The organism is Arthrobacter sp. SDR-2R, from assembly GCF_057747955.1.
In genome coordinates, this window is record NZ_CM173231.1 from 1,696,920 (window position 1) to 1,753,622 (window position 56,703).

56 protein-coding genes and 1 tRNA gene (2 of these 57 running past the window's edge) are annotated in these 56,703 nt (G+C 65.7%); 38 read left to right on the forward strand and 19 right to left on the reverse strand.

Annotated features, from left to right (window positions below; all coding sequences use genetic code 11):
- The 11 genes from AC3ANU_RS07885 to AC3ANU_RS07935 all read left to right on the forward strand — a co-directional run.
- Positions 1–442 carry the final stretch of a glycoside hydrolase family 13 protein gene (locus tag AC3ANU_RS07885; RefSeq protein WP_488315810.1) on the forward strand. It extends 1,271 nt beyond the left edge of the window, so 442 of the gene's 1,713 nt are visible here — the last part of the coding sequence; the start codon falls outside the window, past its left edge; the stop codon is at positions 440–442.
- 31 nt (positions 443–473) lie between these two features.
- Positions 474–1,415: an aldo/keto reductase gene (locus AC3ANU_RS07890; RefSeq protein ID WP_488315811.1), complete on the forward strand. Its 942-nt coding sequence runs from the start codon at positions 474–476 to the stop codon at positions 1,413–1,415.
- Positions 1,416–1,583: 168 nt separating this feature from the next.
- Positions 1,584–2,447 (forward strand): HpcH/HpaI aldolase/citrate lyase family protein, encoded by an 864-nt coding sequence (locus tag AC3ANU_RS07895; protein WP_134163680.1) that lies wholly within the window; start codon positions 1,584–1,586, stop codon positions 2,445–2,447.
- Between the two features lie 27 nt (positions 2,448–2,474).
- A complete protein-coding gene (locus AC3ANU_RS07900; RefSeq protein ID WP_488315812.1) occupies positions 2,475–3,434 on the forward strand; it encodes a DUF2797 domain-containing protein in 960 nt (319 codons plus the stop codon).
- Between the two features lie 35 nt (positions 3,435–3,469).
- A complete protein-coding gene (locus AC3ANU_RS07905; protein WP_018769084.1) occupies positions 3,470–3,694 on the forward strand; it encodes a DUF3188 domain-containing protein in 225 nt (74 codons plus the stop codon).
- Positions 3,695–3,760: 66 nt separating this feature from the next.
- On the forward strand, positions 3,761–4,222 hold the full coding sequence (locus AC3ANU_RS07910) for an FAS1-like dehydratase domain-containing protein (protein WP_056388879.1): 462 nt from the start codon (positions 3,761–3,763) through the stop codon (positions 4,220–4,222).
- Between the two features lie 2 nt (positions 4,223–4,224).
- The gene (locus AC3ANU_RS07915; protein ID WP_488315813.1) at positions 4,225–4,662 is read left to right on the forward strand and encodes a MaoC family dehydratase; all 438 of its coding nucleotides are present in this window, start codon (positions 4,225–4,227) and stop codon (positions 4,660–4,662) included.
- A 30-nt stretch (positions 4,663–4,692) separates the two neighbouring features.
- Positions 4,693–5,967 (forward strand): MFS transporter, encoded by a 1,275-nt coding sequence (locus tag AC3ANU_RS07920; RefSeq protein WP_488315814.1) that lies wholly within the window; start codon positions 4,693–4,695, stop codon positions 5,965–5,967.
- Positions 5,968–5,989: 22 nt separating this feature from the next.
- On the forward strand, positions 5,990–7,057 hold the full coding sequence (locus AC3ANU_RS07925; protein WP_488315815.1) for a UDP-N-acetylmuramate dehydrogenase: 1,068 nt from the start codon (positions 5,990–5,992) through the stop codon (positions 7,055–7,057).
- A 72-nt stretch (positions 7,058–7,129) separates the two neighbouring features.
- Positions 7,130–8,233 carry a winged helix DNA-binding domain-containing protein gene (locus AC3ANU_RS07930; protein ID WP_488315816.1) on the forward strand — a complete coding sequence of 368 codons (1,104 nt, stop codon included), beginning with the start codon at positions 7,130–7,132 and terminating at the stop codon, positions 8,231–8,233.
- A gap of 130 nt (positions 8,234–8,363) precedes the next feature.
- A complete protein-coding gene (locus AC3ANU_RS07935) occupies positions 8,364–9,338 on the forward strand; it encodes a type IV toxin-antitoxin system AbiEi family antitoxin domain-containing protein (RefSeq protein ID WP_478223089.1) in 975 nt (324 codons plus the stop codon).
- A 59-nt stretch (positions 9,339–9,397) separates the two neighbouring features.
- On the opposite strand, the gene asd is transcribed toward AC3ANU_RS07935, so the two are convergent.
- Positions 9,398–10,528, reverse strand: coding sequence for an aspartate-semialdehyde dehydrogenase (gene asd / locus AC3ANU_RS07940; protein WP_488315817.1), 1,131 nt, complete (start codon positions 10,526–10,528; stop codon positions 9,398–9,400).
- A 250-nt stretch (positions 10,529–10,778) separates the two neighbouring features.
- Here asd and AC3ANU_RS07945 point away from each other — a divergent pair, with 250 nt between their 5' ends.
- Positions 10,779–11,702 (forward strand): phosphotransferase family protein, encoded by a 924-nt coding sequence (locus AC3ANU_RS07945; protein ID WP_488315818.1) that lies wholly within the window; start codon positions 10,779–10,781, stop codon positions 11,700–11,702.
- A 271-nt stretch (positions 11,703–11,973) separates the two neighbouring features.
- Here AC3ANU_RS07945 and AC3ANU_RS07950 read toward each other — a convergent pair whose 3' ends face one another.
- The 10 genes from AC3ANU_RS07950 to AC3ANU_RS07995 form a co-directional block, all read right to left on the reverse strand.
- On the reverse strand, positions 11,974–12,258 hold the full coding sequence (locus tag AC3ANU_RS07950) for a winged helix-turn-helix transcriptional regulator (RefSeq protein WP_018769093.1): 285 nt from the start codon (positions 12,256–12,258) through the stop codon (positions 11,974–11,976).
- Positions 12,255–12,659 carry a VOC family protein gene (locus AC3ANU_RS07955; RefSeq protein ID WP_488315819.1) on the reverse strand — a complete coding sequence of 135 codons (405 nt, stop codon included), beginning with the start codon at positions 12,657–12,659 and terminating at the stop codon, positions 12,255–12,257. Before AC3ANU_RS07955 ends, AC3ANU_RS07950 begins: the two co-directional genes overlap by 4 nt.
- Before the next feature lie 40 nt (positions 12,660–12,699).
- Entirely contained in the window at positions 12,700–13,023 is a 324-nt protein-coding gene (locus AC3ANU_RS07960) for a hypothetical protein (protein WP_488315820.1), read from the reverse strand.
- A 91-nt stretch (positions 13,024–13,114) separates the two neighbouring features.
- Positions 13,115–13,333, reverse strand: a complete 219-nt coding sequence (locus tag AC3ANU_RS07965; RefSeq protein ID WP_018769096.1) for an NF038396 family protein — start codon at positions 13,331–13,333, stop codon at positions 13,115–13,117.
- A gap of 4 nt (positions 13,334–13,337) precedes the next feature.
- Positions 13,338–13,922, reverse strand: a complete 585-nt coding sequence (locus tag AC3ANU_RS07970; RefSeq protein WP_018769097.1) for a dihydrofolate reductase — start codon at positions 13,920–13,922, stop codon at positions 13,338–13,340.
- A complete protein-coding gene (locus AC3ANU_RS07975) occupies positions 13,919–14,722 on the reverse strand; it encodes a thymidylate synthase (RefSeq protein ID WP_018769098.1) in 804 nt (267 codons plus the stop codon). Before AC3ANU_RS07975 ends, AC3ANU_RS07970 begins: the two co-directional genes overlap by 4 nt.
- 20 nt (positions 14,723–14,742) lie before the next feature.
- A complete protein-coding gene (locus AC3ANU_RS07980; protein WP_018769099.1) occupies positions 14,743–15,711 on the reverse strand; it encodes an NUDIX hydrolase in 969 nt (322 codons plus the stop codon).
- A 9-nt stretch (positions 15,712–15,720) separates the two neighbouring features.
- Complete coding sequence (locus tag AC3ANU_RS07985; RefSeq protein WP_488315821.1) at positions 15,721–17,970, reverse strand: RNA degradosome polyphosphate kinase; 2,250 nt, start codon at positions 17,968–17,970, stop codon at positions 15,721–15,723.
- Positions 17,971–18,100: 130 nt separating this feature from the next.
- Positions 18,101–19,069 carry a mycothiol synthase gene (gene mshD, locus AC3ANU_RS07990; protein WP_488315822.1) on the reverse strand — a complete coding sequence of 323 codons (969 nt, stop codon included), beginning with the start codon at positions 19,067–19,069 and terminating at the stop codon, positions 18,101–18,103.
- 34 nt (positions 19,070–19,103) lie between these two features.
- Positions 19,104–19,802, reverse strand: coding sequence for a winged helix-turn-helix transcriptional regulator (locus tag AC3ANU_RS07995; RefSeq protein ID WP_018769102.1), 699 nt, complete (start codon positions 19,800–19,802; stop codon positions 19,104–19,106).
- Between the two features lie 339 nt (positions 19,803–20,141).
- On the opposite strand from AC3ANU_RS07995, the gene AC3ANU_RS08000 reads away from it, so the two are divergent.
- The 6 genes from AC3ANU_RS08000 to AC3ANU_RS08025 all read left to right on the forward strand — a co-directional run bounded on the left by AC3ANU_RS08000 (position 20,142) and on the right by AC3ANU_RS08025 (position 25,553).
- On the forward strand, positions 20,142–20,909 hold the full coding sequence (locus AC3ANU_RS08000; RefSeq protein WP_043424912.1) for a hypothetical protein: 768 nt from the start codon (positions 20,142–20,144) through the stop codon (positions 20,907–20,909).
- 173 nt (positions 20,910–21,082) lie between these two features.
- The gene (locus AC3ANU_RS08005; protein WP_018769104.1) at positions 21,083–21,691 is read left to right on the forward strand and encodes a nitrobindin family protein; all 609 of its coding nucleotides are present in this window, start codon (positions 21,083–21,085) and stop codon (positions 21,689–21,691) included.
- A 16-nt stretch (positions 21,692–21,707) separates the two neighbouring features.
- Entirely contained in the window at positions 21,708–22,442 is a 735-nt protein-coding gene (locus AC3ANU_RS08010) for a flavodoxin family protein (protein ID WP_018769105.1), read from the forward strand.
- A gap of 22 nt (positions 22,443–22,464) precedes the next feature.
- The gene (ygfZ, locus tag AC3ANU_RS08015; RefSeq protein ID WP_056388904.1) at positions 22,465–23,547 is read left to right on the forward strand and encodes a CAF17-like 4Fe-4S cluster assembly/insertion protein YgfZ; all 1,083 of its coding nucleotides are present in this window, start codon (positions 22,465–22,467) and stop codon (positions 23,545–23,547) included.
- The gene (locus AC3ANU_RS08020) at positions 23,547–23,978 is read left to right on the forward strand and encodes an ankyrin repeat domain-containing protein (protein WP_018769107.1); all 432 of its coding nucleotides are present in this window, start codon (positions 23,547–23,549) and stop codon (positions 23,976–23,978) included. Before ygfZ ends, AC3ANU_RS08020 begins: the two co-directional genes overlap by 1 nt.
- 51 nt (positions 23,979–24,029) lie before the next feature.
- Positions 24,030–25,553, forward strand: coding sequence for a DHA2 family efflux MFS transporter permease subunit (locus tag AC3ANU_RS08025; RefSeq protein ID WP_018769108.1), 1,524 nt, complete (start codon positions 24,030–24,032; stop codon positions 25,551–25,553).
- Here the strand turns inward: AC3ANU_RS08025 and AC3ANU_RS08030 are convergent.
- The 5 genes from AC3ANU_RS08030 to AC3ANU_RS08050 form a co-directional block, all read right to left on the reverse strand.
- Positions 25,515–26,231: a GNAT family N-acetyltransferase gene (locus AC3ANU_RS08030; protein WP_134163695.1), complete on the reverse strand. Its 717-nt coding sequence runs from the start codon at positions 26,229–26,231 to the stop codon at positions 25,515–25,517. The genes AC3ANU_RS08025 and AC3ANU_RS08030 overlap by 39 nt on opposite strands.
- Before the next feature lie 27 nt (positions 26,232–26,258).
- Positions 26,259–27,284, reverse strand: coding sequence for an ATP-dependent 6-phosphofructokinase (locus AC3ANU_RS08035; RefSeq protein ID WP_018769110.1), 1,026 nt, complete (start codon positions 27,282–27,284; stop codon positions 26,259–26,261).
- Positions 27,285–27,522: 238 nt separating this feature from the next.
- Positions 27,523–27,780: a PspC domain-containing protein gene (locus AC3ANU_RS08040; RefSeq protein WP_018769111.1), complete on the reverse strand. Its 258-nt coding sequence runs from the start codon at positions 27,778–27,780 to the stop codon at positions 27,523–27,525.
- Positions 27,781–27,783: 3 nt separating this feature from the next.
- The gene (locus tag AC3ANU_RS08045; RefSeq protein WP_018769112.1) at positions 27,784–28,041 is read right to left on the reverse strand and encodes a hypothetical protein; all 258 of its coding nucleotides are present in this window, start codon (positions 28,039–28,041) and stop codon (positions 27,784–27,786) included.
- Position 28,042: 1 nt separating this feature from the next.
- Entirely contained in the window at positions 28,043–29,722 is a 1,680-nt protein-coding gene (locus AC3ANU_RS08050) for a PspC domain-containing protein (RefSeq protein WP_488315823.1), read from the reverse strand.
- Between the two features lie 125 nt (positions 29,723–29,847).
- Between AC3ANU_RS08050 and AC3ANU_RS08055 the strand changes: the two genes are divergently transcribed.
- Positions 29,848–31,215, forward strand: coding sequence for an ATP-binding protein (locus tag AC3ANU_RS08055; RefSeq protein ID WP_488315824.1), 1,368 nt, complete (start codon positions 29,848–29,850; stop codon positions 31,213–31,215).
- Positions 31,212–31,901 (forward strand): LuxR C-terminal-related transcriptional regulator, encoded by a 690-nt coding sequence (locus AC3ANU_RS08060; protein WP_488315825.1) that lies wholly within the window; start codon positions 31,212–31,214, stop codon positions 31,899–31,901. Before AC3ANU_RS08055 ends, AC3ANU_RS08060 begins: the two co-directional genes overlap by 4 nt.
- A 155-nt stretch (positions 31,902–32,056) precedes the next feature.
- Here AC3ANU_RS08060 and AC3ANU_RS08065 read toward each other — a convergent pair whose 3' ends face one another.
- Entirely contained in the window at positions 32,057–33,274 is a 1,218-nt protein-coding gene (locus AC3ANU_RS08065; RefSeq protein WP_018769116.1) for a pyridoxal phosphate-dependent aminotransferase, read from the reverse strand.
- 276 nt (positions 33,275–33,550) lie between these two features.
- Here AC3ANU_RS08065 and AC3ANU_RS08070 point away from each other — a divergent pair.
- The 9 genes from AC3ANU_RS08070 to rplL all read left to right on the forward strand — a co-directional run bounded on the left by AC3ANU_RS08070 (position 33,551) and on the right by rplL (position 40,061).
- Positions 33,551–33,623, forward strand: a tRNA-Trp gene (locus tag AC3ANU_RS08070).
- Positions 33,624–33,705: 82 nt separating this feature from the next.
- A complete protein-coding gene (gene secE / locus AC3ANU_RS08075; protein WP_056388913.1) occupies positions 33,706–33,990 on the forward strand; it encodes a preprotein translocase subunit SecE in 285 nt (94 codons plus the stop codon).
- Positions 33,991–34,105: 115 nt separating this feature from the next.
- Positions 34,106–34,924 (forward strand): transcription termination/antitermination protein NusG, encoded by an 819-nt coding sequence (nusG, locus tag AC3ANU_RS08080; RefSeq protein ID WP_018769118.1) that lies wholly within the window; start codon positions 34,106–34,108, stop codon positions 34,922–34,924.
- Between the two features lie 128 nt (positions 34,925–35,052).
- Complete coding sequence (rplK, locus tag AC3ANU_RS08085) at positions 35,053–35,484, forward strand: 50S ribosomal protein L11 (RefSeq protein ID WP_003803853.1); 432 nt, start codon at positions 35,053–35,055, stop codon at positions 35,482–35,484.
- A 178-nt stretch (positions 35,485–35,662) separates the two neighbouring features.
- Positions 35,663–36,370, forward strand: coding sequence for a 50S ribosomal protein L1 (rplA, locus tag AC3ANU_RS08090; protein ID WP_018769119.1), 708 nt, complete (start codon positions 35,663–35,665; stop codon positions 36,368–36,370).
- Positions 36,371–36,502: 132 nt separating this feature from the next.
- Positions 36,503–37,600: a GNAT family N-acetyltransferase gene (locus AC3ANU_RS08095; RefSeq protein WP_018769120.1), complete on the forward strand. Its 1,098-nt coding sequence runs from the start codon at positions 36,503–36,505 to the stop codon at positions 37,598–37,600.
- A 7-nt stretch (positions 37,601–37,607) separates the two neighbouring features.
- Entirely contained in the window at positions 37,608–38,726 is a 1,119-nt protein-coding gene (locus AC3ANU_RS08100; RefSeq protein ID WP_488315826.1) for a GNAT family N-acetyltransferase, read from the forward strand.
- A gap of 297 nt (positions 38,727–39,023) precedes the next feature.
- The gene (gene rplJ, locus AC3ANU_RS08105) at positions 39,024–39,605 is read left to right on the forward strand and encodes a 50S ribosomal protein L10 (protein WP_018769122.1); all 582 of its coding nucleotides are present in this window, start codon (positions 39,024–39,026) and stop codon (positions 39,603–39,605) included.
- A gap of 78 nt (positions 39,606–39,683) precedes the next feature.
- Positions 39,684–40,061: a 50S ribosomal protein L7/L12 gene (rplL, locus tag AC3ANU_RS08110; RefSeq protein WP_018769123.1), complete on the forward strand. Its 378-nt coding sequence runs from the start codon at positions 39,684–39,686 to the stop codon at positions 40,059–40,061.
- A 72-nt stretch (positions 40,062–40,133) separates the two neighbouring features.
- Here rplL and AC3ANU_RS08115 read toward each other — a convergent pair whose 3' ends face one another.
- Together AC3ANU_RS08115 and AC3ANU_RS08120 are read right to left on the reverse strand one after the other, a co-directional pair.
- Positions 40,134–40,631, reverse strand: coding sequence for an aminoacyl-tRNA deacylase (locus tag AC3ANU_RS08115; protein ID WP_056388921.1), 498 nt, complete (start codon positions 40,629–40,631; stop codon positions 40,134–40,136).
- Entirely contained in the window at positions 40,631–41,830 is a 1,200-nt protein-coding gene (locus tag AC3ANU_RS08120) for an acetyl-CoA C-acetyltransferase (RefSeq protein WP_478223098.1), read from the reverse strand. The genes AC3ANU_RS08115 and AC3ANU_RS08120 overlap by 1 nt, the downstream gene beginning before the upstream one ends.
- A 255-nt stretch (positions 41,831–42,085) precedes the next feature.
- Here AC3ANU_RS08120 and AC3ANU_RS08125 point away from each other — a divergent pair, with 255 nt between their 5' ends.
- The 9 genes from AC3ANU_RS08125 to AC3ANU_RS08165 all read left to right on the forward strand — a co-directional run.
- A complete protein-coding gene (locus AC3ANU_RS08125; RefSeq protein WP_478223099.1) occupies positions 42,086–42,577 on the forward strand; it encodes a hypothetical protein in 492 nt (163 codons plus the stop codon).
- 309 nt (positions 42,578–42,886) lie between these two features.
- Complete coding sequence (rpoB, locus tag AC3ANU_RS08130; RefSeq protein WP_018769127.1) at positions 42,887–46,396, forward strand: DNA-directed RNA polymerase subunit beta; 3,510 nt, start codon at positions 42,887–42,889, stop codon at positions 46,394–46,396.
- 103 nt (positions 46,397–46,499) lie between these two features.
- Positions 46,500–50,399, forward strand: coding sequence for a DNA-directed RNA polymerase subunit beta' (locus tag AC3ANU_RS08135; protein WP_223992294.1), 3,900 nt, complete (start codon positions 46,500–46,502; stop codon positions 50,397–50,399).
- 384 nt (positions 50,400–50,783) lie between these two features.
- A complete protein-coding gene (gene rpsL / locus AC3ANU_RS08140; RefSeq protein WP_009358312.1) occupies positions 50,784–51,158 on the forward strand; it encodes a 30S ribosomal protein S12 in 375 nt (124 codons plus the stop codon).
- A 1-nt stretch (position 51,159) separates the two neighbouring features.
- Positions 51,160–51,630 carry a 30S ribosomal protein S7 gene (gene rpsG / locus AC3ANU_RS08145; protein WP_003803829.1) on the forward strand — a complete coding sequence of 157 codons (471 nt, stop codon included), beginning with the start codon at positions 51,160–51,162 and terminating at the stop codon, positions 51,628–51,630.
- A 69-nt stretch (positions 51,631–51,699) separates the two neighbouring features.
- Positions 51,700–53,814: an elongation factor G gene (gene fusA / locus AC3ANU_RS08150; RefSeq protein ID WP_018769129.1), complete on the forward strand. Its 2,115-nt coding sequence runs from the start codon at positions 51,700–51,702 to the stop codon at positions 53,812–53,814.
- Positions 53,815–54,071: 257 nt separating this feature from the next.
- Positions 54,072–55,262, forward strand: a complete 1,191-nt coding sequence (gene tuf / locus AC3ANU_RS08155; RefSeq protein WP_013601835.1) for an elongation factor Tu — start codon at positions 54,072–54,074, stop codon at positions 55,260–55,262.
- 101 nt (positions 55,263–55,363) lie between these two features.
- Positions 55,364–55,489, forward strand: coding sequence for a hypothetical protein (locus tag AC3ANU_RS08160; protein WP_018769130.1), 126 nt, complete (start codon positions 55,364–55,366; stop codon positions 55,487–55,489).
- Positions 55,490–55,598: 109 nt separating this feature from the next.
- Positions 55,599–56,703, forward strand: partial view of an Nramp family divalent metal transporter gene (locus AC3ANU_RS08165; protein WP_026265740.1) — the 5' portion only. Its footprint extends 146 nt past the window's final position; 1,105 of the gene's 1,251 nt are visible here — the first part of the coding sequence; the start codon lies at positions 55,599–55,601; its stop codon lies off the right edge, out of view.

Genomic DNA, 56,703 nt, shown 5'->3' on the forward strand with positions numbered 1-56,703 from the left:
CGAGATTCCCGAATCGGAACGGCAGGACCCGTCCTTCTATCGCAACAAGGGCGTGGAGATTGGCCGCGACGGCTGCCGCGTGCCGCTGCCCTGGAAGGTGGAAGGCACCTCCTTCGGCTTCGGCGACGGCGGCTCCCACCTGCCGCAGCCGGATTGGTTCAGCAAGTACGCCGTGGAGGCCCAGGACGGCACCGAAGGTTCCACCCTGGAGCTCTACCGCGAGGCCCTGAAGCTCCGCCGTGAACTGCAGACGGACGAGGACCTCGAATGGGTTGACAACGGCAACCCGGACGTCCTGCACTTCAAGCGCCCCAACGGGTGGCAGTCCGTGACCAACTTCGGGAACACCGCTGTCGACCTTCCGGCCGGCAAGGTGCTGGTCAGCAGCGGCCCGCTGGAGGACGGCAAGCTGCCGGCCAACACCACCGCGTGGTTGCGCTGATGGGCGTGAACCGCCGGCGTGGGCGGGCCTGATGCAGGAGGTCATCTACGGATGCATGGGACTGGGCGGCAGCTGGTCTGACGAACCACATGGCAGCCACCATGTGGACCAGGCCGCCGCTGCCGTCCATGCCGCCCTGGACACCGGGATCACCCTGTTCGACCACGCGGACATCTACCGCAGCGGCAAATCCGAGGCGGTGTTCGGCGAGGTCCTGGCCGCCACTCCAGGTCTGCGGGAACGGATCCGGCTGCAGACCAAATGCGGCATCCGGCTGAACGAACGCGGCCTTCAGACCCACTACGACCTGAGCCGGGACGCCATCCTGGAACGGGTCAACGGCAGCCTGGAACGGCTCCGGACGGACTACGTGGACATCCTCCTGCTGCACCGCCCGGACCCCCTGGCGGACCCCGCGGAGATGGCCTCCGCCGTCGGGCAGCTCATGGACGAAGGCAAGGTCCGGCAACTGGGCGTGTCCAACATGTCCGCAGCGCAGATCGAGGCGCTGCGGGACCGGCTGGAGACTCCGGTGGTTGCCAACCAGCTGGAAATGAGCCTGCTCAAGCGGGCATGGCTGGAAAGCCAGGTCCTGGTCAACCACCCGGAGCACCTGGACTACAGCTTCCCGCACGGGACGCTTGAGTATTGCACCCGGAACAACATCACCCTGCAGGCGTACGGCGCCCTGGCCCGCGGCGTCTACACCGGCGCCGAACCGGACAGTCCCACCTCAGCCGATGCGGCAACGGCCGAACTCGTGGCGGGGCTTGCGGGGGAGTACGGCACCTCCGGCGAGGGTGTCCTGCTGGGCTGGCTGATGAAGCACCCGGCCGGAATCGCGCCGGTCATCGGGACGGTCAACCCGGACCGCATCCGGGCCTGCGGCGACGCAGCCCGGGTGGCGCAGGCCCTCACCCGCGCCGACTGGTACAAACTCTGGGTCACGGCTCGCGGGAGCAACATCCCCTGACCCTTCCCGGCCGGGCAGCAGCAAGGGCCGTTGTGCAGGTCACAACGGCCCTTTCTGCTGCCCGCATTTAACCGGAGACACAGTCATATCCCGTTTAGTTCGTATTGATCCTCACAAGCTGGCCGATTTCTTCGCCTTGCCGCTTGCGGGGCGGATACTGTAGAAAGCATGACGTCTACCATCGCCGCCGAAACTGTTAGGCCGGAACGCAATATCCCCGCAGAGATCGCCCGTTCCTGGCTGCTGGTCAATGCCATGAAGCCGGAGCTGTTCGACCAGTCGGCCGTTTCCCGCGCCGATTCGATCATCCTGGATATTGAAGATGCGGTGGACCCGTCCCAGAAAGACCAGGCCCGCGCCAACGTGATCGACTGGCTGACCGGCGGCGGCAAGGCCTGGGTGAGGATCAATGACGCCACCAGCCCGTTCTGGGCTGATGACCTTGCCGGGCTGCGCGGCACCCCGGGCCTGCTGGGCGTCATGCTCGCCAAGACCGAATCCGCGGACCAGGTCACCGAGAGCTTCCACCGCATGGATGGCAAGACCCCCGTGATCCCGTTGGTGGAATCCGCCCTGGGCATCGAGGAAGCCAACCATATCGCCAAGGCCCAGGGTGCGTTCCGCCTGGCCTTCGGTTCCGGCGACTTCCGCCGCGACACCGGCATGGCCGCCACCCCGGAGGCCATGGCCTACCCGCGGGCCAAGCTCGTGGTCGCCAGCCGGGTGGGCAACTTGCCGGGCCCCATTGACGGCCCCACCGTCGGCACCAACCACCCCATCCTGCGCGAGCAGACCGGCATCACCGTGATGATGGGCATGACCGGCAAGCTTTGCCTGGCCATTGACCAGACGCCGGTGATCAACGAGGTCATCAGCCCCACGCCGTCGGACGTCGCGTGGGCCACCGACTTCATGAACGACTTCGAAGCCAACGGCCGCGTCATCCGTGACGGCTCCGACCTGCCCCGCCTTGGCCGCGCCGAGAAGATCATGAAGCTCGCCGTAGCCTTCGGGGTGCAGCCCGCGCTGTAACACCCACCCGCCACTTCAGGAGACCCCGTGACCGATACCCGCCATCTGGTCCACGGGGTCTTTTGGGATGCGCTGCCGGGTTCCAGGGCGCCGGAGGGTTCCAGGGCCGCGGACGACGGCGGCGGCGCGGTTTTGCGCCTCCAGTCACCGGAGGGGGACTTCCGTCAGCTCAGCCTTAGCCCCGGCCGGCGCCTCGGCTTCGAGGTGGTGGAACCGGGCAGGTCCTGCCTGGGCCACATCCGGGTCCAGTCGGCAACCTCGCGGAGCCACGTCCTCTGCGCCTCCGCTGCCCCGGCCCTGCGGGGAAAGCAGTGCGAGCGGTGCTTTGTGCTGGACGAGTCCCGGCTCATGCACGACTTCCACCGGGGCGGCAGGGTCACTCCGGGCCTCCGTGACTACCTGATGCAGGAACACTGGCTGTACGTTGCCACGTTCGCGGGCGGTGCCACCAAGGTGGGAACGGCCTCCGGCCCGCGGAAGTGGAACAGGCTCGCGGAGCAGGGGGCCGCTGCGGCCGCTTATGTTGCCCGGGCCCGGGACGGCCGGGTGGTGCGGATCCTGGAGGACCTGGTGACAGCCGAGGTGGGCCTGACGCAGCAGGTGCGGTCCGCAGCCAAAGCGGACGCCCTCCTGCAGCCGCTCCCGGAACGGGGCCTGCAGGCCGCCAACGCCCGCGCGGCCGGCGAGGTGCGCACACTGCTGGCACGCACCGCCGTCGACGGTTTTGTAACTGTGGAGGAGCAGTGGGCGAGGCCGGCGCACGCTGAAGCCCTCTACGGGCCCGCCCAACGCCATGCCTACCCGCACGCACTGGACCAGGGGCAGCACGGCTTCACGGTCACTGCCCTGAGCGGGGCAAATGCTCTGGCCCGGCTGGATGGAACGGACGCCGCGTTCGTGGTCAACCTCTCCCAACTGGCCGCCCGGACCATCATCCTGGGCGGCTACGCCTCGGAGGTCCCGGCGGTGCAGGAATCCCTGTTCTAGCGGGATCCGGCAGGCCCGGCGGGTAGACTTGCACGGTGCTGAACGAATTCTGGGCCACCGCGCCAACCCGTTACAAAGTCCTGGTCTTCAGCGCGATGGGACTGATCGCCGTCGGCATCATCCTGAACATCATCGGCAACACCGGCGGCAACCAAACGCTGGCCTGGGCCTCCCTGCCGCTGATCGGACTGGGCCTTGTCCTGCACGTCGTGGGCATCGTGGTCCGCGGCCAGGCCATCCGGAAGAACCTGCGCCGGTAGCGCCCGCCGTAACGGTTGCGGCGGGCCTTTTCTGCCCGCCAACACGCGGGCGATAGGCTGGAATCCATGACTATCAATCCGGATCTGCAGGGCCGAAGCTACCCTGCCGCAGAGGTGTACGACGTTGGCCGCGAGAAAATCCGCGAGTTCGCCCGCGCCGTGAAGGCCACCCACCCCGCGCATTTCGACGTCGACGCCGCCGAGGCGCTGGGCCACACGGACCTGGTGGCGCCGCCCACCTTCGCGATCATCATCGCCCAGCGGGCCGACGCCCAGCTCATCGAGGATCCGGAATCCGGCATCGACTTCTCCCGCGTGGTCCACGCGGACCAGCGCTTCACCCACCACCGGCCCATCATTGCCGGGGACCGCCTGGTCGCGGAACTGCATGTCGACGGCGTCCGGGCCATGGGCGGCGGTGCCATGATCACCACCCGCTCGGAGATCTTCGCCCTCGGTTCCGGCGATTCACGGGAACCGGTCACCACCACCACGTCATCCATCCTGGTCCGCGGAGAGGGACAGTAACCATGAGCCCCAGCTTCAATGAACTCAGCGCCGGCCAGGAAATCGGGAGCCGCACCATCGAGGTCACCCGCACGGACCTGGTCAAGTACGCCGGTGCCTCCGGCGACTTCAACCCCATCCACTGGAACGAGGCCTTCGCCACCAGCGTGGAGCTGCCGGGCGTCATCGCACACGGCATGTTCACCATGGGCTCAGCCGTCCAGCTGGTGACCGACTGGGCAGGCGACCCCGCCGCCGTCGTCGATTTCCAGACCCGCTTCACCAAGCCGGTCCTGGTCGCGGACACCACCGGAACGGACCAGTCCGGCGCCACTATCGAAGTCAGCGGCACCATCGGAAAGCTCGACGCCGACGCACGCACCGCCCGCGTTGACCTCACCGTTATCTCCGCAGGGCAGAAGGTCCTGATGAAGGCCCAGGCCCTCGTCAAGCTGTCCTGATGCGCGCTTGGTGATGATGGGCAGCACCCGTTGACCTCCGCTCCCAAAACCGAGGCTACCGCCGCCCAGGTCACCCACTGGCGCAACGCCGTCGTGGTGGCCTACGGCGCCAGCGGCCTGGCGTTCGCCTCCTGGGTGTCCCGGCTGCCCGCCATCCGGGACGCGCTGGACCTGAGCCCGGGCAACATCGGCGTGATCCTGCTGTGCATGACGCTGGGCTCGTTCGCCTCTGTCTCGGCCTCCGGGCTGATCGTCCTGCGGTTGGGGTCCAAACGGACCATCCGCACCGGCAGCATCATGGTGGGGGCCGGGCTGCTGACCGCCGGTTTTGGCACAACCGTGCTGGCAAGCCCGGTGGCAACGGCCATAGGCCTGGCCATCATCGGCCTGGGGACGGGGAGCTGGAACACCGCGTCCAATGTGGAAGGCGCAGCCGTGGAACGTGCAGTGGGCCGCCACATCATGCCCCGGCTCCACGGTGCCTTCAGTCTTGGCACGGTGGCGGGTGCGGGTCTTGGTGCCGCTGCGGCGGCAGTGTCCCTGCCAGTGTTCTGGCACCTTGCGGCGGCGGGGGCCGTGGTGGCCGTGTCGGTGGCGACGGCGGCGTCCTGGTTCCGCGCCGACGTCACCCCGGTGGCGGGGGAGCGCACCTACTCCCCGGACAACTTCGAAGACCCCATCACGGGCCCCATCCCCCTGATCCGCGCCGGGAGCACGGCGGAGGCGCCGCTGGACAACAAGCGCAAGATCGCGCAGGCGTGGCGGGATCGCCGGACACTGCTGCTGGGCGTCCTGGTGCTCGGCCTCGCCCTTGCCGAAGGCGCCGCGGGGGACTGGGTGGCCCTGGCCCTGGCGGACGGCCACGGCCAGAGCGATGCCGCCGGCGCCGCCGGATACGGCCTGTTTGTCACGTTCATGACCATCGGCCGGTTCGCCGGGACGCCGCTGCTGGACCGGTTTGGACGGGTACCCGTCATGCGCTGGTGCGCTGCGATGGCTGTCCTGGGCCTGGCCGTCTTCGTGTTCGCCCCGGCGCCGTGGCTCGCCTATATTGGCCTCGCCGCGTGGGGCCTGGGTGCGTCCCTGGGCTTCCCGGTGGGCATGTCCGCAGCAGCCGACGATCCGGCGAAGGCAGCGGCCCGGGTATCGGTGGTGTCCACCATCGGCTACGGGGCGTTCCTGTGCGGGCCGCCGCTGCTGGGCCTGCTGGCCGAACACGTGGGCATCCTGCACTCACTCCTTGCCGTGGTGGTGATGCTGGCCGTGAGCTTCGTGCTGTCCCCGGTGGCCCGGAAGCCCGCCTAGGTTTCCCTAGTATTGTTGATGGGTGACTCCCACCCTGCTTTCCTCCCTGACCACGTCCGCCGTAGGCGGCCCCGCCGGCAAGTTCATTGAGGCCCGGACCGAGGCAGAGATCATCGACGCCGTCCGGTCCGCGGACGCGGCCGGCGAGCAGGTCCTGATCATCAGCGGCGGGTCCAACCTCCTGGTGTCCGACGACGGGTTCCCCGGGACCGTTGTCAGGATCGCCTCGGAGGGGTTCACGGTCAACGCCGAGGACTCGTGCGGTGGCGTGGCAGTGGTGGTCCAGGCCGGCCATAACTGGGACAAGCTCGTGGAGCACGCCGTCCGCCACGCGTGGTCCGGGATTGAGGCATTGTCCGGGATCCCCGGCTCAACGGGTGCCACGCCGGTCCAGAACGTGGGGGCGTACGGCTCTGAGGTCTCGCAGACCATTGCCGCCGTGCGCACCTGGGACCGGGAACGCAACGCCGTGAAAACCTTCACCAACTCCGAACTGAAGTTCGGCTACCGGGATTCCATCCTCAAGCAGACCACCGTCAACGGCTCGCCCCGGTACGTGGTGCTCACTGTGGAATTCCAGTTGCCGCTGGGACGGATGAGCGCCCCCATCCGCTACGCCGAACTGGCCCGATCCCTCGGGGTGGAGGTGGGCAAGCGCGCCTACGCCAACGGCGTACGCCGGGAAGTGCTCCGGCTGCGTGCCTCCAAGGGCATGGTGTGGGACGGCGCCGACCGTGATACGTATTCCACGGGTTCCTTCTTCACCAACCCCATCGTCCCGGCCGCTGTCGCGGACACGCTGCCCGAAGCGGCGCCGCGGTATCCGGCAGGCCAGGACGGCCTGGTGAAACTTTCCGCCGCGTGGCTGATCGACCAGTCAGGCTTCGGCAAGGGCTTCGGCCTGGAACCGGATGGCGTGGCCGGTGGCCGCGCCTCACTGTCCACCAAGCACACCCTGGCCATCACCAACCGCGGCTCAGCCAGCGCCGCCGACATGGTGGCTGTGGCACGGGAGGTGCGGGCCGGCGTCGAACGCCGCTTTGGCATCCAGCTGCACCCGGAGCCGCTGCTCATCGGCCTGGAACTGTAGGCATCCCGGAACTGTAGGCGCGCTGGAACTGTAGGCATCCCGCCACCGCGGTCCCCGGCCTAGGATGGGCGCATGGCTGCATCTGGTTCCGTGCGCGACCACAGGATGATCGGCAGGCTCCGGCTGGTGTCGCAGCGTCTCACCGGGGACGGTGCCGGCTCAGTACCGGAACTGATCCGGTGGATGACCGCCATGCAGGCGCAGGACCTGCCGGCGGCGCTGTGGGCAGTGGGGGTCCGGGTACCCGGTGCGGGGATCGCCGACGTCCGCACTGCCATCGATTCCGGGAGTGTGGTCCGGTCGTGGCCCATGCGTGGAACGCTGCACCTGGTTGCCCCCGAGGACCTGCGCTGGATGCTGGACCTCACCGCCGAGCGGCTTACCCGGAGCATTGCGGCCAGGCACCGGCAGCTGGAGATTGCCTGGGCTGATATTGAGAAGGCGCGCGACCTGGCGCTGGACCGCATCCTGGCCGATGGTCCCGTCAGCCGTTCCGGGCTGTTCAAGGTTTTCGACGCCGGTGGCCAGCCAACGCAGGGCCAGCGCGGCATCCATCTCCTGGGTACGCTGTGCCGGCACGGCTGGCTGGTGCCGGGGCCGCTTTCGGGTAACCAGCAGCTGATCGCGGCTTTCGACGAGTGGATTCCGGCGTCACGCCTTCCCGGGCGCGAGGAGGCCATCGGTGAGTTCATGGTTCGGTACTTCCGGAGCCATGGCCCGGCCACCGTGCGCGACTTTGCCTGGTGGACCCAGCTGCCGCTGACCGAGGTGCGCGCCGCGTTCCAGCACGTGCAGGGCCAACTGGTGGAGCTGGACATCGATGGCACCAGCTACTGGCTCTCACCGGAGGTGGCATCCCTCCTGGATTCCGGTGTTCCCGGAGGCCGCTCCCTTCACCTGCTGCCCGGGTTCGATGAGTTCGTCCTCGGCTACACGGACCGGACTCCCGTCCTGGCGCCGGAGCATTCGGACCTGATAGTTCCCGGCGGCAACGGAGTCTTCAAGAAGACGGTGGTTGCGGCGGGGAAGGTGGTGGGCACCTGGGCGCTCCAGGGCACGGGCAGCAGTGCCGCCGTCGTGCCCGAACTCTTTGACGAGACCCGGCAGCTGGGGCCGGCAGCCCGGGCAGCCCTCACCAGGGCCGCCCGGCGGTATCTAACGTTCCTTGCCACGTGAGCGGTGCTGCCCCGCATAACCGGTGCTGGGCAGCAACGGTATTGCGGGCAAGGGCCGCTCAGGCTAGCGACAATCCACATGGCGGTGGGGGCGGCTGTCGCCAGGCCTGCACGCCAGCGACGCTTGAACGATGAAAGCCGAGACAGTACGTGCCCTGGTTTACGATCGCTGGCCTGAAGGAGCCGTTGCATCCACCGCACAGCTGGCCGCTGCCGGGCTGGATGACCGGGTGGTGACAGCAGCAGTGAAGAGCGGTGCCCTGCTCCGCGTGCGGCGGGGAGCATATGTCCTTGCCGCACACTGGAACACCATAAAACCGTGGGACCGGGACCAGCTCCGAATCATGGCGCACTTTGAGTCGACCTCGGGACGGGCCCGGTACAGCCATGCGAGCGCGGCACGGCTGCACGGCTGCCATGTGTGGAACGCCGGATCCCTGGTCCACGTGACAACGCAGTACTCCAATTCGCGGGCCAGCGCCGGCCAGGACGTCCAGACCCACCGCCTCCCGCTCACAGAAGAAGAACTGGCTTCATTGTGGACGCCCGACGGACGCGAAATCCTGACCACTTCCATCGAAAGGACCGTGCTGGACTGCGCCCGGACCCTGCCCCTCGACAAGGCTGCCGTCATCGGCGACCACGCCCTCCGCAAGGGCGCATCATTGGCCACCATGCGGCGGCTGCTGGAGGAAAGCCATGTCACGCGCGGGGGCAGGCGCGCTTCGGACCTGCTGCAGGTTCTGGATGCGAGATCGGAATCGGCCGGGGAGACCAGGACCAGGCTGCTGCTCTGCTCGTTCGGTCTGGCCACATTCAAGCCACAGGTGGAGATCACGACGACTGCGGGCCTCTTCCGGGCAGACTTCGCCGATGCTGAAACCCGGGTGATCGTCGAATTTGACGGCGCCGTCAAATACACGGACCACAAACCGACACAGGAAGTGCTGCTCGCGGAGCGTTGGCGGGAAAATGCGCTTGTGGAGGCCGGGTGGCGGGTCTTCAGGCTGCACTGGAATCACTTGGACCGGCCCGGGGAGCTCCGTGCCCGGCTGACGGCGTTCCTCGGACAGCCCGGAACACACAAACGGCCCCTGCCCGCATGAACGGCGCTGGGGAGCACCGTTCATGCGGGCAGGGGCCGCTCGTGGGCAGCTGTACGCCTTTACAGGTTGCCGGTGGCGATGTTGAGCATGCGGCGCAGCGGCTCGGCAGCGCCCCAGAGGAGCTGGTCGCCCACGGTGAAGGCGCTGATGTACTGCGGGCCCATCTCCATCTTGCGGATGCGGCCCACCGGGATGTCCAGGGTGCCGGAGGCGGCCACGGGGGTCAGCTCCGCCATGGAGGCTTCCTTGGTGTTCGGAATGACCTTGGCCCACTGGTTGTCCTCGTCCAGGAGCTTTTCGATTTCGGCGACGGACAGGTCCTCGCGGAGCTTGAGCGTCAGGGCCTGGGAGTGCGACCGCATCGCGCCGATGCGGACGCAAAGGCCGTCCATGATCACGCGGTTTTCCTCCGAGGTGCCCAGGATCTTGTTGGTTTCCACCCCGGCCTTCCACTCTTCCTTGGACTGCCCGTTGCCCAGATCGGCGTCGATCCAGGGGATCAGGGACCCGGCCAGGGGAACGCCGAACTGGGTCGCGTCGATGTCCGTGCGCTGGTGGGCCAGGACCTTGCGGTCAATGTCCAGGATGGCCGACGCCGGGTCGTCCAGTTCCGTGCTGACCTCGGCGTTGAGCGTGCCGAACTGGCTGAGCAGCTCACGCATGTGCCGGGCACCGCCGCCGGACGCCGCCTGGTAGGTCATGGAGGTGCCCCACTCCACCAGGCCGTTCTTGAACAGGCCGCCGAGGCCCATCAGCATGCAGGAAACGGTGCAGTTGCCGCCGATGAAGTCCTTGGTGCCGTTGACCAGGCCCTTGTCGATGACGTCGCGGTTGATGGGGTCCAGCACGATGATGGAGTCGTCGCTCATGCGCAGGGTGGAAGCGGCGTCGATCCAGAGGCCGTCCCAGCCGCGGCTGCGCAGTTCGCCGTGGACCTGCTTGGTGTAATCGCCGCCCTGTGCGGTGACGATAATGGGCAGCTTTGCCAGCGTGTCGACGTCGAACGCGTCCTCGAGCTTGCCGGCGCCTTCAGCGAAGGAAGGCGCGGCACCTCCCGCGTTGGAGGTGGAGAAGAACACCGGGTTGATGTTGGCGAAGTCGCCCTCGTCCTGCATGCGCTGCATCAGGACGGAACCGACCATGCCGCGCCATCCGACCAGGCCGACGGAAGGGGTAGCTGCTGTAGTCATTGGTCCAGTTTAGACTTCGGAACCGGCAGGTCGCAGTCGGTTACGTCACGCCGCCGGCAGCCCGGAAAGGTACGACGGCGGCCTGCGTGAGGGGCCCGTTGTCCCGGCTACGCCTTGCGGGTCATTTGCTGACGTGTCCTGCTCCAGGTTCGGGTGCCTGCCGCTCCTTGCGCAGCTCGTTGGCCTGGTCCCGGCAAGCGGCCGGGAAAGTTCGGTGTATCAAGGAACTGCCAGCTCCTAGAATCAGTGGGTGAACCTTTCGCATCTCGGCGCGCCGATCGGGCCGATGATTCGCGTCCACGGCGGGTTCGCCAACCGGGTGTACCGACTCGACACTGACCAGGGGTCGTTCGCGGTGAAGGAGTTGAACCTCGTCGACCGCCGCTGGACCTATCGCGTCGAGGATGTGTTCAGGTTTGAGCGGGCTGCGTTCGCTGCCGGCATTCCGATGCCAGAGCCGATCTCGGCCAGCCACCATACACTCGTTCACCGATGGGTCGAAGGCGAGAAGCTGCCCGAAGCGCCGGTGTCGGCGGAGTACGCATTTGAGATCGGTGAGATCCTCGCGCGCATCCATGCACTCGACATCCCATGGACGCAGGTGCCGGTCGAGGACCCGGTGCCACGGGACTGGCCCGAACTCGCAGCGCGGGCGGCGGCGACCGGACAACCGTGGGCCGACGAGCTCGCTTCTCACGTCGAGACGTTCCTCGAGATTGCCCGCTTCGTCGACACCTGCGAACGGCCAGGCCCCGTCGTACTCACCCACAGGGACATCCAACCATGGAATCTGCTCACTAAAGAGCGTCGGCCGGTGGTGCTCGACTGGGAGCTCTCCGGCATGCTCGACCTGTCCGGTGAGCTCGGCTCGACCGCGCTGAGCATCGCGAAGGGGTGTGGTTTCGACGACATCAAGCCCAGCATTTTCCGCTCGGTTCTCGACGGCTATGTCGCGGGGGACGGAACCCTGCCGCCTTCAGGTCCAAGCTGGTTTGTATTCATGATCGGCGGCTGGCTGGGGCACACAAGGTGGAACATCCTCCGGTGCCTCGCCGGTGTCGAGGCGGGCACCGGCCCTGACCTCGCGCTGTCGCACGAGGCTGTGCGCAACGGGGTGCGCGGCCTCCCCGACCTGTTCGGCCGACTTCCGGAGCTCGAGGCGCTGCTCCTGTGACAGCGACCTGCGTCGGTCCGTGGTACGCGGCGTAAGGCGCGCTCCGGATTCCGCTCGGTGCCACCGGCCCCTTGCGGGCGGCACAAAGTCAATGATGTGAGCGGTGCCGACGCCACTTCTTTTTGCGCGGATGAAATCAAGATCTTCACGGCAGAGAACCAGAGGCATCGCCTACTCGCCGCTGTGCCGGGTCCGCTTTCAGGGCTCCCGCTGCAACTCACAACCCTGGCATAACCGAGCTTGTGGAGCGCATCGCGATTCCTCGCCACACCTAAACCACTTCCTCGCCGCCCCAGCGTGCCAGCGCGACGATCGCCTCGCGCAAGGCGAGCCCCCGGTCGGTCAGCGCATAGGCCCGGGTGTTGTGCCGGAGGGGCAGACGGGACAGTACGCGGGCGGCCTCAAGCTCGCGCAGGCGGGTCGCGAGAATGTTGGTCGGCACTCCGAGGTCGCGCTGCAGATCGCCGTAGCGCTGTGGCCCGTCGAGCAGCCGCTCCACGATGAGCAGGGCCCACCGTGCTCCGACGACGTCGAGGGCCGCGGCGAGGTCGCTCACTCGGTCGGGTCGGTGTCCGGCTTCATCCAAAACGGCGAGTAGTGGTAGCCGTCGGGGTCGTCGAACTGGCGCTGGTACATGAAGGGGTAGTCGTCGGTGTCACCGATCCGCCCGCCGGCTGCGCCGGCGCGTTCAGTGAGCTGGTCGACCGCCTCGCGGCTGCCGAGGTCGAATGAGACCGTGATCTTCGAAGGAGTGTCGGGTCCGCCGACCAGCTCCTCGGCGCCGCCGACGCTTGCGTACATCTCGCGGCTTCCGAGCATGACGTACTGCTCGGGCGCAATCTGGAAACATGACACGTTGTGATCGGACATCTCGGCGTTAAGGGTCCAGCCCAAGGCGGTGTAGAAGGCGGTTGCGCGCTCGACGCTCTCAACCGGGCAGGTGATGAAAAGGCTCATGCGGCTCATACTTGCAAAATGCAAGTACATCGTCAAGCCTCTATGTGTGGAGATAGTGGTCCATGATCCGTCGCCGCCATTCTTCACGGAAAGGGTCTGTACGGTGGGATCCTCGCGGCGGGCGAAGAGTGACGCCGCCCTCTAGGTTGCTGCCAAGGTGCTGCTTGATAACCATGAGGTTGGCTTCGGGATCAGTGAGCCAGCCCGGGCCCCACGCCGGATTGTTGTTGATCTGGCTGCCCAGCTGTGTCGATTGCTGCTGCAGCAGGTCCGCGGTTTTGCTGAAGTGCTGCGCGAGGGTGCGCAGTGGATCGACGTCGGCACCCCACAAAGTCCCTGCCACCAGGATTCCCCCAATTTTCATCCCGCAGCAGTTCAGCGCGCTGCAGGCCCCAGCCTAAGGCAGGATCACTACGGCCGCGTTGGGTTGTCCTGCCCTTGCACGGCAGTATGCACTAACCCCGGTCCGACTCCTCCAGCACGGCAGCCTTCCGGGCCCGCAGCGCGAAGAACGCGCCGAAGGCGAAGGCCTGGGTGACGACAACCAGCACGATTGCACCGGCGATCTTGTTGCCGCCCAGGATCATGGTCAGGCCGACGATCGCGGACAGGAGCGCCAGCAGGGGCAGCAGCATGTAGCCCAGGACAAACAGGGTTTCGGGTTTCTTCAGCATGTTCCTAGCCCTCGGTCCGTGACCATTTGGTGAATCGGTAGCGCGTGCCGTTGGCGGCTGTCAGCCAGCCGTCCGGCGGGACGGAGGCGGACGCCACCCAACTGGGACCAAGCTCGGGAGCGAACGTGTCGCCGTCGGCCTTCATGTCGATGGTGGTGACCACGGCAACGTTGGCGAGGTCCGTGGACTGGCGGAAAACATCGCCGCCGCCCAGGATCCAGACCGTTTCGCCGCCGTCGACAAACTGCGACTCAAGGAGCGCGTCATCCAGGGAGGGAACCACGACGGCGCCCTCCGCCTCAGGCGTACTGGCCCAGCTTTTCTGCCGGGTGATGACGATGTTCGTGCGGCCGGGCAGGGGGCGGTACTTGTCCGGGAAGGACAGCCAGGTCTTGCGGCCCATGATGACCGGGTGCCCGGTGGTGAGGCGGGTGAAGTGCTTCAGGTCCTCGGGCAGGTGCCAGGGCATGTCCCCGTCCTTGCCGATGACGCCGTCGGACGTCTGAGCCCAGACCAGGCCGACGCCGGTGATGGAGGCGGCGAGCTCCTCCGTGAAGGACTGGGGATCGGTGAAGTTTTCGGTGCTCATACGGCGATCGGTGCCTTGATCGTGGGGTGGTGCTTGTAGCCCACCACCTCGAAGTCCTCCAGCGTGTAATCGAAGATCGAGGCCGGCTTGCGGGTGATCTTCAACTGCGGGTATTCGTACGGCTCGCGTTCCAGCTGCTTGAGGACCTGGTCCATGTGGTTCTCGTAGATGTGCACGTCGCCGCCGGTCCAGATGAATTCGCCGGGCTCAAGCCCCACCTGCTGGGCCACCATGCAGGTGAGCAGTGCATAGGAGGCGATGTTGAACGGGACGCCCAGGAACATGTCCGCCGACCGCTGGTAGAGCTGGCAGGAGAGCTTGCCGTTGGCCACGTAGAACTGGAAGAACGCGTGGCAGGGCGGCAGCGCCATGTCGTTGAGTTCGGAGACATTCCAGGCGGAAACGAGGTGCCGCCGGGAGTCCGGGTTGGACTTGAGGTTCTCGATTAGTTCGGCGATCTGGTCGATGTGCCCGCCGTCCGGTGTGGGCCAGCTGCGCCACTGCACACCATAGACCGGGCCCAGGTCGCCGTCCTGGTCCGCCCATTCGTTCCAGATGGTGACGCCCTGGTCCTGCATCCACTTGATGTTGGTTTCACCGCGCAGGAACCACAGGAGTTCAACGGCAACGGACTTGAAGTGGACCCGCTTGGTGGTGATCAGCGGGAAGCTCTTGGCCAGGTCAAAGCGCATCTGGCGGCCGAAAACGCTGGTGGTTCCGGTTCCCGTGCGGTCCGACTTATGGGTGCCGGAGGCCAGGACATCGCGCAGGAGGTCTTCGTAGGGAGTAGGGATGCTCACGCCCCAAGTCTACTGGCTGCCTAGTCGTCGAAGGGTTTGAACTGCTCCACCGCCACAACCCGTTTCATTCCGCCGTTGGCCACATGGCACACCACCACCTCGCCGGGGGACAGGTAGGGCTCGCGGCCGGGCAGGAGCTTCGCCAAGGGTGCCGGCGTATGGGTGGCCACCTGCTTGAGGACGGTGGGCAGTGCCGGCCGGTGCGTGCAGACAACCACGGGCCGCTGCTTGTCGAAAAGGGATTCGATGACGGCCGCGGTCTTCTTGGGACTGCGCTGGTGCTTGTGTTCGGTCAGGCCTTCCGCCAGCTTCACTTTGGCCCCCGCCGCCCGCGCGTAGGGGGCCACGGTTGCCACGCAGCGCAGCCATGGGCTGGTGACCACCCGCATGGGCTTCCACACATCCAGGAGCCGGCCGACGGCCTGTGCCTGGCGGTTGCCTGTGGCCGCAAGCGGACGCTCGCCCTCTGCCTTGCTCCAGGATGAGCGCGGCTTGGCTTTGGCGTGCCGGAGCACCAGCAGGGGCCACGTGTCCAGGGTGCCCGCTTCGTGCGCGTCCCGCAGGTGTTCAAGGGGCGCGACGTCGGAAGGGTTGGACAGCAGGCCGGCCGCCTTTTCTGGGGCGCACCACATGACGCTGTCCACCTCCTTGCCGTCCGGAACCAGGGTGTTGCCGTTGACTTTGACCGCCCAGTAGTAAACCTTCTTGAGGCCCGACGCCACGTGGTAGTGGATAGGCGGCAGCGGTATGCCCAGGGGCGCGCGGAGGCCGATCTCCTCCCACACCTCACGGACGGCGCATTCGGGAATGGTCTCGCCGTTGTCGATCTTTCCCTTGGGCCAGGACCAGTCGTCATAGCGCGGGCGGTGGATCAGCGCGACTTCCAGGAGGTCCTTGTTGACCCGCCACGGGATGGCGCCCGCAGCGGTTACGGCTACGGGTTCCCCCGGGTGGTCAGTCTGGTCGGCTACGAGTGCATCGCTCGACAACGCGGCTGCCTATCGCCGGCTCAGGCTGCGTTGACGCGGCCGGGACGCCAACAACCAGGACTGGACATCCTCAAGCGGCTTCCCGTCCTCGGACAGGTGGTGCCGGTTCCAGCGGCCCTCGTTGTCCAGGTGCCAGCTGGATGTTTCCGGCGCCATGTAGCGCCGCATGAGGTCCAGGACATAGGCGATGTCGTCCGCGCTGGCCAGCTGGACCAGCGCCTCCACCCTGCGGTCCAGGTTGCGGTGCATCATGTCGGCCGAACCGATGTACACCACGGGATCCCCGCCGTTGGCGAAAGCGAACACCCTGGAGTGCTCCAGGAACCGGCCCAGGATGGACCGGACAGTGATGTTGTCGCTCAGCCCGGGAACGCCGGGGCGCAGCGAGCAGATGCCGCGGACCACCACATCCACCTTGACCCCCGCCTGGGAGGCGCGGTAGAGGGAATCGATGATGGCCTCATCGACCATGGAGTTCACCTTGATCTGCACATGTCCCGGCACGCCGGCCCTGGCGTTGCGGATCTCGGTCTCGATCCGGTCGATAAGTCCCGACCGGACGGAACGGGGTGCCACCAGGAGCCGTTTGAAGGTCGATTTCGGTGCGTAGCCGGAAAGCTGGTTGAACAGCTTGGACAGGTCCTCGCCCACCTGTTCGTTCGCCGTCAGCAGGCCCAGGTCCTCGTAGTAGCGGGCGGTCCGCGGGTGGTAGTTGCCGGTGCCGATGTGGCAGTAGCGGCGGAGCCCGTCCACTTCCTGGCGGACCACCAGCGACAGCTTGCAGTGCGTCTTCAGGCCCACGATCCCGTACACCACATGCACGCCGGCCTGCTCCAGTTTGCGGGCCCAGGAGATGTTGGCCTGCTCATCGAAGCGCGCCTTGATCTCCACCAGGGCCAGGACCTGCTTGCCGGCCTCGGCGGCATCAATCAGCGCGTCAACGATGGGGGAGTCGCCGGAGGTGCGGTACAGGGTCTGCTTGATGGCCTGCACCTTGGGATCCGCCGCGGCCTGTTCCAGGAACGCCTGCACCGAAGTTGAGAACGAATCGTACGGGTGGTGCAGCAGGATGTCGCGGCGGCGCATGGCGGCAAAGACGTTCGCCGCCTTGGAGGTCTCGGACTCATTCAGGTACCGGGACGTGTGCGGCACGTGCTTGGGGTAATGCAGGTCAGCGCGGTCGATTCCGGCGATGACGGACAGGCCGCGAAGGTCCAGTGGAGCCGGCACCGAGTAGACCTCGGATTCCTCCACGCCCAGCTCGCGGATCAGCAGGGCCCTGATGTTGGGGTTGATGTCGTTGGCCACCTCCAGCCGGACGGGCGGGCCGAAGCGGCGGCGCAGGAGTTCCTTCTCCAGGGCCTGCAGGAGGTTTTCGGCGTCGTCCTCCTCCACCTCCAGGTCCTCGTTGCGGGTGACCCGGAAGGTGTGGTGTTCCAGCACCTCCATGCCCGGGAACAACTTGTCCAGGTGGACGGCGATGACTTCCTCCAGCGCAATGAACCGGGCCACCCGCCCGGGCACCGCGCCGGCGCGGGGGCCGTCGATGGAGATCAGGCGGGGCAACTGGTCCGGCACCTTCAGGCGGGCGAAGAGCTCCTTGTCGCTGACGGGGTTCCGGACCACCACGGCCAGGTTCAGTGACAGGCCCGAAATGTAAGGGAAGGGGTGGGCAGGGTCAACGGCCAGCGGGGTGAGGATGGGGAAGACTTTTTCCGCAAACATCACGCTCAGCTGCTGCTTGGCGGCGTCGTCCAGTTCGTCCCAGTGCATGAGGTGGATGTGCTCGTAGGCCAGGGCCGGGCGGATCTGGTCAGCGAACACCTGGGCGTGCCGTGCCTGGAGCCGGTGGGCTTCCTCGCTGATCCGCTCCAGCACCTCGACGGGGCTCAGGCCGGCGGGGGAGGGGACGGCGAGTCCCGTGGCGATACGGCGCTTGAGGCCGGCCACGCGGACCATGAAGAACTCGTCCAGGTTCGACGCGAAAATGGAGAGGAAGCTGACGCGTTCCAGCAGGTGCAGGGTGGGGTCCTCGGCCAGTTCCAGGACCCGCGAATTGAAGGCGAGCCAGCTCAGCTCGCGGTCCAGGAACCGGTCAGGCCGGATGTCGCCTTCTGGCTGCAGGTTCGGCGCGAATTCAGGGATGTCAATGCGGTCCTGGGTGGCCCTGGAGGCCGGTACCTCGGAGGAGCCGAAGCGTGCCCGTACAGGCGCCGCAACATCCTGGGACGTAGCTGTTCCGGAGGGTTCCGGGTTCATGGCTTCTCCTTTAGCTGGCGCGTTGGTGCCGGCGCTTCCGCCCCGCGCGGTTCCCTTTCAACCTTACAAGCATTCACCCATGCCACGGCCCCTGTTCCTCCCGGGCGGGGGATTCTTCCGGCTGTCCTGCCTACCCCGCCGCCGGGCCATACATGACGTCCATGTCCCAGCGCGTAAAGCCGAGCCGCCGGTAGAGGGCGACGGCCGCGGCATTGTCGGCGTCCACATAGAGCATGACCCCGTTCAGCCCGGAGTCGCGAAGGTGCCTGATGCCGGCGATGGTCAATGCCTTGCCCAGGCCCATGCCCTGGGCTTCGGGTGTCACGCCCACCACATACACCTCGCCGATGGCTGGGTGCGAGCCGTGCCGGGGGTGGACTTTGGTCCAGTGGTAGCCCAGAAGGCGGCCGGCCCGGTCCTCCGCCAGGAAGAACCCGGCCGGATCGAACCAGTCCTCCGCCATGCGCGCCTCGAGGTCCGCCCGGGTGAGGTTCCCCTGTTCCGGATGGTGGGCGAAGGCGGCCCTGTTGGCGGCCAGCCAGGCGTCCTCATCCTTGCCCGGCACGAAGGTGCGGATGGCCACCCTGTCCGGGAGGCCGGCGTCGGGAAGCTCCGCGCCCGCCGTCGTCATCCGCATCTTCCACAACTCACGCACCGGCGCGTAGCCGTACCGCGCAGCAAGGTCGGCAGCTGCCTCGTGGTTGCCGTGGGACCAGGCGTTCAGCCCGCCAAAGCCCCGGACCTCCTTGAGGGCCCCCACCAGGCGGTCCGCCACGCCCTGGTTCCGGTAGGAGGGGTGGACGGCGATCTCCAGGATGCCGTGGCCGTCCGGCTCCTCAACCACGACGGCGAAGCCCGCCAGGTCCTGTCCGGTCGCCGGATCGGAGTCCTCGTCGGGTGCATACAGGGCCAGCGTCAGCAGGGTGTGCTCCGCGGAGTCCCCGGCGCGCATGGTCACCAGGGTCTGCTCGGAGATGGAAGGGTTTCCATCCGATTCCTCAGCCGCGGCCAGGAGGTCGCGGCAGTCCTTCAGGAGTTGCTGGTCAACTCCGCCCCGGACGACATGGACGGGCCACTTCTGCGGATGCGCTGGAGTCATGAGCCAAGGCTATACGTCAATGGCGCGCCGGGGCTCAGGCCTCGGTGAGTTCGTCTTCCTGCTGCCGGACGAGGGTGAGGCGGTAGCCGACGTTCCTGACCGTGCTGATCAGGTTCTCGTGGTCCGCGCCGAGCTTTGCCCGGAGGCGCCGGACGTGGACGTCCACGGTGCGGGTGCCGCCGTAGTAGTCGTAGCCCCAGACTTCGGTGAGGAGCTGCTGCCGGGTGAACACGCGGCCTGGATGCTGGGCCAGGTATTTCAGGAGCTCGAACTCCTTGAACGTCAGGTTCAGCGGGGCGCCGTTGACGCGTGCCGTGTAGCTTGCCTCGTCGATGATGACGCCGGCGGCGCGGATCTCACTCGGAGCGTCTTCCTGCTCGGGGACTGCCCGGGCAACGGACAGCCGGATACGCGCCTCCACTTCGGCGGGTCCGGCGGAATCGAGGACGATGTCGTCAACGGCCCACGCGGAGGAAACGGCGGCCATGCCGCCTTCTGTGAGGATCAGGACCAGGGGAGCGCTCAGCCCGGTGGCTTTCAGGAGCTGCGTGAGTGAACGGGCGCCCACCAGGTCCTTGCGGGCATCCAGCAGGACGATGTCGCAGGGGTCTGTCTCAAGGAGGGCCGTGGGCTCGGCCGGGAGGATGTGGACCCTGTGGTTCAGCAATTCGAGGGCAGGCAGGATGTCCACCGAAGAACCGGTGCTGTTGGTCAGTAACAGGATGTGCGACATTGTTCCTCCAAGGGCCGTCCGCGCATCATTGGGCGACTGAACCGGATTCTCACCGGCCGGTACTGGCTTCCTGCACGAGGCTCTGGGCCGTCAGCACGCCGCCGGCCAGCTACCTCAGCAGGGAGCGTAGCTGAACCTTGAGTATACCCGGCGGCCTCCTCCAGGCCACAGATCCAGGCCGCGGACGGGAGCGTTTTGCGACATATGCCCTTCACATAAGGCAGGATTGAAGCAGGGCGGACCAGCCCTGCCATGAGGGGGCGGACCAGCCTTCCGGCCAACGCCAGGATGGGAAAACAGCGCAGTGAGTGCACCGACGAAGCACAGGCCGGGCCCTGGATGACGGCGGACCTGCAGGCACCCGTGCGTTCGCTGGGTTCCTGGACCATCGGCGTTGTCGGCATCGCCGGCCTGGCCGCCATCATCGCCGGGGTCTATGCCTCGCCTGAAGCACTCGTCGCCGTCGGTGTCGCCATCGCCGCCGCAGTGGGGATCGGGTGGCCGCATTTCCTCCGCATCCCCGCCAAGAAGACCCTTGCCGCCGTCATCGCCCTGCCGGGCGCAGGCGCTGCCGTGGCGGCCGGCGTGGCGCCGGCCCCGGGCTACCTGGACTGGACGCCGGCCTTCGTGGCGCTGGGAATGATGGCGGTGTTTGTGGTGCAGTTGGTCCGCGGTACGGGACAGGCCCAGCGGCTGGAGTCCACACTGGGCTGCTGCGCCGGTGTCCTGCTGTCCTGCCTCGGCGCCGGCTGGGTTGCCGGAGCGCGGTTCAACGGCGTCCGCGAAATGCTGCTTGTGGCGGCAATCAGTGCCGCGGTGGCCCTGCTGGCCGGCCTTATCCGCTGGCCGGACAGCATCATTGCTCCGCTGGGCATTGTCCTGGCGGGCCTGGCCGGGCCGCTCGCCGGACTGGTCCTGTCGGACATCGCCGTCCTGCCGGCCGCGGTCTTCGGCGTGGTGGTGGGCGCGGTCCTGGCAAGCTTCCGCAGACTGGCCACGCTCCGCGGCGCCCCGCTGAATTTTGCGGCCGCACTGAGCATGGGCCTGGCCCCCGTCTCAGCGGTGGGATCCCTCGCTTACTTCATAGACAAACTACTCATCTACTAACGGGTTAGGATGGCACCATGTCCGTACTTGCTTTTGAAATCTTCTTCCTTGTCCTGCTCGGCATCGCGAGCCTGTCCATGGCCTGGTTCGCCGGATTCGTGGTCTACCGCCTCTTCAAGGGCCAGAAGTAGCCACCCCTCTTCCGGAGCCGGCCGTATCTCGAGGTAGAACAAATGCCCATTGAGATTCCTACAGATCTGACCCCTGAACTCGTCCCCCTTTCGTGGCTCATTGGCGAGTGGGAGGGCCGCGGCCGGCTGGGCAGCGGCGACGAGGATTCGGAACACTTCCTGCAGCACGTCTCCTTCACCCACAACGGCCTGCCGTACCTGCAGTACCGGGCCGAGAGCTGGTTGACCGACGACGAGGGCACGCGCCTGCGGCCGCTCACCGTTGAGACCGGCTTCTGGGCGCTTGAACGCAAGCAGCTGGATGCCGACGGCGGCCCGGGCCTGGTGCCTGCCGACATCGTCCCGGTGTTGAAGAGTGCCGATGAGGTGGAGGCGCTGCGCAACAAGGACGGCGGCTTCGACATCTCGGTGTCCATCGCCCACCCAGGCGGCATCACCGAGCTGTACTACGGCCAGATCAAGGGCCCGCAGATCCAGTTGACCACCGACATGGTGATGCGTGGCAGCCACTCCAAGGAGTACAGTGCGGCCACCCGGATCTTTGGCCTGGTGGACGGCAACCTCCTGTGGCGGTGGGACGTGGCGACAGGCGGCGAAACCGGCAAGGGCCTTGAAGCCCACGCCTCCGCGTTCCTGCATAGAGTCTCCTGAACAGGAAAGAAACCTCATGGAAGACGGCACGGATCAAGCACGAAAGCCCAGCGGCTACGGCGACCTCAAGGCCGTCTTCTTCAACGGCACCCTGAAGAAGTCGCCGCAGACATCCAACACGGACGGGCTGATTGCCATCAGCCGCCGCATCATGGAAAAGCAGGGTGTCAGCACCAGGGTGATCCGTACCGTGGACCACGACATCGCCAGCGGTGTCTACCCGGACATGACCCAGTACGGGTGGGCCACGGACGAGTGGCCGGATCTCTATCCCGCTGTCCAGGAAGCTGACATCGTGGTGGTGGCGGGCCCCATCTGGCTCGGTGACAACTCGTCGCAGACCAAGAAACTTATCGAGCGCCTCTACGCCCACTCCGGCCAGCTCAATGACAGGGGCCAGTGGGCCTTCTATCCAAAGGTGGGCGGCTGCCTGATCACCGGCAACGAGGACGGCATCAAGCACTGTTCCATGAACATCCTCTACAGTCTTCAGCACATCGGCTTCAGCATCCCGCCGCAGGCCGACGCGGGTTGGATCGGGCCGGTTGGTCCGGGCCCAAGCTACCTGGATGAAGGCTCCGGCGGCCCGGAGAGCGACTTCACCAACCGCAACACCACCTTCATGACCTGGAACCTCCTGCACCTGGCAAGGATGCTGAAGGATGCGGGCGGCTACCCGGCCTACGGCAACCTGCCCAACGAATGGAACGCCGGTACCCATTTCGATTTCGAAAATCCGGAATACCGTTAGCCTCCAAGGACTTCTACTTCATATGACTACGCCCAGCCCCTTGTTGTCGCGCCCCGGCGCCGTCGAGGCCGGCGGCCCTGACGCCGGAGTCGCCGCCCACTACGGCGAGCCGCTGCGCGAGCAGCGCGCGCTCGCTGCCGGAACCGCCGTCGTCGACCTTTCCCACCGCGGCGTGGTCACCGTCACCGGCCCGGACCGGCTGAGCTGGCTTAATACCCTGTCCTCCCAGCAGGTGGCCGCGCTGAAGCCGGGGGAGTCCAGCGAGCTGCTGCTCCTCAGCGTCCAGGGCCGCATCGACTTTGACGCCCGGGTTGTCGACGACGGCGGGACCACGTGGCTGATCGTTGAGGCCGCCGAGGCAGCGCCGCTGGCGGAGTACCTCAACCGGATGAAGTTCATGCTGCGGGTGGAAATCGCCGACGTCTCGTCCGACTGGGCAGTCGTGGGCAGCACCCGGGCCGTCCCGGAGTGGTCCGGCCGCCTCGCCTGGCAGGACCCGTGGCCGCACGTATCCGCCGGCGGATACTCCTATGCCACCGTGTCGGAGGAGAACCATCCGGGGCTGGAGCGCCCCTGGTTCGAGTACCTCATCCCGGCCGCCGAACTGGAAGAGGCCGTCGCGGGGCGGTCTCTGGCCGGTGTCCTCGCCGCGGAAGCCCTGCGGGTCGCCGCCTGGCGCCCCCGGATCGGTGCCGAGACGGATGACAAGACCATCCCGCACGAGCTTGACCTGCTGCGCACTGCGGTGCACCTGGCCAAGGGCTGCTACAAAGGCCAGGAGACCATCGCCCGCGTCCACAACCTGGGCCACCCGCCCCGCCGGCTGGTCTTCCTGCAGCTGGACGGCTCGCAGCACACCCTCCCCGCCGCCGGCAGCCCGGTCATGGCAGGGGACCGGAAAGTCGGGACCGTCACCTCCGTGGCGCAGCACTACGAGATGGGTCCTGTGGCCCTGGCAGTCATAAAACGTTCCGTGGCCGCGGATGAGATACTGACCGTCCTGGACGGCGATGAGCCGTATGCCGCCGTCCAGGAAATCATTGTTGCCCCCGATGCCGGCCAGGTGGTGGGGCGCCAGACCGGATTCCTGAGGGGGCCACGCTGATGACCGAGCACACCGGGACCACGCCTGCCGGCGTTGGGACGACGGCAGCGGAAGGGCACGACGACGACGCGCTGGCTTTGGCGCAGGCGCTCTTCGAGGCTGCGCGTGAGGGGAGCGACGCCCTGCTGGGTGCCTACCTGGACGCCGGGGTTCCCGCCACCATGACCAACTCCGCCGGTGACTCCCTGCTCATGCTGGCCGCCTACCACGGCCACGCCGGCACCGTTGGGCTGCTCCTGCAACACGGCGCCGACGCCAACGCCGCCAACGACCGGGGCCAGACCCCGCTCGCAGGCGCCGTATTCAAGGGCTACACGGACGTGGCCCGGGTCCTGCTTGACGCCGGAGCGGATCCGGACGCCGGTGCGCCCTCGGCACGCGCCGCGGCGCAAATGTTTGCCCGCACGGAGATCCTGGACCTGCTGGGCTAGCTCGGCCCGGGTTCCGCCCGGCACCAACAAAAACTCCTGAAGGATGACCGAGTGGAAAACGTAGCAAAGCCCTGGCCGGCACTGTGGTCCCTGGTGATCGGGTTCTTCATGATCCTGATCGACACCACCATCGTGTCCGTGGCCAACCCCCGCATCATGGAGGGGCTGGACGCCGACATCAACTCGGTCATCTGGGTGACCAGCGCCTACCTGCTGGCCTACGCCGTCCCGCTGCTCATCACCGGCAGGCTGGGCGACAGGTTCGGGCCCAAGAAGCTCTACCTCTCCGGCCTGGTGGTCTTCACCCTCGCCTCGCTGTGGTGCGGCCTCTCAGGCGACGTCCGGATCCTGATCGCCGCCCGTGTCCTCCAGGGCCTTGGCGCCGCGATGATGACGCCCCAGACCATGGCCGTGATCACCCGGATCTTCCCGCCGGACCGCCGCGGCTCAGCCATGGCGGTCTGGGGCGCAACAGCGGGCATGGCGACGCTCGTCGGGCCCATCCTTGGCGGCGTCCTGGTGGACGGCCTGGGCTGGGAGTGGATCTTCTTCATCAACGTGCCCATCGGCGTCGTGGGCTTCATCCTGGCGCTGCGCAACGTCCCGGCCCTGAGCACCCATCCGCACCGCTTCGATATTCCCGGCGTCCTGCTGAGCGCCGTCGGGCTGTTCCTTCTGGTGTTCGGGATCCAGGAGGGCGAAACCTACAACTGGGGCACCATCACCGGGCCCATCAGCGTGTGGGGCCTGATAATCGCCGGCATCGTGGTGCTGGCTGTCTTCGTCCTGTGGCAGCGGTTCAACAAGGGCGAGCCGCTGCTGCCGCTGGCGCTGTTCCGGGACCGCAACTTCTCGCTGGCCAACATCGGGATCACCACCGTCGGCTTCACGGTGACCGCCTTCAGCCTGCCGCTGATCTTCTACTACCAGCTGGTCCGGGGCCTAACCCCCACACAGTCCGCCCTCATGATGGTGCCCATGGCACTGATCTCCGGCGGGCTTGCACCCGTGGTGGGCAAGCTGGTGGACCGCGTGAACCCGAAGTTCATCACGGCCACCGGGCTGGTGCTCATGGCGGTGGCGCTGCTGTGGAACTCGGTCCTGATGCAGCCGGATACGCCCATCCTGATGTTCCTGCTGCCCAGCGCCGTCCTGGGCTTCGCCAACGCCGGCATTTGGGCCCCGCTGAGCACCACTGCCACCAGGAACCTGCCGCCGCGCCAGGCGGGTGCCGGTTCGGGCGTGTACAACACCACCCGCCAGATCGGCGCGGTGCTGGGCAGTGCGGCCATCGCTGTGTTGATCCAGTCGCGGCTGGCCGCCGAGCTTCCCTCGGGAGGGCCGGGCGGGTCCGCCGGGGAAGGACTGGCAATGGGTGGCTCGCTGCCCGGGTTCCTGCACGCCGGATTCTCGACCGCGATGGGCCAGTCCATCCTGCTGCCCGCCGGAGTGATCCTGGTGGGGGCGGCGGTGGCACTGTTCTTCGCCAAGCCGCAGCCGGTCCAGGGCTGGGGGACGCAGGGCCAGGACCAGGCGTCAGCGAAGGTGGACGCTGGTCTGGATTCCGCCGGCTGAGAGGCCAAGCTGCCTGGCCAGTGCCAGGCAGCCGGTGTTGCTGACGTCCGCACGCCACTGCAGCGTCAGCCCGGCGGCGAGGGCCTCGTGCGCCGCGATGGACGCGGCCAGCGAGCCCAGGCCGCGCCGCCGCCATTCCGGGTCCACCAGTACGCCCATGTTGGCCAGCAGGCCCTCCCATTCGCCGTACGCACCGCAGGCCAGGGGCACGCGCCTGCCGTCCTGCTCATGCACGATGGTGTAGCGGTTTTCGAGGTCGGAGAGCCCCACTTCGTTGACGTCGTCCGGCGGGCAGCGGCCCTCCAGTTCAATGGCCTCCGGGTTCCCGTGCGAGACCGTGAGTTCCCCGGAGGGCTGCTGCAGCGGCAGGTCGTCGGCGAAGAACAGGGCGGCAGCGCCGAGCCCATGGCCGCCCCGGTCCCTGGTCAGTTTCAGCAGCGTGACGTGCTGGGCCATCTCCTCGTCCGGAATGTCCGTTGCGGCTTCGATGACGCTCTGCGGGCCCACCAGCGCGGAACTGCCAAACAACCGGACGAACTCGACGGTCCGGGCCGATTCGTCCGCCCGGACGATCCTTGCCCCGGAGACCAGGGCGTCCCCGAACGCGTCGTCGTCAAGGCCCAGCCGGCGTGCCCACGCCAGCTGGATGATGGCCGCTGAGCCGGGATCGAGTGTCATGGTCCCAGCCTAGGGCGGCCCACTGACTTAGCCGAACAGGACCGCGGCTTCGTCGTAGCGGTTTTGCGGGACGGTCTTCAGCTGGCCCAGGGCCTCTTCGAAGGCAACGTGCCGGATGTCGGTGCCCTTGAGCGCCACCATGGTGCCCCAGTAGCCTTCCACCACGGAATCGATGGCAGCCATGCCAAGCCGGGTGGCCAGGACCCGGTCGAAGGCCGACGGGACGCCGCCGCGCTGGATGTGGCCCAGGATGGTGGCGCGAGTTTCAATGCCGGTGCGTGCCTCCAGTTCGGGGGCGAGCTGGTCCGCGATGCCGCCCAGCCGGGGACGGCCGAAGGTGTCCAGGCCGCGCTCGGAGTGCGGGCTTTCCATGTGTTCGGGTACGAAGCCTTCGGCCACCACCACCAGGGGCGCGCGGCCACGATGATGGGCTTCCTTGACCCATTCGGTGATCTGCTCGATGCTGACCTTCTGCTCCGGGATCAGGATGGCGTGCGCGCCTGCGGCCATGCCGGCGTGCAGGGCGATCCAGCCCACGTGCCGGCCCATCACTTCGGCGATCATGCAGCGGTGGTGGGATTCGCCGGTGGTGCGGAGCCGGTCGATGGCTTCGGTGGCGATCTGCACGGCAGTGTCGAACCCGAAGGTGTAGTCGGTGGCGTCAAGGTCGTTGTCAACGGTCTTGGGGACGCCGACGATCTTGAGTCCGGCGTCGGTCAGGCGCTTGGCGGCGGCGAGTGTTCCCTCACCACCGATGGCGATGATGGCGTCGATGCCCAGCCGGTCCATGTGGGCCTTGATGGCCTCGGGGCCGCCGCCGTTTTCGAACGGGTTGGTGCGGGAAGTGCCAAGGATGGTGCCGCCCTGCTTGGCGATGCCGCGGACCATGGTGCGGGGGATGTCGATGATGTCCCCCTCCACCACACCCCGCCATCCATCGCGGAATCCGACGAATTCCTGGCCGTGGACGGCGATGCCCTTAAGCACGGCGCCTCGGATCACGGCGTTCAGTCCGGGGCAGTCGCCACCGCTGGTGAGGATTCCAATTTTCATGTTCGGCTCAAATCCTGGAGAGAAGGTTTACAGGCAGAGCGCCACGCTGAGCTCACCTAGAAGTGTAATGGGGTGTGTGGGGTACGACACAAACCGGTTACATGGGGGTGCCCGGGCCGGGCAGTGCCGGGACAGGAAAGGCCCCTGCTGTCGGGGAGTGTCCGCGAAAGCAGGGGCCGTGGTCGTGGCCGATTTATGGTGCCGGCGCCAGTGTGTCCGGCGCCGGCGATTTGGCTGGTCAGGGCCGGTTGAGCGACCGGCGGTCCAGGAACGTCTGGAGCAGGATCTCGTTGCGCTGGTCCGGGAGGATCACCCAGGCCAGGAGGTAGAAGATCACGGCAGGTCCGGGGAGCAGGCAGAACAGCAGGAATGCGATGCGGACGTAGGCGACGTCGACGTTGAGCTTGGCCGCGATGCCGCCCAGCACTCCGCCGAGCCACCGCTGTGGGCCGCGCTGCAGGCCAAGGCCCCTGACAATGCTGAAGAACTTATCCATGGTTCAAGACTTCCCTGTAGTTGATGCGTTGTCACGTTTGCGGGCTGAGAGCAGGCCGCCGGCCACCAGGGCCACACCTGCGCCGATCATGAGGCCGATCAGGACGTAGGTGCCATTGAGTGTCACGATGCCCAGCTGCGCCACGATGATGAGTGCGGCCAGCGCCAGGACGATCAGTCCCCACACCACCGTCCCCACCCTCGCCGGTGCCGGTCCGGCGGGGTCTTGGCCCGCCGTCGTCGGAATGTTGCTGCTGTCCATGTCAGTTGCCTTCCTGGATTGTGACGTTGCTGAACGTGCCGTCGATCCGCACCACCAGGTGGTTGCCGGGCTTGTCCGCGTTGTAGCTGCTTTCACGGGTGGTGGTGCCGCCGCGCTGGCCGGTGGCCTCGTTAAGGTTTCCCATGGTCATGTCCGCCTTGATGTCGACGGGCAGGTTCTGCGGGATCACCACGGTCACGTTGCTGGCGGTGATGTCCAGGGGAACCACGACGTCGGACGTCAGGGGGGCGGTGGGTGACAGGCCCGTGAGGTCCACGGTGCCCCGCCCGGCGGTGATGTCGATGCCGCCGCGTGCCTCCTCAATGCTTGCGGGGTTCCAGTCCACCTGCTGGAAACGCATCCGGCCGTCGTCCAGCGTGTTGTAGATGCCGCCGGTAACCAGGGCGATTACGGCAAAGAGGCTCAGGACGCCGGAGGTGCGGCCGCGGAAACCCGCCACCAGGATGCCCAGGCCTAGCACTGCTGCCGCGCTGGCCCACACGATGGCGTTGGCGGAGCCGCCCAGGTCGATGATGTTTGCGGCATCCAGCGCCTTGAGGCCACCGCCCACTACCAGGGCCGAGCCCGTGGCGATGGCGACGGCGGGAGCGCCGGGGCCGGACGGCCGGGGCTTTGGCGGTTGCGGGGGCACCCACGGTGCGGGGTAGCTGCTTCCACCGGGAACGCCGCTGCCCGGCCCGCCTGTGCCCGGCCCGCCTGTGCCCGGCCCGCCTGGGCCTGTGCTGCTTGAACCGGTGCCGTTTGGGCCGGCGGAGGTGCCTCCGACACCGGTTCCGATAGGAGTGCCGTGTCCGCCCGGGCCATAGATACCGGTGGACGCTGAGCTGGTGGGGCCGCCGCTGTACCGGGGCGCCGCCGGGAAGCCGGGCGCCGGCCCGGAGGGCGTGCCTGCGGAGAACGACGAGGTGTAGTCCGCGCCCGGGCGTCCGGCCGGGTGGCCCGCGCCGGGGGCTGCCGGCGTGTGGCCGGCCATGGTGGGGTGGGACTTGTTGCGCTGGGAAAGGTAGTAGACCAAATAGATTGCGCCGGCCACCCAGAAGACGGTCCAGAGCAGTCCGCTGAGGCCGTTATGGCTCCAGCCCCAGAAGCCTCCGCCCAGGCCGGTGAGACCCAGGACCGTGGCAATCAGGGAGCCCGTCATGCCACTGGACCAGCGTCCGGCGCCGGCTTCCTGGACGTGGATCCGGCCGTCCGGTTCCGGCAGGAACGCCCATGCCAAGCCATAGAAGAACACGCCAATGCCGGCCAGGAGAGTGAGGACAATGAAGGCGCCGCGGATGATGATCGGGTCCACGTTCAGCCGGTGGGCGATTCCGCTGCAGACGCCGCCGACCCAACGGTCGTTGCCCCGGTAAATGCCGTTGCTGCGGATCCAGCCGAAGAAGTCGGTGGAAGGAGTTGGGGCGGTGGGGCTGCTGCGGTAGGCATAGCCCTGGGTGTTATCAGCGGGATCAGGGCCCGGTCCGGCACCCGGATCAGCTGAGGGACCGGCGCCAAGACCGCCTGACGGGCCGGCCGCGGGACCGGCACCCGGGCCAACCTCAGGCTCCGGAGGCGTTGCAGGGGAGGACGGCAGCGGCTCCGTGGGCCGCTCGCTGTCGGATCCGGGGATGGCCCCGGCAGGGTGTTCGTCGTCAGGGGAGGGGGTCTGCGAGTTCATACCTCGATCCTCCCGTCCGGGCGGGTCGCCGCTCTACTGGGGGATACCCTGAACGGCCCCTGAGCTGTCCCCGGTAAGCGGCCGGATACGGTCCGGGCAACCCTGATCCGTGTTTGGATTGATCCATGACAACCCTCCCGGTGCGCCCGCCCCTGGCACGGAGCAGCGACCGTGTCATCGCCGGCGTCTGCTCCGGCCTCGCCGCGCACCTGGGCTGGCCGGTCAAGAATGTCCGGCTGGGCATGGTCCTCGCCTCCTTCGCCGGCGGGGCCGGCCTGGTCTTCTACGCATGGCTCTGGATCATGGTGCCCACCGCGGATGAGGCCGCGCGCCGCAACGCCCGCCGGCCGGCGTCGCCCATTGCTCCCGCCGTCAGCCAGCTGGGACCGGGCCAGCAGCAGCAGGCCCAGCCGGCGCAGGAGACGGCGTCCGACGGCGGAACACCAGCAGGTGCCGATGGGCCCGTTCCGGCCGGAGCGGGAGCCTCCGGAGAGCCCCCTTGGTTCCGGGCGCGCGGGATGCGGTACGGCAAGGAAATCCTGCTGGGCTGCGGGCTCCTGCTGGTGGCCGGCATCATGATTGCGCAGATGCTGGGCGTGGACGTGTCCCTGGGGACGCTGATCCCGGCTGCAGCTGTGCTGGGCGGCGCGTCGATCGCCTGGATGCAGCTGGATGAGACGCGCCGCGCAGGGCTGGTGGACAAGACCAAAGCGGACCAGGCCGGCGGGTGGGGCAGGCTCGCTGCAGGACTGGCGCTGGTGGTGGCAGGGGTCCTGGTGATGGTGTCCGGCTCGGGCTCCTGGGAACAGACCTGGCTGGCGCTGTTGGCGTCCGTGGCCGTCCTGGGCGGCGTGGTGCTGGTCCTGTTGCCGTGGGCGCTGAAGTTCTGGCGGGACCTGGAATCGGAACGAGCCGGCCGGATCCGGGAGACGGAACGGGCGGAGATCGCTGCCCACCTCCACGATTCCGTGCTGCAGACACTGGCCCTGATCCAGCGGCGCGCCGGCAACGAGCATGACGTGGTCCGCCTGGCCCGTGCCCAGGAACGCGAGCTGCGCGGCTGGCTGTTCCAGGACCCCGGCCGTGAAAGCGGTCAGCTTTCAGACCGGATCAAGGCTGTTGCGGCGGAGGTGGAGGACCTGCTTGGCAACGCCGTGGAGGTGGTCACCGTGGGTGACGCCGCCATGACCGAGGCGCACGAAGCAATGGTCCAGGCAAGCCGGGAGGCCATGCTCAACGCCTCGCGGCACGGCGGCGGAACCGTCTCGGTCTACCTTGAGGCATCGGACGGGCAGGCTGAGATCTTCATCAAGGACAGGGGACCCGGTTTCCAGCTGGGGGACGTCCCGGCGGACCGCCTCGGTATCAGGGAATCGATCATCGGCAGGATGAAACGGCATGGCGGCTCGGCGGCCATCCTCAGCACGGGGGATGGTACCGAGGTCCGCCTGAGGCTGCCGGCTGCAGCAGAACACGCGGAAGGAAAATCATGAACACGACCCAGGAGACAAGTACCGGAAGCGCCCGGCCGGCAAACTCCGTGAGGGTGGTCATCGTGGACGATCACGCCATCTTCCGGTCCGGGCTGAAAGCTGACCTCGACGCCGGCATCCAGGTGGTGGGGGAGGCCGCCACCGTTGAACAGGCCATTGCCGTGATCGCCCAGCAGCGGCCCGACGTCGTTCTTCTCGATGTCCACCTGCCCGGAGGACTGGGCGGCGGCGGCCGGGAAGTCATCGCCGGCTCCGCCGCGCTCCTGTCCACCACCCGTTTCCTGGCATTGAGCGTCTCCGACGCTGCGGAGGACGTGGTGGCCGTCATCCGCGCCGGTGCCCGCGGATACGTCACCAAGACCATCTCCGGTGCCGAGATCACCGACGCCGTGTTCCGGGTGGCCGGCGGCGACGCGGTCTTCTCCCCACGCCTTGCCGGGTTCGTCCTGGACGCCTTCGGCACCGCTCCTGCGGATATTGCCGATGACGAGCTGGACAAGCTCTCCGCCCGGGAACTTGAGGTCATGCGCCTCATCGCCCGCGGCTACAGCTACAAGGAGGTGGCCAAGGAGCTCTTCATCAGCATCAAGACGGTGGAGACCCACGTGTCAGCCGTGCTGCGCAAGCTCCAGCTCTCAAGCCGCCACGAACTGACCAAGTGGGCAGCCGAGCGCCGCCTCCTCTAGACGCCCCATCAGATCCTGCGCCTTAAACCCAAACGCCCCATCATCTTTCGGGCCTTAAAACCAAACGCCCCATCAGATCCTGCGCCTTAAACCCAAACGCCCCATCACCAGGTGATGGGGCGTTTGGGTTGTTCCTGCGGAAGGTGATGGAGCGACTACTGGGCCTTGCCCAGGAAGTCCTGCAGGCGCTGGACGCCCGTGGCGAGGTCGTCGTCGCCCAGGGCGTAGGACAGGCGCAGGTAGCCCGAGGGGCCGAAGGCTTCGCCGGGAACCACTGCCACCTCAACCTCGTCAAGGATGAGCGAGGCCAGTTCCGCGGAGGTCTGCGGCGTGGCCGTACCGGACGCGGTCGGGAATTCCTTGCCCAGCAGGGCACGGACGTCCGCGTACACGTAGAAGGCGCCCTTCGGCGTCGGGCATTCCACTCCGTCGATCGCGTTCAGTCCTGCCACGATCGCCTTGCGCCGGCGGTCGAACGCAACCTTCATTTCGTCCACGGCGGTCAGCGGACCCGACACGGCGGCGAGGGCGGCGATCTGCATGATGTTGGACACGTTGGAGGTGGCGTGCGACTGCAGGTTGGTGGCAGCCTTGATGACGTCGGCCGGGCCGATCATCCAGCCCACGCGCCACCCGGTCATGGCGTACGTCTTGGCAACGCCGTTGAGGATGACCACCTTGTCGCCCAGTTCGGGGGCCGCGGTGGCGATCGACGTGAACGGCACGCCGTCGTAGGTCAGGTGCTCATAGATTTCGTCCGTGACCACCCACAGGCCCTTGGCGGCGGCCCACTTGCCGATTTCCGCCACCTGCTCAGGGGAGTAGACGGCGCCGGTGGGGTTCGACGGCGAGACGAACAGCAGGATCTTGGTGCGGTCCGTCACGGCTGCTTCGAGCTGTTCGACGGTCACCAGGTAGTCCTGTTCGGGGCCGGCGAAAACCTCCACGGGGACGCCGCCGGCGAGCCGGATGGCCTCCGGGTACGTGGTCCAGAACGGGGTGGGAACGATGACTTCGTCGCCCGGATCCACCAGGGTGGCGAAGGTGTTGTAGACGGCCTGCTTGCCGCCGTTGGTGACCAGGACCTGGGAGGGGTCCACCTGGTAGCCGGAATCGCGGAGGGTCTTCTCGGCGATGGCCTTCTTCAGCTCGGGCAGGCCGCCGGCGGGGGAGTAGCGGTGGAACTTGGGCTGCCCTGCAGCCTCGATGGCCGCCTGCACGATGTAGTCCGGGGTGGGGAAGTCGGGTTCACCCGCGCCGAAGCCAATAACGGGCCGGCCAGCTGCCTTCAGCGCCTTGGCCTTGGCATCGACGGCCAGGGTTGCGGATTCGGCAATTGCGGAAATGCGTTGGGAAACGCGGGCGGCAGACATGGCAGGTCCGTTCTTCGCTTGCAGCCGGGTGGCTGGAATGTGGGATTCGACGAGTTCTACTCTATGCTGTTCACCGGACCCTCCGGGGAGCCGGTTTTGATTTATGACTGCCCTGCGCAGCACCTTTCAGGCCGGACTTCGGACGGACCGGGCCGGGCTGGTTTTACCTACGCGAAGTTCTTGCGTAGACTGGTTCACCGGTGTTGAAACACGGATGATGACGTGCGCCCCAGTTCAAGCTGGTGTTGGGTCGTCAAAGAGTGGAATTCACTCCATAGGGTAGTGGCGCAATTGGTAGCGCAGCGGTCTCCAAAACCGCAGGTTGCAGGTTCGAGTCCTGTCTGCCCTGCGCAAGCTGCTCCGGGCGAAAGCCCGGGGCAGGCGCAGCAACCATGGTTCTGATCAGGGCCGGGTAATCCACCATTGCAAAGATGAGCGAGGACCAGGTGACCGAAACAGCTGCCAGCAGCTCCAAGGGCCGCCCAGCTAAGAAGGAAGCCAAGGCAAACTTCTTCGCCCGCATTGCACTCTTTGTCCGCCAGATTATCGGCGAACTGAAGAAGGTTGTTGCCCCCACCCGCAAGGAACTGATCAACTACACGCTCGTGGTGCTGGTGTTCGTGGCCATCATGATGGTCATCGTCAGCCTGCTGGACATTGGTTTCGGAACCGCTGTCAGCTGGATCTTCGGCGGTACCGGCCCCAAGGACAGCTAAGGCTGCACAGTCCGCAGGCCGCGTGTTCCATCCGGGAAACCGGAAGGGATGCGCCGGTGTGCGGGATTGAGCCATTTAAATAGGCATGTTAGGCAATGAGGAAGCAGGAGACCAAGTGTCTGAGCAGGAGCTCGAGGTAACCGAGACGGGGCTGGAAGAATCCCCGGACGTCACGGCAGAAGCCGGTGAAGAGTCCGAGGTTGAGTCCTCCACGCCCGAATCCGACGACGCCGCCTCCGACGTGGTAGTTGCTGCCGAAGGCGATGCATCAGACGCTGACGGGGAAGACGAGTCCGCCGACGCCCTCGCCGCCGCGGCAGCAGCTGCAGCCGTGGATCCCGCTGAGGAGTTCAAGGCCAAGCTGCGCCGTCAGGAAGGTGACTGGTACGTCATCCACTCGTACGCAGGTTACGAAAACCGCGTGAAGGCCAACCTTGAAACCCGCATCCAGACCCTGGACATGGAAGATTACATCTTCGAAATCCAGGTGCCCATGGAAGAAGTCGTGGAGATCAAGAACGCCCAGCGCAAGGTGATCAACCGCGTCCGCATCCCCGGCTACGTCCTGGTCCGCATGGACCTGACCGACGCCTCCTGGGGCGCCGTCCGCCACACCCCCGGCGTCACCGGATTCGTGGGCAACGCCCACAACCCGGTCCCGCTGCGCCTTGACGAGGTCTTCTCCATGCTCGCCCCTGTCTTCGAAGAGGAACAAGCCGAGAAGGGCAAGCCGGTCAACAAGCAGAACCAGGCTCCCGTGGCCGTCGACTTCGAGGTCGGTGAATCCGTCATCGTCAAGGAAGGTCCCTTCGAGACCCTTCCCGCCACGATCTCCGAGATCAAGCCCGAGTCCCAGACCCTCGTGGTGCTGGTCTCCATCTTCGAGCGCGAAACGCCCGTCACCCTGGCGTTCAACCAGGTCACCAAGATCTGAGAATCCTAGAATTCGTCCCGGCGCCGCCCGCTTAGCTGCACCGGAACGGCCGGCCGCCTTGCCATGGCGGCCAAAAACCTGAGGCACGCTCCTGTGCCCCAGGACGTTATTGAGAGAAGGACCCTACATTGGCTCCCAAGAAGAAGGTCACCGGCCTCATCAAGCTGCAGATCCAGGCAGGTGCCGCCAACCCGGCCCCGCCGATCGGTCCTGCGCTTGGCCAGCACGGTGTCAACATCATGGAATTCTGCAAGGCGTACAACGCTGCGACGGAAGCCCAGCGCGGAAACGTCATCCCCGTGGAAATCACGGTCTACGAAGACCGTTCCTTCACGTTCATTACCAAGACCCCGCCGGCTGCAGAACTCATCAAGAAGGCTGCAGGCGTCGCCAAGGGTTCAGCAACTCCGCACACCGTCAAGGTTGCCAAGCTGACCCAGGCCCAGGTCAACGAGATCGCCTCCACCAAGATGGAAGACCTCAACGCCACCAGCCTCGAAGGCGCAGCGAAGATCATCGCCGGCACCGCCCGCTCCATGGGCATCACCGTCGAGGGCTAACCACCCTTCCCGCTGTCCAGCGTCAGGTAGTTGACGACGACGGGCGGCACCGCCGGGACACCGGCACCAAACACATTGAAATGTTGGTCATCCGGGCCGGATAACGAACCGGATCACCGACTGTGGCAGGGCCCAGCGCGGTCCGCAGACCACAACTGCACAAGGAGAAATAAGCAGCATGGCAAAGCGCAGCAAAGCATATGAGGCAGCAGCCGCCAAGATCGACGCGGAGAAGCACTACGCGCCGTTCGAGGCAGTAACGCTGGCCAAGGACACCAACCCGTCCAAGTTCGACGCCACGGTTGAGGTTGCCTTCCGCCTCGGCGTTGACCCCCGCAAGGCCGACCAGATGGTCCGCGGCACCGTCAACCTGCCCCACGGCACCGGTAAGACGGCCCGCGTCCTGGTCTTCGCCACGGGCGACAAGGCTGAGGCCGCAATCGCAGCCGGCGCCGACTTCGTTGGTTCCGACGACCTGATCGAAAAGATCGCCGCCGGCTGGACCGACTTCGACGCCGCCGTTGCCACCCCTGACCTCATGGGCAAGGTTGGCCGCCTCGGTAAGGTCCTGGGTCCGCGTAACCTGATGCCGAACCCCAAGACGGGCACCGTGACCCCCGACGTCACCAAGGCCGTCAACGACATCAAGGGTGGAAAGATCGACTTCCGGGTCGACAAGCACTCCAACCTGCACTTCATCATCGGCAAGGTTTCCTTCGACGCCGTGAAGCTGGCCGAGAACTACGCAGCCGCACTGGAAGAGGTCCTTCGCCTCAAGCCGTCCGCATCCAAGGGCCGCTACATCCAGAAGGCCACCGTGGCCACCACGTTCGGCCCGGGCATCTCCGTTGACCCCAACGTCACCAAGGTGCTCACCGAGGCGTAAATCCTCAGCAGCGTCCCGTGCCTTCCGGCACTTCTGAAGGGACCGTCCGGCTACCAGCCGGGCGGTCCCTTCAGGCGTTAAAGGCCGCTTGCGCACCCTCGACAGCCGTCCACGGCTGGCTACGCTTGGGGAATGACGCAGCCGAACGCCCTGGTGATTTCCGCCGTCGTTGTTCCTCCGTCAACCGAGGGCGGCAGCGACTTTCAGGACTTCAACGACTGCCAGTCAATGCGGGAAGCGCACGAACTGCAGACATGGGGCGACCTTGACCGTGGCTACACCTACGCGGAGGAGGTGGAACACTGGCGCGGCACCGCATACGAGGCGCGGCACCTCTTTGTCGCCCGGCTGGGCAAGGAACCGGTGGGCATGTGTTCGGTGACGCTGCCCCTGCGGGAGAACACCGCCACGGCAGGGATCAACGTCCTGGTGGCGCCGGCCTTCCGGCGGCGCGGGCTGGGGCGGCGGCTCCTTGACCACGCGGAGAAGGTGGCCCGCGCCAACAACCGGACGTCGCTGGATGGCTACTTTGAACTCCCTGCCCGCCTGGTGGATGACGCGGGTCCGCTGGTACCTGCCATGTCGCGGGCCGGGGGACTTCCTTTGGCTGACCCGGCCACCTCCTTCGCCCTGTCCGCCGGGTACCGGCTGGAACAGGTGGAGCGTTCCAGCCGGCTCGACCTCCCCGTTCCGGGACAACTGCTGGCGCGGCTGGAGGCTGATGCCCTCAGCCACGCCGGCCATTATGGGCTGACGGCCTGGGACGTGCACTGTCCGGACCCGTTGATCGCCAGGTACGCCGCCCTGCGGGCACAAATGAGCACCGATGCGCCCACCGCCGGGATGGACTGGGAACGCGAGGACTGGGACGCCGCCCGCGTCCGGGACGATGAGCAGGCGCTGGCCAGGAGCGGCGTGCACTCATCCGTGGCGGCGGCCCTGCACCCCCGCACCGGTGAGCTGGTGGCCTATACCGTCCTGACCTGGCGGCCGCTGGTGCCGGGGTCGCTGCTCCAGCAGGACACCCTGGTCTCGGAGGAACACCGCGGCCACCGGCTGGGCATGCTGGTCAAGGTGGCCAACCTCCGCCGCGCACAGGAAAAGTGGCCCCGGGCGCGCTCGGTCCTGACATGGAATGCCAGCGAAAACCAGCATATGCTGGCGATAAATACCGCACTTGGATTCAGGCCCGCTGGCTATGAAGGTGAGTGGCAGAAACGGCTGGGATGATGCCCGAATGGCAATAGACGTAAAGATCGAGCAGCTTTGGATCCCCGACTCACTGGACACCCCCGACGCAGCGGACTTCCTTGCCGCCGTCGAAGTCGGCCGCAAGGTGCGGATGGCCACGTGGGGCAGCGACGATCTGGCTTACGGTCCACTGGAGAAGCTGCTTGAGTTCGCGGATCCGTATGAGCGCCAGCTGATCCTCGTGGCCAAGGTGGATGGCACCATTGTGGGAACGGTGGACATTGCACTGCCGCTGACTGACCACCTGGACCTCGCCGAACTCACTTTGGACATCCTCCCCGAGTACCAGCGGCAGGGCGTGGGACGGCGGCTGCTGGAGGCAGCCGAACAACTGGCAAGGGGGGAAGGGCGCAGCATGATCCTGGTGGACACCAACCACCCCGGCGCGTCCCTGTCTGAGTTTGAACAGGCCCTGCTGGTTCCCGGTACCGGCCAGGGGTTCGTGCCGCTGGAGAGCCGCGAAGTGGAGTTCGCGCAGAAGACCGGATACACGCTGCAGCACATCGAGCAGTTCAGCTCCTGCCGCTTGCCGCTGGACAGCAAGCTGGTGGCGGACCTCCAGGCTGAGGCCGACGAAGCAAACAACGGCAGGTACAGGCTGCACCACTGGACCGACCGCTGCCCGGAACGCTGGCTGGAGGCCGTGGCCGTCCTGGAAAACCAGGCCGGGGCCGATTTGGATCCCTCGCTGGACGCGCCCGTTGAGCAGGAGATGGTGTTCGACGGCGGCATCCTGCGGGAGGCGGAGGACGTCGCCATCGCGCAGGGCCGCAGAACGGTGGTCACCGCCGTCGAGCACATCGCCACCGGAGCCCTGGTGGGACTGACCACCATCACCGTGCTGGCGCACCGGGCCGACGTCGTGTTCCAGGACGACACCCTGGTGCTGCAGGAACACCGCGGCAACAAGCTGGGCCTGCTGATTAAGGTGGCCAACATGGAGCGGCTCAGCGAGCAGTTTCCTGACGCCCGCATCATCTACACCTGGAACGCGCCGGAGAACCGGTACCTCCTGACCGTCAACAGGCAGCTCGGCTTCCAGACGGCCGGCGTCACCGGGATCTGGCAAAAGGAGCTCCCCACGTTGCGTGCCAGTACCAGCTGAGCCCCCGATTTGGCGGACCGGCAACGCCTCGCGTAAGCTGGGAGTACCAAAGACCGTCGGTTGTTGGAAATCCACTCTCCTGAACATGGCTCAACTCTGCAGTTGTGCTCCGGGGACCACAGTGGTTTTCCGGACGAAGGACCCTCAACGCAGGGCGGCCGGCGCAGGTGAACGAAGCAAAGCTCCGCGGTACAGCCGTGTTGAGCCAAGCCCCGTGCATCTGCGCGGGGCGTTTTTAGTTTTAGCTCTCTTGAGCGGGGACCGTCGAATACCGGCACTATCCCCGGAAGGAGGGTTATGGCAACGCCTACCAAGGTTTCAGCAGTAGCTGAGATCACTAACGATTTCAAGGAATCGAACGCCGCTGTCCTGACCGAATACCGCGGGCTCACCGTTGCACAGCTCAAGCAGCTGCGTGTTTCTCTCGGCCAGGACACCAAGTTCGCGGTCGTCAAGAACACCCTGACCGCCATTGCAGCCAAGGAAGCCGGCGTCGAAGCATTCGACGGCCAGCTTGCCGGCCCCACTGCAATCGCGTTCATCAAGGGTGACGCAGTTGCCGCTGCCAAGAGCCTGACGGATTTTGCCAAGGCCAACAAGCAGCTGGTCATCAAGACCGGTTACTTCGAGGGCAAGGCGCTGGACGCCACCGAGGTTGCCGCACTTGCTGCCCTCGAGTCCCGTGAGCTGCAGCTCGCCAAGGTTGCAGGTGTCCTCAAGGCACCGGCCGCCGCAGCTGCACGCATCATCGACGCACTGCGCCTCAAGCTTGAAGAAGAGAACGGTGCACCGGCAGCTGCCGAAGCGCCCGCCGCTGAAGAAGCCCCCGCCGCTGAAGCTGAAGCTGCCGCTGAAGCTCCCGCTGCCGAAGAGAACTGATTCTCTTACCCCCACCAGACTCCGGTGCCCCTCAGGCCATGCGCCATTGCGGACACCACAACAGGAAGGACGCCTACCATGGCGAAGCTCAGCAACGAAGAGCTCATTGAAGCTTTCAAGGAACTGACCATCATCGAGCTCTCCGAGTTCGTCAAGCTCTTCGAAGAGACCTTCGAAGTTACCGCCGCTGCTGTTGCAGTTGCCGGCCCCGCCGGTGGCGGAGCTGCTGAAGAGGTTGAAGAGAAGACCGACTTCGACGTCATCCTCGAAGCTGCCGGCGACAAGAAGATTGCAGTCATCAAGGAAGTTCGCGCCATCACCTCCCTCGGCCTCAAGGAAGCCAAGGACCTGGTTGACGGTGCCCCCAAGGCTGTCCTCGAAGGCGCCAACAAGGAAGCTGCCGAGAAGGCCAAGGAGCAGCTCGAGGCTGCAGGCGCCACCGTTACCCTCAAGTAACAACGCCTTTTCCTCAGGAAACCCCGTCCACTCCGGTGGGCGGGGTTTCCTGCTTTAAACGGGTCTCCCGCGTTACGCGGGGTCGCTGATATCCGCCACAACCGCGTCCAGGGCTGCGGTCAGGGCATCGGCGTCAACGAACGCACTGTAGCCATGGGCGCCGGCCCCCATGGAGATCCGTCGCCCAGTGATCGTGGCGTCGGCATAGACCGGCCAGGCGGTGGTGCTCCCCAGCGGAGTGATTGTGCCCCGCTCATAGCCGGTTGCCTCCAGCGCGGCAGCGGCGGGCGGGAGGGACAGCTTGTTGACGCCTACCAGGGCGCGGAGCTTGGGCCAGGAGATCTGCCGGTCGCCCGGGACCAGGGCGAACAAAAAGGTGCCGTCCTTGTGCTTGACCACCAGGGATTTGACGATGTCGGACGGGCTGATGCCCAGGATGCCGGCGGCCTCTTCGAGGCTCTTTGCTGCCGGGCGCTGCACCACGTCAACCTGCAGGCCGCGGGCCGCGGCGTCGGCCAGGAAGCGTTCCCGTCCGACGCCGTCCGTTCCGTTTCCGGATGCGCCCGCCATCAGTCGCGGTACAGCAGGAGGGCCTCGCCCTGCCCGCCCCCGCCGCAGAGGGACACGGCGGCTTTGCCCGTTCCGCGCCGTTTCAGCTCATGGGCCGCATGGGCCGCCAGCCGTGCGCCCGAGGCCCCGATCGGATGTCCCAGCGCGATGGCACCGCCGTGTATGTTGCACTTTTCCAGGGGGTAGTCCAGGTCCTTCAGGGACTGTACCGCCACGGACCCGAAGGCCTCGTTGATCTCGATGAAGTCAAGGTCCGCAGTGCTCCACCCGGCCTTGCCCAAGGCGTTCATGATGGCGTTTGACGGCTGGGAATGCAGGGAGTTGTCAGGGCCGGCCACCTGTCCCGGCTTTCCCACCACGGCCAGGTACTCCAGCCCGTTCTCCTCCGCGTAGCCTCGGGATGCGAGCACCAGGGCGGCGGCGCCGTCGGACAGGGGAGAGGAGTTACCGGCGGTGATGGTGCCATCGGTGACGAACGCTGCGCGCAGGCCTGCCAGCGACTCCACCGAGGTGTTGGGGCGGACGCCCTCGTCGGAATCCACCACCAGGGGCTCGCCCTTGCGCTGCTTCACCCTGATGGGTGCGATCTCGCCGTCGAACGTTCCGTTCTTTGCCGCCAGCGCCGCGCGCTGGTGGGACTGGGCGGCAACGTTGTCCTGCGACGTGCGGTCAATGCCCAGCGTGAGGTTCCGTGTTTCCGTGGACAGGCCCATGGACTGGCCGTCGAAGGCATCGGTCAAGCCGTCATGGGCGGCAGCGTCCAGCGCCTGGATGGAGCCGTACGTCCATCCTTGGCGGGACCCCGGGAGCAGGTGCGGCGCGCGGCTCATCGACTCCTGGCCGCCGGCCACCACCACCGCGGCCTCGCCGGCACGGATCATCCGGGCGGCGTCGATCACCGCCGTCAGGCCTGAAAGACACACCTTGTTGACTGTGACCGCGGGGACGTTCCAGCCGATGCCGGCGCCGACGGCGCTCTGCCGCGCTGGATTCTGCCCCGCACCGGCCTGAAGCACCTGGCCCATGATCACGGCCTCCACGTCGCCGGTGCCGACGCCGCTGGATTCCAGTGCGGCTTTGATGGCGTGGGCGCCAAGGTCCACGGCGGTGAGACTCGAGAGCTGGCCGTTGATCCGGCCCTGCGGAGTCCGTGCTGCCCCGAGGATGACAACGTCACTGTTGTCGGGAGAGTTGCCCATGGTTTTCACTTTCAGTCCGGTTCCGGTGTAAGCCACCAAGGCTATCGTGACCCTGGTCACCCAACTATTCAAACGCTGGAACCCCTATGTGCATTCCTGAATCAGTTCGTTCCACACGCGGCAGGGGAGAGGTACCCATCGGCAGCGTTGTGCACGACGGCGGCCTCTTGCGTAGGGTGGACGGCGAGGCTTTGCAGGGGCACATGCTTTGCAGGGGGACAGATGGTCCGGAGCCGGGACGGACGGAGCGACACAGTGAAGACGACAACTATCGCGGCAGCCACGGCAGCCACCGCCTTGCTGGTGGGCGGAATGATGGCAGCCTGCTCGGTGTCCACCCCGGCGCCGGCGGAATCGGTCCAGTCGACCGCATCGCCGGAGCAGACCCGGGATGCGGCCGGCAGCAGCCCCCTGGCCACCGGCGGCACGGCAAGCCAGGGTGCCAGGGCGGGCGGAACCCGGGAAGCCTGCGAGCTCTTCAACAGGCTGGTGGCGGATTACTCCGCTGTTGCACCCACTGACTCCAAGGGCTATGAGGACGTGTACCTGAAGGCCCAGGACGCCAAGGACACTGTCTCCGGGGATCTGCAGGGACTGTTTGCCTCCCTGAGCCTGCTGGCCATCGACCACTCATCCGCGGCGGAGGCCGGAGCCAAGCCGGCGCCGGAGTCCCAGGACGCGGTGCGGGACGCCGTCTTCGCCAACTCCGCGGCTTGCACGGCGGCGGGCGTCACGCTCAGGCTCTAGCATCCGGGCGGCGCCCTAGGGTTCCCCAAAAATCAGGTGCTTGCAATCCGGCCGGATGTGGGGTAGACACGTAGGTTATTTTGCCGTATCGTAGATATTTGCGTCTTCCCTGTTTACCTTCAGCCTTCATATAGCGGTGGGCTTTGCCTGGCAGCTGGCAATCAACGTGCCGTAACAACGGTCACAGCATAGTCAGTATCAGGTCCCGGGTCATATAGCGGAACCGGATGGTAGCGCTGCGGAGTCACTCCGCAGGGTGCACAGCGGGGGAGATCTGAAAACGCCTGAAGGTCTGTGGAAGGATCCCTCTTGGTCGCCTCGAGCACCTCTAATAACGAAACCGCTAACACTGCCGACAGCACTGATGGTGCCACTCGCCGGCTCTCATTCGCAAAGATTCACGAACCTCTTGACGTTCCGAATCTGCTTGCCCTGCAGACGGACAGCTTTGACTGGCTGGTCGGCAATGAGCGCTGGCAGGCACGCGTGGCAAAGGCTGTCGAAGAAAACGATCTCAGCGTCGCCACCACGTCCGGCCTGTCGGACATCTTCGAAGAGATCTCCCCGATCGAGGATTTCCAGGGCACTATGTCCCTGAGCTTCTCCGATCCGGAGTTCGCTGACCCCAAGTACACCATGGCCGAATGCAAGGACCGGGACGCAACGTACTCGGCTCCGCTGTACGTCAAGGCCGAGTTCATGAACAACAACACGGGCGAAATCAAGCAGCAGACCGTGTTCATGGGTGACTTCCCGCTGATGACCGAGAAGGGCACCTTTGTCGTCAACGGCACCGAGCGTGTCGTCGTCTCCCAGCTGGTCCGTTCCCCGGGCGCCTACTTCGAGCGCGCCGCTGACAAGACCAGCGACAAGGACATCTTCACCGCGAAGATCATCCCGTCCCGCGGTGCCTGGTTTGAGCTCGAGATCGACAAGCGCGACCAGGTCGGTGTCCGCCTCGACCGCAAGCGCAAGCAGTCCGTCACCGTCCTGCTGAAGGCCCTTGGCTGGACCGAAGGCCAGATCCTCGAAGAGTTCGGCCAGTACGACTCCATGCGGGCAACCTTGGAGAAGGACGCCACCGAGACCCGCGAAGACGCCCTGCTGGACATCTACCGCAAGCTGCGTCCGGGCGAGCCGCCCACCGTCGAGGCTGCCCAGTCCCTGCTGGACAACCTGTACTTCAACTCCAAGCGCTACGATCTGGCCAAGGTTGGCCGCTACAAGATCAACCGCAAGCTGGGCATCGACCGCTCCCTTGGCGACAAGGAAGCTTCTGTCCTGCACGTTGAAGACATCGTTGCCATGATCAAGTTCCTCGTCGCGCTGCACGCCGGCGAGAAGACCATCAAGGGCACCCGCGATGGCCAGGAAGTGGACCTGCGCGTCGAAATCGACGACATCGACCACTTCGGCAACCGCCGCATCCGCGCCGTTGGCGAGCTCATCGAGAACCAGGTCCGCACGGGCCTGTCCCGCATGGAGCGCGTTGTCCGCGAGCGTATGACCACCCAGGACGTCGAGGCCATCACGCCGCAGACCCTGATCAACATCCGCCCCGTGGTCGCAGCCATCAAGGAGTTCTTCGGAACCTCCCAGCTGTCGCAGTTCATGGACCAGAACAACCCGCTCTCGGGCCTGACCCACAAGCGCCGCCTGTCGGCCCTTGGCCCCGGTGGTCTGTCCCGTGACCGCGCCGGCATGGAAGTCCGTGACGTGCACCCGTCCCACTACGGACGTATGTGCCCCATCGAAACCCCTGAAGGCCCCAACATCGGCCTGATCGGTTCGCTGGCATCCTACGGACGCATCAACCCGTTCGGGTTCATCGAAACCCCGTACCGCCTGGTCAAGGACGGCGTCGTGTCCGACGACGTCCAGTACCTGACAGCCGACGACGAGGCCGAGGTCCTGATCGCCCAGGCCAACGCGCCGCTGGACGAGAACAACAAGTTCGCTGAAGACACCGTGCTGGTCCGTGCCCGTGGTGGTGGGGGCGAGCCCGTCCTGGTTCCGGCCGCGGACGTTGAGTTCATGGACGTCTCCCCGCGCCAGATGGTGTCCGTGGCTACCGCCCTGATCCCGTTCCTGGAGCACGACGACGCCAACCGCGCACTCATGGGTGCCAACATGCAGCGCCAGGCTGTGCCGCTGGTCCGTTCCGAGGCTCCGTTCGTGGGCACCGGCATGGAGCGCGCTGCCGCCGTCGACGCCGGTGACGTTGTCATCGCCAAGAAGGCCGGTGTGGTCACCGAGGTTTCCGCCGAGCTCGTCATCATGCTCAACGACGACGGCACCGAGACCAACTACCGCATCAACAAGTTCGCCCGCTCCAACCAGGGCAACTGCTACAACCACCGCGTCCTGGTGAACGAAGGCCAGCGCCTGGAAGTTGGCGGCATCATCGCCGACGGCCCGGCAACGGACCAGGGCGAGCTCGCACTGGGCAAGAACCTGCTCGTGGCATTCATGTCATGGGAAGGCCACAACTTCGAGGACGCCATCATCCTCTCGCAGCGCATCGTTGCCGAGGACGTCCTTTCCTCCATCCACATCGAGGAGCACGAGATCGATGCCCGCGACACCAAGCTTGGTGCCGAGGAGATCACCCGTGACATCCCCAACGTGTCCGAGGAAGTCCTTGCAGGCCTGGACGAGCGCGGCATCATCCACATCGGTGCCGAGGTTGAAGCAGGGGACATCCTGGTTGGAAAGGTCACCCCGAAGGGTGAAACCGAACTGACCCCGGAAGAGCGCCTGCTGCGCGCCATCTTCGGTGAGAAGTCCCGCGAAGTCCGCGACACCTCCCTGAAGGTGCCCCACGGCGAGTCCGGCACCGTCATCGGCGTCCGCGTCTTCGACCGCGACAACGACGACGAGCTGCCCCCGGGCGTGAACCAGCTGGTCCGCGTCTACGTGGCCGCCAAGCGCAAGATCACCGACGGCGACAAGCTCGCCGGCCGCCACGGCAACAAGGGTGTTATCTCCAAGATCCTCCCCGTTGAGGACATGCCCTTCCTTGCAGACGGCACCCCCGTTGACATCGTCCTGAACCCGCTGGGTGTTCCGGGCCGTATGAACGTGGGGCAGGTGCTCGAAACCCACCTTGGCTGGGTTGCCAAGACCGGTTGGAAGATCGAAGGCGAGCCGGAGTGGGTCAAGCAGCTGCCGAACCTGCCGCGCGAGAGTGGTCCCACCACTGTTGCAACGCCGGTGTTCGACGGTGCCCGCGAAGAGGAAATCACGGGCCTGCTGGATTCCACCAACGTGACCCGCGATGGTGAGCGCCTGATCAACTCCTCCGGCAAGACCCGCCTGTTTGACGGCCGCTCCGGCGAGCCGTTCCCGGATCCGATCTCGGTCGGCTACATGTACATCCTGAAGCTCCACCACCTGGTGGACGACAAGATCCACGCACGCTCCACCGGCCCGTACTCCATGATCACGCAGCAGCCGCTGGGTGGTAAGGCACAGTTCGGTGGCCAGCGCTTCGGTGAAATGGAAGTGTGGGCGCTCGAAGCTTACGGCGCCGCCTACACGCTCCAGGAACTCCTCACGATCAAGTCGGATGACATCCACGGTCGTGTGAAGGTCTACGAAGCAATCGTCAAGGGCGAGAACATCCCCGAGCCGGGCGTTCCCGAATCCTTCAAGGTCTTGATCAAGGAAATGCAGTCGCTGTGCCTGAACGTGGAAGTCCTTTCCACGGACGGAACCACAATTGAAATGCGTGACTCTGATGACGCAGTCTTCACGGCTGCGGAGGAACTGGGCATCGATCTGTCTCGCGCAGAGCCCAGCTCCGTAGAAGAGGTCTAGCAGGAGGTTTGCGACGGCGGGTGACCACCCGCCGTCGTACGCCCCCTCCCTCATCCCGCACCAAGACTTCAGAATTTAGAGAACAAGAGAGAACAGGGACCATATGTCCAGCGAATCCTCCTTCGGCCTCATGCAGATCGGCCTCGCCACCGCGGAAGACATCCGCGGCTGGTCGTACGGCGAGGTTAAGAAGCCGGAAACCATCAACTACCGCACGCTCAAGCCCGAGAAGGACGGCCTCTTCTGCGAGAAGATCTTCGGCCCGTCCCGGGACTGGGAATGCTACTGCGGCAAGTACAAGCGTGTGCGCTTCAAGGGCATCATCTGTGAGCGCTGTGGCGTTGAAGTCACCCGCGCCAAGGTCCGCCGTGAGCGCATGGGCCACATCGAACTGGCCGCCCCCGTCACGCACATCTGGTACTTCAAGGGTGTTCCGTCCCGCCTGGGCTACCTCCTTGACCTGGCCCCGAAGGACCTCGAAAAGGTCATCTACTTCGCCGCCTACATGATCACCAGCGTCGACGAAGCTGCCCGCCACGAGGAATTGCCCAACCTGCAGGTTGAGCACGACATCGAGAAGAAGCAGCTGATCGACAACCGCGATGCCGACATCGCCGCGATCGCCCGCGACCTCGAAGGCGAAATCGCACGCCTCGAAGGCGAAGGCGCCAAGGCTGCCGACAAGAAGAAGGCCCGCGACTCCGCCGACCGCCAGATGGCCAACGTGCGCAAGCGTGCCGACGCCGACATCGAGCGCCTCGAGCAGGTCTGGGACCGCTTCAAGAACCTGAAGGTCGCCGACCTCGAAGGTGACGAAGGCCTGTACCGCGAACTGCGGGACCGCTACGGCATGTACTTCGAGGGCTCCATGGGTGCCGAAGCCATCAAGAAGCGCCTTGAGAACTTCGACATGCAGGCCGAGTCCGACCTGCTGCGCGACGTCATCGCCAACGGCAAGGGCCAGCGCAAGACCCGCGCCCTCAAGCGCCTGAAGGTGGTCAACGCGTTCCTGACCACCAACAACAGCCCGCTTGGCATGGTCCTCGACGCCGTCCCGGTGATCCCGCCGGAACTGCGCCCCATGGTCCAGCTGGACGGTGGCCGCTTCGCGACCTCCGACCTCAACGACCTCTACCGCCGCGTGATCAACCGCAACAACCGCCTCAAGCGCCTGCTTGACCTGGGTGCTCCGGAGATCATCGTCAACAACGAGAAGCGCATGCTTCAGGAAGCTGTTGACAGCCTCTTCGACAACGGCCGCCGCGGCCGTCCGGTCACCGGACCGGGCAACCGTCCGCTGAAGTCCCTGAGCGACATGCTCAAGGGCAAGCAGGGCCGTTTCCGCCAGAACCTCCTCGGCAAGCGCGTCGACTACTCCGGCCGTTCGGTCATCGTCGTCGGCCCGCAGCTGAAGCTGCACCAGTGCGGCCTGCCCAAGCAGATGGCCCTGGAGCTCTTCAAGCCGTTCGTGATGAAGCGCCTGGTTGACCTCAACCACGCCCAGAACATCAAGTCGGCCAAGCGGATGGTGGAGCGCTACCGCCCGCAGGTCTGGGACGTGCTCGAAGAGATCATCACCGAACACCCGGTGCTGCTCAACCGTGCACCTACCCTGCACCGCCTGGGCATCCAGGCGTTCGAGCCGCAGCTTGTCGAAGGCAAGGCAATCCAGCTTCACCCGCTGGTTTGTGGCGCGTTCAACGCCGACTTCGACGGCGACCAGATGGCAGTGCACCTGCCGCTGAGCCCCGAGGCGCAGGCTGAGGCCCGCATCCTGATGCTGTCCTCGAACAACATCCTGAAGCCCTCCGACGGACGCCCGGTCACCCTGCCTTCGCAGGATATGATCATCGGCCTTTACCACCTGACCACAAAGCGTGTCGGTTCAGCCGGCGAAGGCCGCATCTTCGGTTCGGTTTCGGAAGCCATCATGGCGTTCGATGCCCGCGAGCTGCACCTGAACTCGCAGGTCAAGATCCGCCTCGAAGGCTTCGTGCCCTACGCCGGCTGGGAAGCTCCGGAAGGCTGGGAGCCGGGTCAGCCCGCACTCGTCCAGACCTCCCTGGGCCAGGTCCTCTTCAACGAGACCCTGCCCGAGGACTACCCCTGGGTTGAGGCTGTTGCCGACAAGGGCGAACTGTCCCGCATCGTCAACGACCTTGCCGAGCGCTACCCGAAGGTCGTCACCGCAGCAACGCTGGACAACCTGAAGGATGCCGGTTTCTACTGGGCCACCCGTTCGGGCGTCACCGTCGCCATCTCCGACATCGAGGTCCCGGCCGCCAAGCCGGAAATCCTTGCCGGGTACGAAGAGCGGGCCGCCAAGATCCAGGGCCAGTACGACAAGGGCCTGATCGACGACGACGAGCGCCGCCAGGAACTGATCGAGATCTGGAACAAGGCCACCAACGACATCGCCTCGGTGATGCGCGAAAGCCTGTCCCCGATGAACACCATCAACCGCATGGTGTCCTCAGGTGCACGTGGTAACTGGATGCAGGTCCGCCAGATCGCGGGTATCCGTGGCCTGGTGGCCAACCCGAAGGGTGAGATCATCCCGCGCCCCATCAAGTCCTCCTACCGTGAGGGCCTGTCGGTGCTGGAATACTTCATCGCCACCCACGGCGCCCGTAAGGGCCTGGCCGATACCGCTCTGCGTACCGCCAACTCGGGTTACCTGACCCGTCGTCTGGTGGACGTCTCCCAGGACGTCATCGTCCGCGAAGAAGACTGCGGCACCGAGCGTGGCCTGGTCACGCCCATCGCCGTCGCCGACTCCAACGGTGAGCTCGTCCTGGACGAGAACGTCGAGAACAGCGCCTACGCACGTACGCTGGCCGTCGACGTCGTTGACTCCGAGGGCAACGTCCTCGCAGCCGCCGGCACCGACTGCGGCGACGTCGTCATCGCCGAGCTCTTCAAGGCAGGCATCACTGAGGTCAAGGTCCGTTCCGTGCTCACCTGTGAGTCCAGCGTGGGCACCTGCGCCCTGTGCTACGGCCGTTCGCTGGCCACCGGCAAGACCGTGGACATCGGCGAGGCCGTGGGCATCATCGCCGCACAGTCCATCGGTGAACCCGGTACCCAGCTGACCATGCGTACGTTCCACACCGGTGGTGCAGTTTCCGCCGGTGGTGGCGACGACATCACCCAGGGTCTGCCCCGTATCCAGGAGCTCTTCGAAGCCCGTACTCCGAAGGGTGTCGCCCCGATTGCTGAAGCAGCCGGCCGCATCACCATCGAAGAGTCCGAGCGCCAGATGCGCCTGGTCATCACCCCGGACGACGGAACGGAAGAGATCGCTTACCCGGTCCTGCGCCGTTCACGCCTGCTGATCGAAGACGGCGACCACGTCTCCGTCGGACAGAAGCTGATCAACGGCCCGGTGGACCCCAAGCAGGTCCTGCGCATCATGGGTCCGCGTGCGGCACAGAAGTTCCTGGTGGACGAGGTCCAGGGCGTGTACCGCAGCCAGGGCATCGGTATCCACGACAAGCACGTCGAGGTTATCGTCCGCCAGATGCTGCGCCGCGTCACGGTCATCGAGTCCGGCGAATCGGACCTGCTGCCCGGCGAGCTCGCCGAGCGCAGCCGGTTCGAGGAAGCGAACCGCCGCGTCGTGTCCGAGGGCAAGACTCCGGCTTCCGGACGTCCCGAGCTCATGGGCATCACCAAGGCGTCGCTGGCCACCGAGTCCTGGTTGTCCGCAGCTTCCTTCCAGGAGACCACCCGCGTCCTGACGCAGGCGGCCATGGAAGGCAAGAGCGATCCGCTGCTGGGCCTGAAGGAAAACGTCATCATCGGTAAGCTGATCCCGGCCGGCACGGGCCTCCCGCGCTACACCGAGGTCACCGTCGAGCCCACTGAGGAAGCAAAGGCCAACCTGTTCACCGGCCCCAGCGCATTCAGTGACTTCTCGTACGACACCCTGGGCGGTGACGGAGCTCCCGAGTTCCACGCCATCCCGCTGGATGACTACGACCTGGGCAACGACTTCCGGTAACCAACTCCGGTAGAGCCTTACGAGGGGATGGTCCCGCACCGAAAGGTGGGGGACCATCCGCTTTAACCCCCCGATTAAGGCATGGAGCCTGTCCGTGCTAGACTTGTTACCAATTGTTATTGTGGCAGTGGATGAGAGCGCCGGTATCAGCTGAAAAGCTGGACCAGAGCGACGTTTCCGGTTTGCAGGGTTCTTGTGCAACGTATGCCACATTTTCGCATGCCTAGGGACTTGTCCGACGCCAGTCGCCCCCGGGAATGCGATCCGACTATTAAGGCTTCGCCTTCGCCGCCCTGGAGATCTTCTTCAAGGCCCGGGCGGCGGGGCAACGCAACAGGAGAGTGGCCGGAAACAGCCACTCCGGATAAAACGGAGAACACGAGAGTGCCTACGATTAACCAGCTGGTCCGCAAGGGCCGCACGCCTAAGGTCTCAAAGACCAAGGCTCCCGCGCTTAAGGGCAGCCCCATGCGCCGCGGTGTCTGCACCCGCGTCTACACCACCACCCCGAAGAAGCCGAACTCGGCTCTGCGTAAGGTGGCACGTGTGCGCCTCAACGGCGGCGTGGAAGTTACCGCCTACATCCCCGGTGTTGGCCACAACCTGCAGGAGCACTCCATTGTGCTCGTTCGCGGTGGTCGTGTGAAGGACCTCCCGGGTGTCCGCTACAAGATCGTCCGTGGCGCCCTCGATACCCAGGGTGTGAAGAACCGTAAGCAGGCCCGCAGCCGCTACGGCGCAAAGATGGAGAAGAAGTAATATGCCTCGCAAGGGTCCGGCCCCCAAGCGGCCGCTCGTTTCGGATCCGGTATACGGTTCCCCGCTGGTAACCCAGCTCATCAACAAGGTGCTCGTTGACGGCAAGAAGTCCACGGCAGAGCGCATTGTCTACGGTGCACTCGAAGGCGCACGCGCCAAGTCCGGCGGCGACCCCGTAGCAGCACTCAAGAAGGCGATGGACAACGTCAAGCCTTCCCTCGAGGTCCGCTCCCGCCGTGTCGGTGGCGCCACCTACCAGGTTCCGGTTGAGGTCAAGCCCGGCCGCTCCACCGCACTCGCCCTGCGCTGGCTGGTTGGCTACTCCAAGGCCCGCCGCGAGAAGACGATGACCGAGCGTCTCCAGAACGAAATCCTGGATGCGTCCAACGGTCTCGGTGCCGCTGTGAAGCGTCGCGAAGACACCCACAAGATGGCCGAGTCCAACAAGGCCTTCGCACACTACCGCTGGTAATACTCCCCGGACGCCGCCGGCTCAACAGAGCCGGCGGCGAACGCGTAGTCCATCCCAAAAGGAGACCCCGTGGCACAGGACGTGCTTACCGACCTTAGTAAGGTCCGCAACATCGGCATCATGGCCCATATTGATGCCGGCAAGACCACCACCACCGAGCGCATCCTGTTCTACACGGGTGTGAACCACAAGATCGGCGAAACGCACGACGGCGCTTCGACCACCGACTGGATGGAACAGGAAAAGGAACGCGGCATCACCATCACGTCTGCCGCCGTGACCTGCTTCTGGGAAAACAACCAGATCAACATCATCGACACCCCCGGCCACGTTGACTTCACGGTTGAGGTTGAGCGCTCCCTGCGCGTCCTCGACGGTGCAGTCGCCGTCTTCGATGGCAAGGAAGGCGTTGAGCCGCAGTCCGAGACTGTTTGGCGCCAGGCTGACAAGTACAACGTTCCGCGTATCTGCTTCGTCAACAAGATGGACAAGCTCGGTGCTGACTTCTACTTCACCGTAGACACCATCATCAGCCGCCTCGGTGCCAAGCCGCTGGTCATGCAGCTGCCCATCGGTGCCGAGAACGACTTCATCGGCGTCGTTGACCTGCTCTACATGCGCGCCCTGGTGTGGCCCGGCGATGCCAAGGGTGACGTGACCATGGGTGCCAAGTACGAGATCCGCGAGATCCCGGCTGACCTCCAGGAAAAGGCTGAGGAATACCGCGCGACCCTCGTTGAGACTGTCGCTGAGTCCTCCGAGGAACTCATGGACAAGTACCTCGAGGGTGAAGAGATCTCGATCGACGAGCTCAAGGCCGGCATCCGCAAGATGACCATCAACTCCGAGCTGTACCCGATCTTCTGCGGTTCCGCCTTCAAGAACCGTGGCGTTCAGCCCATGCTCGACGCAGTTGTGGACTACCTGCCGAACCCGCTCGACGTCCCCCCGATGGTCGGCCACGATCCTCGCGACGAAGAGAAGGAACTGACCCGCAAGCCTTCATCGGAAGAGCCTTTCTCGGCTCTGGCGTTCAAGATTGCTGCGCACCCGTTCTTCGGCCAGCTCACCTTCATCCGCGTGTACTCCGGTCACGTGGAAGCAGGCGCCCAGGTGGTCAACTCCACCAAGGGTAAGAAGGAGCGCATCGGCAAGCTGTTCCAGATGCACGCCAACAAGGAAATGCCCGTTGAGGGCGCTACCGCAGGCCACATCTACGCAGCCATTGGCCTGAAGGACACCACCACGGGTGACACCCTGTGTGATGCCAACAACCAGATCGTGCTCGAGTCCATGAGCTTCCCGGAGCCCGTGATCTCGGTTGCCATCGAGCCGAACACCAAGGGTGACCAGGAGAAGCTCTCCACGGCCATCCAGAAGCTCTCCGCTGAGGACCCCACTTTCCAGGTGTCCCTCAACGAAGACACCGGCCAGACCATCATCGCCGGCATGGGCGAGCTCCACCTGGACATCCTGGTGGACCGCATGCGCCGCGAGTTCAAGGTCGAGGCAAACGTGGGCAAGCCCCAGGTTGCCTACCGCGAAACCATCAAGCGCGCCGTCGAACGCCACGACTACACGCACAAGAAGCAGACCGGTGGTTCGGGCCAGTTCGCAAAGATCCAGATCGCCATCGAGCCGCTGGACACCGCCGAAGGCGAGCTGTACGAGTTCGAGAACAAGGTCACCGGTGGCCGCGTTCCGCGCGAGTACATCCCGTCCGTTGACGCGGGCATCCAGGATGCACTGAACGACGGCGTCCTGGCCGGCTACCCGGTTGTAGGCATCAAGGCCACGCTGATTGACGGCGCGTACCACGATGTTGACTCTTCGGAAATGGCGTTCAAGATCGCCGGCCGTATGGCTTTCAAGGAAGCTGCACGCAAGGCGAACCCGGTTCTGCTCGAACCACTGATGGATGTCGAGGTCCGCACCCCTGAGGAATACATGGGTGAAGTTATCGGTGACCTCAACTCCCGCCGTGGCCAGATGCAGTCCATGGAAGATGCACAGGGCGTCAAGGTCATCCGTGCGCACGTTCCTCTGTCCGGCATGTTCGGCTACATCGGTGACCTGCGCTCCAAGACCCAGGGCCGCGCTGTGTACTCCATGACGTTCAACAGCTACGCCGAGGTCCCGAAGGCAGTTGCCGACGAGATCATCCAGAAGTCCCGCGGCGAGTAGTCCTTCCGGACTTTCAAAGCGAACACCTCGGTTGGGCAGTCCGCCAGCGGACAGCGCAGCCGGTGCAGGTGGCCGGGCCGGCCGGATTTATCCGGCAAGCCGGTCCGGCCCCTGCACGAACAGGCTCAGGGGATTAGTATTAGTTCCTGAATCTGCAATTTCACCAATCCAAAGCCCCCCAAGTAGACTTGCCTGAGTTCTACCGCGATAAGCGCGGCTGGAGGGCAAGCTATTTGAAAACGTTCTAGGAGGAACCTGTGGCAAAGGCAAAGTTCGAGCGGACTAAGCCGCACGTCAACATCGGCACCATTGGTCACGTTGACCACGGTAAGACGACGCTGACGGCCGCCATTTCCAAGGTGCTGTACGACAAGTACCCGGATCTCAACGAGAAGCGTGACTTCGCGTCGATTGACTCTGCACCCGAAGAGCGTCAGCGCGGTATTACCATCAACATCTCCCACGTGGAGTACCAGACCGAGAAGCGTCACTACGCACACGTTGACGCCCCCGGCCACGCTGACTACATCAAGAACATGATCACCGGTGCTGCCCAGATGGACGGCGCAATCCTCGTGGTTGCCGCTACCGACGGCCCGATGGCTCAGACCCGCGAGCACGTTCTGCTCGCCCGCCAGGTTGGTGTTCCCTACCTGCTGGTCGCACTGAACAAGGCTGACATGGTTGAGGACGAGGAACTCCTCGACCTCGTCGAAATGGAAGTTCGTGAGCTCCTGAGCTCGCAGGGCTTCGATGGCGACAACGCTCCGGTTGTCCGCGTTTCCGGCCTGAAGGCCCTGGAAGGCGACCCCGAGTGGGTCAAGTCCGTTGAGGACCTGATGGCTGCTGTCGACGAGTCCGTTCCGGACCCCGTACGTGACCGCGACAAGCCGTTCCTGATGCCGATCGAGGACGTCTTCACCATCACCGGTCGTGGCACCGTTGTTACGGGCCGCGCCGAGCGTGGAACCCTCGCCATCAACTCCGAGGTCGAGATCGTCGGCATTCGCCCGGTCCAGAAGACCACGGTTACCGGTATCGAGATGTTCCACAAGCAGCTCGACGAAGCATGGGCCGGCGAGAACTGTGGCCTCCTGCTCCGCGGTCTGAAGCGCGACGATGTCGAGCGTGGCCAGGTTGTCGTCAAGCCGGGTTCCATCACCCCGCACACCGACTTCGAGGCCAACGTCTACATCCTCTCCAAGGACGAAGGCGGACGTCACAACCCGTTCTACTCCAACTACCGCCCGCAGTTCTACTTCCGCACCACGGACGTAACCGGCGTTATCACCCTGCCCGAGGGCACGGAAATGGTTATGCCTGGCGACAACACTGAGATGACCGTTGCGCTCATCCAGCCGATCGCTATGGAAGAGGGCCTCGGCTTCGCAATCCGCGAAGGCGGCCGCACCGTTGGTTCGGGACGTGTTACCAAGATCATCAAGTAGTACTTGCTGACCTGAAGGACAGCCCCGCTGCAGTAGCAGCGGGGCTGTCCTTTTTCGTTAAGGGGCCACTGGTACTGTTGCACCACTGAAAGGAGTTCATCATGGGATGGCTTATTTTCCTGATCATCGCGGTTGCCGTTGTAGCCGGGGTGTTCTGGACCAGGAAGTACTTCCGGCGCGAGATTGACCGGGCCAAGCGGATCAACAGGGCAAACAAAAACCAGTAGCAACGGCGTGAGCACAGCGATATGCCGGTAGTCCTTACTCCTACTTTTCGGTATACCTAAATTCGGGGTATCCTCGTCATATCGACGCCCGCAACGACGAGGACACGCAATGGCTGTTTCAACAATGACGGCAGAATCCGCCACCCCCAGGATCTGGTCCCGCCTGCTCCTGCTCGGGCCGGCATTCGTAGCTGCCATTGCCTACGTCGACCCTGGAAATGTCGCCGCCAACCTGACCGCCGGCGCCAGCTTCGGCTACCTCCTGGTCTGGGTCCTCGTTGCAGCCAATGGCATGGCCGTACTGATCCAGTACCAGTCAGCCAAGCTGGGGCTCGCCACCGGCATGAGCCTGCCCGAAATCCTCGGGAAGCGCCTGGGCACGCGGCGCCGCCGCGCCTATTGGGTGCAGGCCGAGATCGTTGCCGGGGCCACTGACATGGCCGAGGTTATCGGTGGGGCAGTGGCACTGAACCTGTTGTTCGGCCTGCCCCTGCTGACCGGCGGCGTCATTATCGGCCTGGCGTCCATGCTGCTGCTGGCGCTCCAGTCGCACCGCAGCCAGAAATCCTTCGAATTTGCCATTCTTACCCTGCTGGGCGTCATTGCTGTCGGGTTCGTTTCGGGCCTCTTCGTCGCACCGCCTGACGCCGGCGGCGCCCTGGCCGGACTGGTGCCCCGGTTCGAGGGAACCGACACCGTGCTGCTCGCGGCGAGCATGCTCGGGGCCACGGTTATGCCGCATGCCATCTACCTGCATTCCGCCCTTGCCCGCGACCGCCACGGATTCTCCGAAGATCCGGCGGTCAGGACCCGGCTGATCCGAACCACGCGCGTGGATGTCGCCGGCGCTCTGCTGCTCGCCGGCGTCGTCAACATTGCCATGCTGCTGCTGGCTGCCTCCAGCCTTCGCGGCGTGGAGGGTACTGACACCATAGCCGGCGCGCACGCTGCCGTGACGTCCGCACTGGGCCCTGTGATCGGCGTCGTTTTCGCTGTGGGCCTGCTGGCCTCCGGCCTGGCGTCCACATCGGTGGGATGCTACGCCGGGGCCACCATCATGGGCGGCCTCCTCAAGGTGCGGATTCCCCTGCTGGTCCGGCGGACCGTCACCCTGATTCCCGCGCTGGCGGTCCTGGGCGCAGGGATTGAACCGACGCTGGCGTTGGTCCTGAGCCAGGTCCTCCTGAGTTTCGGCATCCCGTTCGCGCTGATCC

What these genes read in the sequence shown, in the direction of transcription:
- AC3ANU_RS08065 (WP_018769116.1), bottom strand. Translation starts at nt 33,274, where the DNA reads ATGTCTGCCGCCCGCGTTTCCCAACGCATTTCCGCAATTGCCGAATCC.
- AC3ANU_RS07995 (WP_018769102.1), bottom strand. Translation starts at nt 19,802, where the DNA reads ATGTCGCACATCCTGTTACTGACCAACAGCACCGGTTCTTCGGTGGAC.
- mshD (WP_488315822.1), bottom strand. Translation starts at nt 19,069, where the DNA reads ATGACTCCAGCGCATCCGCAGAAGTGGCCCGTCCATGTCGTCCGGGGC.
- rplA (WP_018769119.1), top strand. Translation starts at nt 35,663, where the DNA reads ATGGCAAAGCGCAGCAAAGCATATGAGGCAGCAGCCGCCAAGATCGAC.
- AC3ANU_RS08060 (WP_488315825.1), top strand. Translation starts at nt 31,212, where the DNA reads ATGAACACGACCCAGGAGACAAGTACCGGAAGCGCCCGGCCGGCAAAC.
- AC3ANU_RS08000 (WP_043424912.1), top strand. Translation starts at nt 20,142, where the DNA reads ATGACGGCGGACCTGCAGGCACCCGTGCGTTCGCTGGGTTCCTGGACC.
- AC3ANU_RS07965 (WP_018769096.1), bottom strand. Translation starts at nt 13,333, where the DNA reads ATGCTGAAGAAACCCGAAACCCTGTTTGTCCTGGGCTACATGCTGCTG.
- AC3ANU_RS08030 (WP_134163695.1), bottom strand. Translation starts at nt 26,231, where the DNA reads ATGACACTCGATCCCGGCTCAGCGGCCATCATCCAGCTGGCGTGGGCA.
- AC3ANU_RS08095 (WP_018769120.1), top strand. Translation starts at nt 36,503, where the DNA reads ATGACGCAGCCGAACGCCCTGGTGATTTCCGCCGTCGTTGTTCCTCCG.
- AC3ANU_RS08100 (WP_488315826.1), top strand. Translation starts at nt 37,608, where the DNA reads ATGGCAATAGACGTAAAGATCGAGCAGCTTTGGATCCCCGACTCACTG.
- rplL (WP_018769123.1), top strand. Translation starts at nt 39,684, where the DNA reads ATGGCGAAGCTCAGCAACGAAGAGCTCATTGAAGCTTTCAAGGAACTG.
- AC3ANU_RS08115 (WP_056388921.1), bottom strand. Translation starts at nt 40,631, where the DNA reads ATGGCGGGCGCATCCGGAAACGGAACGGACGGCGTCGGACGGGAACGC.
- rpsG (WP_003803829.1), top strand. Translation starts at nt 51,160, where the DNA reads ATGCCTCGCAAGGGTCCGGCCCCCAAGCGGCCGCTCGTTTCGGATCCG.
- AC3ANU_RS08050 (WP_488315823.1), bottom strand. Translation starts at nt 29,722, where the DNA reads ATGAACTCGCAGACCCCCTCCCCTGACGACGAACACCCTGCCGGGGCC.
- AC3ANU_RS08010 (WP_018769105.1), top strand. Translation starts at nt 21,708, where the DNA reads ATGGAAGACGGCACGGATCAAGCACGAAAGCCCAGCGGCTACGGCGAC.
- AC3ANU_RS08035 (WP_018769110.1), bottom strand. Translation starts at nt 27,284, where the DNA reads ATGAAAATTGGAATCCTCACCAGCGGTGGCGACTGCCCCGGACTGAAC.
- AC3ANU_RS08120 (WP_478223098.1), bottom strand. Translation starts at nt 41,830, where the DNA reads ATGGGCAACTCTCCCGACAACAGTGACGTTGTCATCCTCGGGGCAGCA.
- secE (WP_056388913.1), top strand. Translation starts at nt 33,706, where the DNA reads ATGAGCGAGGACCAGGTGACCGAAACAGCTGCCAGCAGCTCCAAGGGC.
- AC3ANU_RS07970 (WP_018769097.1), bottom strand. Translation starts at nt 13,922, where the DNA reads ATGAGCACCGAAAACTTCACCGATCCCCAGTCCTTCACGGAGGAGCTC.
- AC3ANU_RS07960 (WP_488315820.1), bottom strand. Translation starts at nt 13,023, where the DNA reads ATGAAAATTGGGGGAATCCTGGTGGCAGGGACTTTGTGGGGTGCCGAC.
- rplJ (WP_018769122.1), top strand. Translation starts at nt 39,024, where the DNA reads ATGGCAACGCCTACCAAGGTTTCAGCAGTAGCTGAGATCACTAACGAT.
- AC3ANU_RS08040 (WP_018769111.1), bottom strand. Translation starts at nt 27,780, where the DNA reads ATGGATAAGTTCTTCAGCATTGTCAGGGGCCTTGGCCTGCAGCGCGGC.
- AC3ANU_RS07955 (WP_488315819.1), bottom strand. Translation starts at nt 12,659, where the DNA reads ATGAGCCTTTTCATCACCTGCCCGGTTGAGAGCGTCGAGCGCGCAACC.
- AC3ANU_RS08135 (WP_223992294.1), top strand. Translation starts at nt 46,500, where the DNA reads ATGTCCAGCGAATCCTCCTTCGGCCTCATGCAGATCGGCCTCGCCACC.
- ygfZ (WP_056388904.1), top strand. Translation starts at nt 22,465, where the DNA reads ATGACTACGCCCAGCCCCTTGTTGTCGCGCCCCGGCGCCGTCGAGGCC.
- AC3ANU_RS08005 (WP_018769104.1), top strand. Translation starts at nt 21,083, where the DNA reads ATGCCCATTGAGATTCCTACAGATCTGACCCCTGAACTCGTCCCCCTT.
- AC3ANU_RS07915 (WP_488315813.1), top strand. Translation starts at nt 4,225, where the DNA reads ATGAGCCCCAGCTTCAATGAACTCAGCGCCGGCCAGGAAATCGGGAGC.
- AC3ANU_RS08055 (WP_488315824.1), top strand. Translation starts at nt 29,848, where the DNA reads ATGACAACCCTCCCGGTGCGCCCGCCCCTGGCACGGAGCAGCGACCGT.
- AC3ANU_RS08160 (WP_018769130.1), top strand. Translation starts at nt 55,364, where the DNA reads ATGGGATGGCTTATTTTCCTGATCATCGCGGTTGCCGTTGTAGCCGGG.
- AC3ANU_RS07890 (WP_488315811.1), top strand. Translation starts at nt 474, where the DNA reads ATGCAGGAGGTCATCTACGGATGCATGGGACTGGGCGGCAGCTGGTCT.
- AC3ANU_RS07910 (WP_056388879.1), top strand. Translation starts at nt 3,761, where the DNA reads ATGACTATCAATCCGGATCTGCAGGGCCGAAGCTACCCTGCCGCAGAG.
- AC3ANU_RS08045 (WP_018769112.1), bottom strand. Translation starts at nt 28,041, where the DNA reads ATGGACAGCAGCAACATTCCGACGACGGCGGGCCAAGACCCCGCCGGA.
- AC3ANU_RS07985 (WP_488315821.1), bottom strand. Translation starts at nt 17,970, where the DNA reads ATGAACCCGGAACCCTCCGGAACAGCTACGTCCCAGGATGTTGCGGCG.
- asd (WP_488315817.1), bottom strand. Translation starts at nt 10,528, where the DNA reads ATGACTACAGCAGCTACCCCTTCCGTCGGCCTGGTCGGATGGCGCGGC.
- AC3ANU_RS07930 (WP_488315816.1), top strand. Translation starts at nt 7,130, where the DNA reads ATGGCTGCATCTGGTTCCGTGCGCGACCACAGGATGATCGGCAGGCTC.
- AC3ANU_RS07935 (WP_478223089.1), top strand. Translation starts at nt 8,364, where the DNA reads ATGAAAGCCGAGACAGTACGTGCCCTGGTTTACGATCGCTGGCCTGAA.
- AC3ANU_RS07895 (WP_134163680.1), top strand. Translation starts at nt 1,584, where the DNA reads ATGACGTCTACCATCGCCGCCGAAACTGTTAGGCCGGAACGCAATATC.
- AC3ANU_RS08020 (WP_018769107.1), top strand. Translation starts at nt 23,547, where the DNA reads ATGACCGAGCACACCGGGACCACGCCTGCCGGCGTTGGGACGACGGCA.